The organism is candidate division WOR-1 bacterium RIFOXYB2_FULL_36_35, assembly GCA_001771505.1.
GTDB lineage: Bacteria > Margulisbacteria > WOR-1 > XYC2-FULL-46-14 > XYC2-FULL-37-10 > XYB2-FULL-36-35.
This window is the reverse complement of the sequence record MEUA01000023.1, coordinates 1-57671: the sequence shown is the minus strand read 5'-3', so window position 1 is coordinate 57671 and position 57671 is coordinate 1. Positions and strand designations below refer to the sequence as shown.

Genomic DNA, 57671 nt, shown 5'->3' with positions numbered 1-57671 from the left:
GAGGGTATTATGTAATTAGCGGGTATATCTAAACTTCCTCTTATATCACTATTCCATCCCTCTAAAATACAACCAGCTGTATCAAGATTAACATTTCTTTCTACTTGATGATCCCAAAAATATTCAACAGAATTTCCATAATATTGCCTAAAATCTTCCGGCATATACATAAGCACCATTGCTGTGCGATCAATTTCACATTCACTTTTTATTGTATCTATAAGAGGTTGCATAAGAGGAATCATTCCTCCAAGAGGGAGAAGGGGTTTGGGAAAAGCGTTAGAATTGTAGATTCTTGTTCCGCTTATTTTTTGGGAAGATTTTTCACAAATTGTAATAGGTGCAAGCCTGCTGCCCAACCCTCCTGCTAAAACTACTAACATTGGTGGTTTTTTATAACCCGTAGAAACTTTCAATAAATTCACTCCTATATCAACCCCGATTAGGATAATCGGGGTTCACGTCAGAATCAATAACCAACAAATCGTCAAACATTTACTCGATGTATGAATAATCGGGGTCAATATATTATCGTATACTTTTTTCAAAGAATTCAACCAATATAAAAGATATAGCAATTTAATTTTAATCCCGATTAGGATAATCGGGGTTAAGAAGAAGATTGTTTTTTTATTTGATTTTCCGCACTTTCAATTAACCGGTTAAGGTTAGCATCTGATCGGCTTACAATTTCTACGATTTTTTTTGCCATGTTAAGTATTTTTTCCCCGCTTTCAGCATAACCCTTTTCATTCATAACAACGGCTATCCCGCATAAAGAAGAGACCTTGTTGCTGATAATTTCAATTTTTAATGCTGCTCTTAACGCGTCATTAAACAAATCTGATTCAGCCATTTGTATGATTATCTCTTCTTCAAAATCAGCTTTCAGATAATTGACATTGCATGACCTTGCCAGCTTCAAAGCTTTGTTAAATAATATATGCGCAGATTGGCCCTCTGCCTTTGAAGCTAAATAGGTAAAAGCTTTGATTTTCTGCGGTAACGCGCCATCATCCATTTTTATGGCAATTTTAAGACTCTCATTAAAACGGAACGCGTTTGAAAGTTCCTGTACAAGGATAAACTGGAATTCAAATTTATCAAGTGAGCCTCCAGAAATAAATGTCATATCATGAACAGAAAGATTGGTCTTTGCCATTTCTCCTGCTATTAAATGCAGACAATTACTGATCAGTTCCTCATGATTTTTTATTTTCTGATCTTTTAAAACTCCAGCAAATATTTTTTCAGAGTCAGAAAGAGGACCCGGGACGGCTTTCAGCGCGAAGCTAAAGGCTTTTATAGCGTTTTGTCTTCTTTTTGCAGCAGATTCTTTAAGCGCCAGTTTACAGTAATCTTCAACTTTTTCTGCCTGGGTCTTTCCTGATTTTTTGATTTTATCAAGCTCTGAATCAAAGGCTAAAGAAGAATTATTCTCAACATCTTTTGATCTGAATATCTTGCCAAAAAAACCTGAGTCTTCAATGACTGATATCCTATTCATAAAACTGATTCCTTTTTACATTATTATTTGCTAGCAACTTAGCATTAACTATAGAATCTATTATTGCTTCTGTTGTAGGCCAGATAAAATTTTCAAAAATAGAAGGGCCTGCGCACAAAAGCTCAAGATGGGTAGCAGGATCAATAACAATATAGTTTATAGCGTCTAAGTTATCTAATATATAGTTCGTACTTGGAGGCAAACTTCTATCAACGTTTATAAAAGAAGTTTTATCTCTTATGCTTTGCGGCTGAGGCATTTGGTATGCCAAAGCTCCAAAAAATGAACCTAAAGGATCGCGCGTCCCCATAAAATTTACATTCAGCATCCCAGGCCAAAAAGGTTGAGGCTTATTTAAATAACTAAAATGGCCACGATACGCACCTAACCTGAAAAATCTTAGCTGGTTTCTGGACCAGGGGGCTACAGCATGCTCAAAAAATTCATCTATTAACTCTGAGGGCAGAGTTTCACAAGAAAAAGCGCCAAGATTTAAAGGGTTATTTGTAAGTGGTTTTTGTATGCCAAGTTTTTTTACTAAAGGGCCTAATCCGGGATAGTCAAAATAATCTAATCCTATCTTTTCTAACAATGGCTCGCCAAGAGAGAGAAGCATCATAAGTCCGTCAACCATTGGAAATGGAGTTCCAAAAGAGAGCCTTGTCGCAAACAATTTCTTTAATCTGGGATCTTTTTTTATTATATCAGAATAAATCGAAAGATGTATTTCCAGGTTTGTAACTCCCATGCTGTGATCCATAAATATAACGGGATTTTCATCTAAATTGTTTGCCAATGCCCAATCTGCAAAAGAGGGATAAAATCTCCTTGCCAAAACTTCCGATTCATTAATGTTGCTTAAGGGATAATTTTGATTTGAATCGATCCATGGCTGATCGATTGTGTACACAGTAGCGCTTTTATCTAGCAGCCGTTGCAGTACAGGGGTTTTTCCTATGCTTGTACCCATAAGTCCGGTAGCCCATCTAATTCCTAGCCCTGGTCCCCATATTATACTCGCATTTTTCCAATCATCCGATTTAGGCTTTGATCCTTTGGTTAATTTTGTAAGATTAAACGGCTGGCCTTCTGATGTTTGTAACTCTATGTTTTTAGAAACGATATCATCTGCCTTTTTTAAAGGTTTCCTACTATAAAAATCCGTTGGCATTTCATCATATCCGCAACTTAAAAAAGGGCTTCTTTTTATTATTGCTTCACCAAGCTTATTACAAAGAGTTGCAAACAAAAGCATTGCAGGATCATACGGAGGTATATAAGTCCTAATTTTGTCATTTGGCCCAATGAGCCCTGTCTTAAGTTTTCCAGAAGCTGCCCATTTATACGCTTGCATTGGTGTTACTCGTTTATAATCTATAGTATTTGTTGACATAAAAAACTCCTTTATTATTTTTATTTGACTCCGATTTGTCATCAGAGTTTACCCCGATTATCCTTCCTACTCGGGGCGAATAATCGGGGTTTATGCACTATCGCAACATAATATATAAAAATTTCACTTTTTTTATGATATTATTATAAAACTTTAAAAAATTTACACAGACCCTTCAGATGTAAAAAATCAGAAAAAAAGTTTGAAAGGAGGCAGGGTGTTGATCTTGTGAAAAAAATGAACAAACTAACAAAAGTCCTATTATTAATAATCTTAGCAATAGCTATTTTAACGGGTTCTTACCTTGTTTTTGTGCGACACAACATAGAATCATCTAGCAAAACAGTTGAGCTTGTAATGGATTATGATGATTTAATGGTTTTGTCTTCAATTAAAAATGAGGAGCATAAAACAGTTTCACTCGATAACCTTTTAACAGAAATAAAAAAAAGAGGGATTATATCCATAGGGATAAAAGAGGAGACTTTGCCCCAGGCAAACATAAACGGAGAAATTTATTATGTAACAGGACAAGGCTTGAAAAACAATCCTACCGAAAGCCCTAAAATCTCAAAACTTGTGAAAGAAAGAAAAGTTGAAAAAGAACAAACTTTTTTAATTGCTAAAAACGCTGGTATTTTAAATAGGATAGCGGACAATATTTCGACAATAACCGATTCAGGAGTGGGGAAGATTGTTTCAAAAAATACCCTGCTTCTTAACCAGAAAGAGGCAGCTCTTGATGAGGTCGGGATAGGATTTTCAGAAACCCTGGAAAAAGAAATAAAGGAAAAAGGTTTTAGAATTATCCCGAGGATATGGAATGACTCAAGGTACACAAACAACAGAATTATTCATAAAGTAAATTTGCTTAAGAAATTTGATACCATAATATTTGACGGAGAAGATATCGCGGGAGCCCCTGATTGCATCGTTTCTTTGTCAAAAGCTTTAAAAGCAAATAACATAAAATATGGAAATATAGAAATAATAAAACAAGAGGGTGATACAAAGCTAAAAAAGCTGATGGGGTTAGATATTGTTCGCGTTCATAGCATTCCGAAAAATGAGATAAAAAAATTAACAAGTGAAGAAGCGGTAGACAGGATGGTTAGAGCTGTTAAAGAAAGAGGGGTTAGACTCCTTTATCTTAGACCTTTTTTTCCTCCCGAGCTTAAAGCTGCTGATCCTGTTTTGTATAATCTTAATTATATATCTTACATAAACAATAAGATAAAAACCTCAGGTTTTAATATAGGGAGAGCATCAGCGCCTGTAAATTTTGAACCTTCGGGATGGCAAATTATTTTACTTGGGGTAGGGGTGATAATTGGATTTTTATTTTTATTGAATTATTTTATTTGTATTTCAGGTTGGCTAGCTTGGATTATTTTGATAATATCAGTTGGTTTAATGCCGATAATCGGAATGAAATTGGGAGATTTTATTTTAGTAAAAATTTTAGCTCTTTTGTCTGCGATAGTATTTCCATCATATGCGGTGATATCTCAATTTTCAAGAGATCAAAGACCAATCGATCAACGATGGGGAAAAACTTTATTGGATATTCTTCTTATTTTTTTAAATGTCATTATATGCACAGTTTTAGGCATTATTCTAATACTTGGCCTTTTGTCGAATACTGTTTTTATGATGGGATCACAAGTGTTTATGGGGATAAAAATTGCCCTTGTACTTCCAGTTTTAATAACAGCGGTTTATTTCTTTTTCAAAACAGAAAATGGTTTTGACATAAAAGCCTCTAAAGAAAGAATTTTCAACATATTCAAGGCTTCCATTCCTATCTGGATCATTTTATTGGGACTTACATCTCTTGGGGTGTTATTTATCTTTATAGCAAGATCAGGGAACTTTACGCTTCCTGTCCCGCATGCGGAAAAAGTTTTTCGTCTTTTCATGGAAAAAGCGCTTGTTATAAGGCCTCGAACGAAAGAATTTTTGATTGGTTATCCTTTTTTAATTGTTTCTGCATTTTTATTTTTAAAAGGAAAAACAAAATGGCTTCCAATCCTTTTGCCAATTGGGATAATTGGCCCTGTATCTTTTTTGAATACTTACTGTCACATTCATACTCCTGTTATAGTATCTGTTGTAAGGTCTTTTAATGGAATAATTTTGGGGCTTGTGATAGGATTAAGTGCCGTTATCGTTTTAATAAAAAGCCGAAAGGTTTAAAACATTATGAAACTAGCAATATCTGGTTATTATGGATATGGAAATGCAGGGGATGAAGCGATTTTGGCCGCAATAAAACAGGGCTTTAAGAATCATCAAATTTCTGTTCTTGATGCTCATAATCGTCTTAATTTAAAAGCTATTTCAAATTCAGATGTATTAATAAGCGGCGGTGGGGGGCTTCTTCAGGACGCAACCAGCACTCGCAGCCTTCTTTATTATACAAGTTTAATATGGGCAGCAAAAGTGTTTTTTGGGAAAAAAGTAATTGTTTTCGCGCAAAGCATAGGGCCTATTAAGAAAAAAGTAAATATTAAATTAATAAAATCAACTTTAAACTTGGCAGATATTATCACGTTGAGAGACAAAAACTCTTATGACTTTGTAAAATCCTTAAAACTGAAAAGACCTAAAATTATAATGACGGCTGATCCGACTTTTATTTTTGACAAAGAAGAAGCAAACAACATAAAAAAGAATACAAAAATTACAAAACAAAAGAATAAAACAAAAAAACAAAAAACTTCTCTAACCATAGCCATATGTCCAAGAAGATTTAAAGATATGCCCTCAAATTTTGAACAAAAATTTGCTGATATATGTGATAATTTAGTAAAAAAATTAAAAGCTAAAATAATTTTCATCCCGTTTCATCAGAGAGATGATATCCATTCATGTGTAAATATAATGCACAAAATGAAACAAAAGTCCGAACTAAAGGGAGATCATGATAATTTTGAAGGAATAATGAAAATAATTTCTCAGGTGGATCTTGTTATAGGCACACGATTACACTCTCTAATTTTTGCGACAAATCATCTTGTTCCTGCGATAGGGATAACCTATGATCCGAAAGTCTCTTCTTTTATGGAAGAAGCCAATCTTCCTGCCATAAAACCTAACAATCTTGATGATTTAACGAAAATTGTTATAGAAACGTTGCAAAAAAAAGAAAAAATCAAGAATAATATCAAAAGGATAAAAAAAGAGTTTCGTGAAAAAGCTTTAAAGAATTTTGATATTTTAAAAGGAGTTAATAGATGAATTTAACTATCCTGCTTATAGTTGTGGGGCAACTTTTTGCAATCACCGACGCGATAGGAAATCTGCCTATTTTTTACAGCATAACAAAAGATTTGGATAAAAAAGAGAGGCACGAAGCCTTTTTAACCGCCGCGATCTTTTCATTTGCATTGCTTATAATATTTATGTTTTTAGGCAACTTTATATTAACTTTGTTTGGGATTCAAATGTCTGATTTTAAGATAGCGGGCGGGTTATTGATTTTGGTTATAGCAATTATTATCTTAGTTAGAGGGTCACTGTTTCAGGCAAAAGAAAAAATCGAAGTTGGAGTTGTTCCTTTGGGTTGTCCATTATTGACTGGCCCTGGCGCTATTACGACAGCTATGGTGGCATTGGCAACTTACGGAACTCCGATTGCTTTAACTGCTGTCACAATAAATTTTATGCTTTCTGTTTTGGTTTTGTCTTTTGGCGAAAGAATTTTTAAAACTCTTGGGGAAAATGGAGCTATGATTATAGGAAGAATTATGACTATTATCCTTGCTGCTATCGCGATAAGTTTTATACATTCAGGCATTGGAATGTGGATTGCTGAATTTTCAGGACTGTAAAAAGGATATAATACCCCTTAAATGATAACCCTGGCAAACATTAAAATAGACAATGTAACACTGTGGGAATCCTTACAAAAGCTTGAAGAATTCATCGTCTCGGGAAAGCCTCATTTAATTGTCACCCCAAATCCGGAAATGATAGTTGCGGCCCAAACAGACAAAGAGCTTTTTGATATATTAAACGGAGCTGATTTACGTTTGCCTGACGGTATCTCAATGGTTGTCGTAAGCAGAATTAAAAAAGTCCCATTAAAAGAGCGTGTTACTGGAATAGATTTTCTTCTGTCCTCGTGCAGGCTTGCGGCTGAAAAAGGATGGAGGGTTTTCCTTTTAGGTGGCACAGAACTTTCAGTCTCCATGGCCTCTCAAAATTTAAAGAGACAATTTCCCGCATTAAATATTGCGGGTATACATGATGGTTATTTTGATAATGATGATGAAATCCTTTCTCGGATAAAAGAATCAAAATCAGATATTATATTTGCGGGTTTGGGGGCGGGGAAACAGGAAAAATGGCTCTGCAAAAATTTAGATAAGTTAGGAGTAAAAGTTGCAGTTGGGGTGGGGGGGAGTTTTGATGTTATTTCAGGAATTAAAAAAAGGGCACCTAAATGGGTTCAAAAACTTTACATAGAGTGGCTTTACAGGTTAATTACAGAACCTTATAGGATAAAGAGACAGGTAGCTCTGCCGAATTTTTTATATTTGACACTTATTAAATATCACTAGATAATCTTGAATTTTCTACCAGAGCTTCAAGGCTTTTAAGTTCTGGGTTAAAGGGATATACCTCTCTTATATATCTTATAACCTTTTTTATTTTGCCAACTCTTATTGCTTCTCTAATAAGGTTATCTACTCTTGTTCTTCCATTTTCTGAAATATCAATATCTATTCCTATTATTAATGAAATTGCCTCTATATCCATAACATTTCCAAAAATCGATGATAACGAAGAAGACAAGGAAACATTTTGTATTATTTTCATTTCATCTGCGTTAAAACAATAATAAGGATCCCCTTTTGGTTCCATTTCTCCCCAGGAATAAATAATCTCTTTATTTTGTTTTACAAAGGTTATAATGTCTTGCAATTCTCTATTATTAGAATAGTCTTTTAGGATATTTTCCAGAAAAGATAAAAGCTTTTTCTCTTTTAGGGCTAATTTTAGTATTCTTGAAGCGGTTAAAAGAGGTGGACTTGTGAAATAATCTTTTGAAGGTTCATTTATATAAGAAGCTTTTGCCTTATTAATTAATGAGGTACAGGAATTATCACAAAATTTTAGGACAATCTTTAATATTGTATTCATTGTTATCTCTCTAGGTAATAACTTTTGATCTGAAGGTTGAGGACGTTCGATAGCTCCACTGCTTCCTTTTTTAGGCTTATCAACTTTAGGCTTAGCAGGGGCAAGGCTTCTTAATAGTTGTTGTACAGGATGATCATCACTTTTTATATCTCCGGTTGAAATGACTCTCTTAAGAGCCGATCTAGTAAATGGAAATCCATACTCTTTCATTTCCTCATATAAACTGTCAAATTTTGCTTGATCGTTTACATCTAAAGTATTAATAGCCTTTAGTAGATTGGTTATCGGCTTTTTTGCGGAAATAACATCTAAATTAAAAGAGACTACTTTTCTTGAAAACATTCTATGTATCCCCTCAAATAATGGTATTTTATAGTTCTATTATCTGTATCTAAAACTTTGTACCTGTCTTGATAAATCTGCTAACTTTTGATTGTCAGGATTTTCTTTTACTGCCTCTATAAGTAAATTTGGCAATTTATCTTGGTTCCACGCTTCTTCTGCAAACTTTGCTGCAACTTCCATAGGAGCTTGGTTTACGTTAAAGTTTAAAGTAAGTCCGATCTTTGCTGCTAGTTGCCTAACCGTATTTTCATTTCCAAAGATATTAGGAAATTCTATCATTATAATATTTATTGCCTCATTTGCTCTTAAGATTCTAAGGCAACTTTCATAAAACGTTTGTCCTATAACATTTGACCGATTCAAATCACTTTCAGTAAGAATCCCGTGGTCTAGGAGATAATTTCTCAAGTCTTGCCTGTAAGGGAGTAAAAAAACTGCGGTGTATCTGAGCGCGACAATCAGGTCATTTTCTAATTTAGTTATTACATCGTTAGCTATAACTTCTTTTGATACATCACTTTCTATCCTGCCAAGGAGATGTGGAGCTAATCTTCTAAAAATTGCGTTGAAATAAATTTCATCGCTAAATATATCCATAAATTTTTTTCTTATTTCTATTCTAGTAGCTCTATCCCTTGTATCAAAAGGGAGTATTCTTCGGGGTTGAGAATCTGAAACTGAAGTCAAATCTTTAAATTGAGTATACAAACTATTTAAAACTGTGTTTCCCCGGTACATTTCTTTTAATCCTTCCAGTATTTTCAGTAATTTGCCTGATTGGATTGCCATTGTTGCAAATTGTTCGGCAATTTTCATCGGAGATGAATTAAAATTAATGAATGAGCTATTAATGTTATGAGCAAATAGCATTGTCTCTACATACTCTCTCTTTCCAAAAATATTACAAAGCTCTGTCATTATAATATTTATTGCCTCTTCTGTAGTTGATATTCTCAAACAATCTTCATAAAGGCACTTTCCTATATAGGTCTTCCTATCTAGTTCCTCAACAGTTAGAAGGCCATGGTCAACAACGTATCTTTTTAAATCCTCCCTATCAGGAGTCAAAAATATTGCTGCATACTTAAGTGCATCAGCCAATTTATCATTACCTTGCCTATTTAATTCTTCTATGATAGCTTTTGTGTTAATTTCAAAAGAATTAGTTTCTTTTTTTCTGTCCATAGAAGCAGGGGTAATTCTTCTTAAAATAGCATCATAAAATGTTGCATCGCCTAATATACCCATAAATTTCTGCCTGATATCTCTTTGTGTATCTCTATCCCTTGGATCAAAAGGAAGTATCCTTGTCGGTTGAGGAATTTTAGGTTTTGGGATTAACCTCTGAAGCATGCTTCTAAGTGGCGTTAAATCTCTTCCTTCAAGCATCCTATTAAAATAACTTCTAGTAAAAGGAAATCCAAATCTTTGGATCCTTACAAAAAAATTGTTGAGCGATGTAGAATCTGTAGTATCTAACTTATCAAGCTCTGATAACAAGATAGCGGCAGATTCTTTTTCCACAACTCTTTCTAAATTAAAAGAGACTACTTTTTTTAAAACCATCTTATCTCTCTTCTCCTTTTAATCCCTGGCTATGTTTTTACCCCGATTATCCTATAGGGGACTGTTGCGAAATGCAATTTGTCATCCCCGCGCCGTGCCTGCTGGCAGGCAGGAAAACGGGGATCTATCTTGTTTTCTGAAAAATGGATTCCCGTTTTCACGGGAATGACCATTTTGCAACAGACCCTATAGTTATTTATCGCGAAGAAATAGACATAATTTCATTTTTTCCCCTTTTTTCCCTTGGCAATAGAAATATGTAATGTTATAATTTGCAACAATGAACGAAGAAACAATCCTAAAGATTGAGCTTCCGGATTTTAGACCAATAAAAAGCGGTAAAGTTCGTGATATTTTTGATTTAGAAGATAACTTGTTATTTGTAACTTCTGATCGGATATCGGCGTTTGATTGCATAATGCCAAACGGCATCCCCGATAAAGGGAAAATACTTACTCAAATATCAGTTTTCTGGTTTAATTTTTTAAAAAACATTATTCCAAATCATGTTTTGACCTCAAATTTTGACGAATACCCTCAAAAATTAAAAAAATATGGCGTATTAAGAAAAAGATCAATGCTTGTTAAAAAATCGAAAGTTATCCCCGTGGAATGTGTTGTACGTGGTTATTTATCGGGATCCGGATGGAAAGAGTATCAAAAAAACCGTGCAATATGCGGAATTAAATTGCCAGTAGGTCTTAGAGAATCAGAGAAGTTATCGGAACCTATTTTTACTCCGACGACAAAAGAAGAAGAAGGTCATGATATATCGATTGATTTCAAAAAGGTTGTGGATCTAGTAGGAACAGATATTGCAACCCTTTTAAAGGAAAAATCGATAGAACTTTACACCACAGCAGTAAATTATGCTCTTTCAAAAGATATAATAATCGCGGATACAAAATTTGAATTTGGAATATTAAATAATCAGGTGATTTTAATAGATGAAGTTTTAACTCCCGATTCATCCCGTTTCTGGCCAAAAGACCAATATGAGCCTGGCAGATCACAACCAAGTTTTGATAAACAATTTTTAAGAGATTATTTAGAAACGTTAGATTGGAATAAAATGCCTCCAGCTCCTCAACTGCCCAAAGAGGTTATTTTAAAAACCAGAGACAAATATTTTGAGGCTTATAAAAAAATCACAGGTCAGGATAAATTGTAATCAAGGAGGTGATTTAGTCAGGAGTTTGTCGTTTGGTTTTGAATTCTTTATTTTATTGGGAGGAAAAAAATGGATATAGGAAAAGCTTTCAATGATGCATGGTCAATATATTCCAAAAATGCTATTACTATTATTTTGTCTTTTCTTGTAACGGCAATTTTAAGTATTATTACTATAGGTATTCTAGCCACTCCTCTTTTTACCGGATTTCAAATGTTGTTTGTAAAAGCCAAAAGGGGAGAAGCAGTAGAACTTAAGAATATTTTTGATCCTTTGAAGAATTTTTTAAATCTTATTATTGCCGGTTTAATAGTTTTTGTAATTGTTGTATTAATTTATATTATTCCCATGCTTTTTTATCGTTTTGGGCTAGATACATTGGGAAGAACAGTTAATTTGGTTGCCATGCTTGCACTAATTTATCTGTATGTAAGTATAATGTATGCTTTCTTAATGATTCAAGATAAAGGACTTGCTCCAAAAGAAGCTTTGTTCGCCAGTAAAGATTTAGTTGCTAAAAATAATTTCTGGATGCATCTTCTTTTTTTGGTTTTAGTTGGTATAGTTTATGTAATCCCAGTAATAATCCCAACTTTGGGTTTCATTCTTATGTTTTTAACAGGGTCTTATGCCTGTGGTGTTCTAGCTTGCGCTTACGAAAACGAGGCAAAGTAAGTTTTTGATATATCCCCACATCAAAAAACTTTTGGTGTGGGGGTTTATCATTTCAAAAGTTGTGTTATAATTTAATTCCTATGGTTGAAGAACGTCTCCCACCTCAAAATCTTCAGGCAGAACAATCAGTTATTGGTTCTATGCTTATTGATAAAAATGCAATTGTTAAAGCCGTTGAAATTTTACAACCGGACAGTTTTTATCGTGATGCACACCGTTATATCTTTGATGCTATACTCGATCTTTTTGATAAAGGTGAACCTGTGGATCTGGTAACCGTAACAGAGGCCCTTCGTAAAAATAATATACTGGATCAAGCAGGAGGAACTGTATACGTTGGAGATCTTTTAAACTCTGTGCCAACCGCCGCAAATGTTGAATATTATGCAAAAATTGTCGAGGAAAAAGCGACATTGCGTAGGCTAATTGATGCGGGAACTAAAATGGTGGGAGAGGCTTTTGAAGAACCGGAAAACGTAGATCAAATACTCGACAGGGCAGAGAATTCAGTATTTGAAATAGCCTTAAAAAGAGCAAAAGAGGGTTTCCATAAGCTGGACCAGATTTTAGCAAAAGTTCTTGATAAAATAGATCATTTATATGGAAAACAGGAGCATATAACAGGGATCCCAACAGGGTATTCAGATCTGGATAAAATGACTGCGGGTTTTCAAAATTCAGACCTTATAATTATAGCTGCCCGTCCTTCAGTAGGGAAAACAGCCTTTGCCCTCAATATGGCACAAAATATGGCTATAAAATTTAAAATTCCAGTTGCGGTTTTTTCGCTGGAAATGAGTAAAGAACAGTTGGCGCTGCGAATGTTATGTTCTGAAGCTGAGATTAATGCTCTTCAGCTTAAGACGGCAACGCTTCCTGATACAGGGTGGAAAAAACTGACTCGGGCGCTCTCCAAGCTATCAGAAGCTCATATTTTTATAGATGATACAGCCTCTTTGACTTCAATGGAAATGAGGGCAAAATGCAGGAGACTAAAATTAGAAAGAGGAATAGGATTGATTATCATTGATTACTTGCAACTTATGTCCGGGCGTGGAAAAACAGAAAACAGAGTTCAAGAAATATCTGAAATATCAAGATCTTTAAAAACATTGGCAAGAGAGATAGATGTTCCGGTAATAGCCTTGTCACAACTTTCCCGTGCTGTAGAACAAAGACCTGATAGAAGACCAAGGCTTTCAGATTTAAGAGAATCAGGAGAAATCGAACAAACAGCTGATCTTGTCATGTTTATACATAGAGAAGATTATTATAATCCGCAAGCGGAAAGAGGAAATATTGCGGAAATAATTATTTCAAAACAAAGAAATGGCCCTGTCGGTTCTGTTGAACTTGTTTTTAGAAAAGATATTGCCAAGTTTTGCAATAAAGAAAGTAGATATGAGGAAGTAGGGTGATCAAGGAAAAAAGTCTTTTGTTTGCCATCTTTATTTCTTGCTGCTTTAGTCTCTTTTTTTATTCTATTTCTTTGGCAGAAGATACAAATTTTACTATTAACGCCGCCACATTAGAGTATAGCCAAGATGGATCGAAACTTTCCGCTATTGGAAAAGTTGAGGTCTCTTATAAAGATATTAAAGCATATGGAGAAAGCTTTACGTATTATCTCAAAGACAGCCGTCTGTTTACAGGCGAGAAGTTCAAATTAGATTATCAGGGGATAAGTATTTTTGGAAAAGGCCTAGACATCAATATGCAAACCAAAACAGGAGAAGCCAGTGATGTTTCTATCCTTTATGACGGTGTTTATATATCAGGAAAACATATAAAACTCACACCACAAAAAATAGATTTTTTAAGCGCCAGTTTTACAACCTGTGATGAACGAGAAAAACATTACTATGTTTCCGCAAGCGAAATAATACTTGATACAAATGACGGCTGGATTATTGCTAATTGGGGGATATTTTATTTATTTAATATTCCCTCCATGATAGTTCCCATATATATTTACGATGCACAAGCGCCTGAAAGAGGAACAATAAATAAGATGCCTTATCCTCAAGTGGGATCAAATAACGATGATGGTTTTTTCATTTCACAAAGTATTCCATGGTATAAAAACCAATCTCTTAAAGGTGATTTTTCTTTGAGTTATTCCGAAAAAAAATCCTTTGGCGCGGGCTTTGGTCTGAACTATAAGATTGATTCCAATAATGAAGGTTTTTTTGATGTTTCCGCCAAAGTAAAAGATCATATAAGAGGAGCCTTTAATCATTACACATATTTTGGCCCGGAAGTAAAAAACAAAGAAGATATGTTTAAATTTGATATTTTAAAGAAATCCAAACAAAAACAATATATGCTTGAAACTAAAGTTTCTATGAATGAAAAAATAAATTATGAAACTGTAAGCATGTTGCCAAATCTCAAAATTGAAATGAAAAAAAACAGTATTGGGAACATTGATATTGATGGCAATATTTCCGGCGGAAATATTGCTGAAGAATCAAGTGGTGTCTCAGCTTTTAAGATGGGAGGAGAAGTAGGAGGAACAACAACCCTCTGGGAAAACTCCACTACAAAATTTAAACCCGGTTTATCAGTTGGAGGCTTTTTATATACTCAAGGTTCACATCGCGCAAAAACCTCTTTTGATTTGGGATTCTATTCTAAATGGTCGTCCAATTTTTCCTCAAAATTTATCTATAGTCACTATTTAACTTATTCCGGAGGTAGCCCTTATAATTTTGAAAATTATAATTTTTCTGTATCTGATAAATTAATATCCGGAATTATCTATAGAGGGGAAAAGATTCAGTTTGGGGTTGATTCCATTTATAATTTAACAAATATTTTACCTGAAGAGTTGGACTATATATTCGGCTTCAATTTTCACTGTTTTGCAATAATATTAAAATATAGAGCGACCAGACAGGAATTTAATTTTAATCTGGAATTTAGCTGAAGTAAGTATGGGAAAAGCGTTTTATGCGGATAACGCTTTTATAGAATTTTTTCGTCAGTTGACCCCGATTATTCATGGACGAACAGAATTCTAGTAGGCTGCTCAGAAAATCCTTAGGCATGAACCCCGATTCCCTAATCGGGGTGAATAATCGGGGTTGAAAGGGGTTAAACCATTTAAATTAAAAGGAGAAAAGAGATGTTTATAACATTCGAAGGTTGTGAAGGATCAGGAAAATCGACCCAGATTAAATTATTGGAAGATTATATTAAAAGTATTGGAAAGGAAGTAATAATTACAAAAGAACCCGGAGGCTCAAACCTTGGAGAAGAGATAAGAAAAATACTATTTAATTATGAGTCTGAAATTTTGGCGGAGATATTTATGTTTGCGGCAGATAGGGTAGAACATGTCGAAAAAGTCATTAAACCTGCTTTAGCAAATGGAAAAGTTGTACTGTGTGATAGGTATATTGATTCAACGCTGGCTTATCAGTTGGGAGGTAGAGGTTTGCCCGAAGATTTGGTAAGATATATTAATTGGATATCAAGCAGGGGGATAATTCCTGACTTAACAATTCTTTTAGATATTCCTGCGAAAAAAGGCCTTGAGCGTGCTAAAAAGCGCGGGGCTGTTAATCGTTTTGAAAATGAGATATTGGCTTTTCATGAACGTGTACGAGAAAAGTATGAGGAATTAGAGGAAAATGACCAGAAAAGAATAAAGAAAATAAATGCACAAATGCCCATAGAAGAGGTTGCAGAAAAAATAAAATTACTTGTTACAGAAATCATAAAATGAATAGCAATGAAATAAGAAAAAAATTTCTTGAATATTTTATAAATAAAGGACATGAAAATCTTCAGTCTGATTCTCTTATCCCTTCAGATCCTACGGTTCTTTTAACTCTTGCGGGAATGCTCCCATTTAAGCCTATATTTTTAGGCATAGAATCTGCTAAATATAAAAGGGTGACAACCGCGCAAAAATGCATACGCACAAATGATATCAATAATGTAGGGCTTACAACGCGCCACCACACTTTTTTTGAAATGCTCGGCAACTTTTCTTTTGGTGATTATTTTAAAAAAGAGGCAATAGAATTTGCATGGGATCTGCTAGTAAATATTTTTGGCATAGATAAAAACAATCTAGTCGTTGCTGTATACGAAAAAGATGATGAATCATACCAAATTTGGGAAAAAGATATCAAAATACCTAAAGATAAAATCTATAGACTAGATGAAGAAAATAATTTTTGGGCTGCAGGCCCTACAGGCCCCTGCGGACCTTGTTCGGAAATTTATTATGATTATGGCACAGGATGCAATAAAAAGGATTGTAATCCAGCCTGCGATTGTGAACGATTTCTGGAAATCTGGAATTTAGTTTTTATTCAATATGACCGCCAAAACGACAATAGTTTAAAAATACTCCCTAAAAAAAACATAGATACAGGAATGGGACTGGAACGCATTGCCAGGGTACTCCAAAATAAAAAAGATAATTTTGATACAGATATTTTTGCTCCGATATTTAAGAAGCTCCCAAATAAAAGTCTTTCTTCCAAAATAATAGCAGATCACACAAGAGCCATGACGCACCTCATATCGGATTTAATTTTACCTTCCAATGAAAGTCGAGGCTATGTATTAAGAAGGATTATTCGAAGAGCAGTCCTTCACGGGAGAAAACTTAACATAAAATCTCCTTTTTTGCCCGATCTTTGCAATGTTGTTATAGAACAGATGTCAGATGTTTATCCGATGTTAAAAACCCAAGCAAACCTGATAAAAAAAACAGTTGAAGCAGAAGAAGAAAGTTTTTGTCAAACATTGGAACATGGAATGCAGATGATTGAAGACTTATTTGTAAAATATGAATCGACAAAAAAACTTAACGGGGAAGATGTTTTTAAACTTCATGATACGTTTGGATTTCCTTTTGATATCACATTGGAGATTGCGGCTGAAAAAGGTTTTTCTGTCGACAAAGACGGATTTAACTTTCTAATGGAAAAACAAAAATCAAAAGCCAGAGCTTCACATGAAAAATGGCAGGAACATCTTTTAATGTTAAAAGCTGTATATAAAGAAAAATATGGTAAAACAAAGTTTTTGGGTTACGATAAGCTTAAAACCGACGCAAAAATTCTATCTATTATTCCTGAAGATAATATTATTGTTTTGGATAAAACACCTTTTTATCCTGAGGGTGGGGGACAAATTGGGGATACCGGAATAATACAAAATCAAATAGTTGTAAATACCTATGGTGAAATCGGGGGCATAATATTCCATAAAATGCAAAGCATTGAAAATTTAAAAGAAGGCATGACGGTTTACGTTTGTGTAGATAGCGGAAAACGCCAAAGCACAACAGTTCACCATACAGCTACACATCTTCTTCATTTTGCTTTGCGACAAGTCCTTGGAGAAGAAGTTAAACAAGCAGGATCTTATGTAGGACCGAATTATTTACGGTTTGATTTTACTTTTGGACGCGCTCTTGCTGCTTCTGAAATTGAAGAAGTGGAATTGATCGTAAATGAAAAGATAAAAAAGAAATTTGCAGTTGTCAAAGCTGAAACATCTTATAAAAAAGCCTGTGAGATGGGAGCAATGGCCCTTTTTTCAGAAAAGTATGGAGATAAAGTAAGAGTTGTTGAAATAAAAGATGTAAGCTGTGAGCTTTGCGGAGGTTGCCATGTAAAAAATGTCTCTGAAGTGGGCTTATTTAAAATAATAAAAGAAGAAGCTTTGCAGTCCGGGGTTAGAAGAATTGAAGCAGTAGCGGGGGAAACTTCAAAAGTTTTCATAATTTATAAAAGTAAAAGCATGAAAGATCAAATAGATAAACTTATGAGACAGCATCTTTTACTCCAAGCAAAGAAAGATTTTATGGGTGGAGGTAAGTTTTTAGAAGCTTCTGTTTTTGATGTGGAACAAACAGAAATAGATAGCCTTATCAAAGCGGTAAATGAGAAAGACGTATACAAAGTCAATAAATTCTTGGAACATCTTGAAGGCCGTCTTGGCTGGCTCAAAGATAGAAGTAAAAATCTAAAAAAAGAGATAGAAGATCTTGAGGCAAAAAAAGCTCTAAAAGAGGCAGGACTGCTCCTGTCAAATACTATAAAGATAAATGACGTTAATTTTTTATCTGCCAAACTGTGCGAGATTCCTATGAACAACTTAAGGATAATAGGTGATGAACTTATAAACTCCTTAAAATCAGGGATAATTGTTTTATCTTCTACTGTTGAAAATAAGGTTTTATTTCTTGTTATGATTTCCGATGATCTTGTGCAAAAAGGTTTTAACGCAGGTAAAATAGTCAAGATCTTATCCTTGACTTGTGGTGGTGGTGGTGGCGGAAAATCAAATAAAGCAGAAGCGGGAGGAAAAGATATTTCTAAAATCGACAAAGCAATCGAAAATGTTGTGCAAATTATAAGTCAAAATCAATAAAATGAGAATTTTAGGCATTGACTTTGGGACAAAGAGAATCGGAATTGCTGTGAGTGATCCATTAGGCTTTACAGCTCAGGGGATTAGCACATTAGAAAAAGGCAAAACCTTTAGAAATGATATTGAAAACCTCAAAGAAATTATTGAAAAATATGAAGGAATAAGAGAGATTGTAGTTGGGTTGCCAAAGAAAATGTCGGGAGAAATTGGGATTGCAGCGCAAGAAGTCTTAAAATTTGTCGAAGCGCTGAAAAAATATTTCAATAATATTGAAATAAAAACGTGGGATGAAAGACTAACTTCAGCTGAAGCGAACAAATTTTTTGCGGGAGCAAATATTTCAGAAAAGAAACGGCGCAAGATTATTGATAAAACAGCGGCTGTTTTAATATTGCAGGGATATTTGGATAGTATAAGAATCGAAAATCACAATAATTTATAAACCGGTCAATATTTCAAGAAATATGAAAAGAACTTTATTGATAATAGCAATAATTTTTATTATATTTGTGAGTTTTAGCCTAATATCGTTATTTCTACAAACCGGTAAAAACTCCAAAACTTTAATCATTGAAATTAAACAGGGGACATCAGCAACTACTATATCAGACATGCTTGCAAAGAGCCAAATTATAAGAAGTAAAACAGGATTCAAAATTGGGCTAAAACTCCTTTTAATGCAAGAAAAAATAAAAGCAGGAAACTATGAGTTTAAACCCAATACAGCTTTGATAGAAATTTTACTAAAGTTAAGAAATGGAAAAACCATAGAGAAAAGACCTCTTAGGGTTACGTTTCCCGAAGGGACATCAATTTATAAAATGGGATCTATCTTGGAAAAGATGGGGGTTTCAAACTTCCAGGATTTCAGGGAATTGACATATACTAATCTCACAAAAAATGAGCAAGAAAATTTTTTCTTTTTGAGGCTTGTTGATTCTTATTCACTTGAAGGTTTTTTATTCCCTGATACTTATATATTTGATTCAAAGATAAACACAAATGATTTGGCAAGATTAATGCTTAAGAGATTTAGTGAAATTATATGGACTTATTGGGAAGAGAACAAAAAAGATGCAAAGTTGTCTTTTTACAAAACTTTAATATTGGCATCAATAATAGAAAAAGAAGCCGCGCTGGAAAGAGAAAAACCGATAATAGCTTCTGTTTTTTATAACAGACTGGAAAAAAAGATGCCTTTAGCCGCAGATCCTACAATCAAATATGCTCTTGAGCAACCGACAAAAAAGGTATATACAAGCCAATTAAGAATAAATTCACCTTATAATACTTATAAAAATAAAGAATTGCCCCCAACTCCGATTTGTAATCCAGGATTAGAATCTTTTCAAGCTGCTATTCATCCCAAAAATACAAATTATCTCTTTTTTGTTGCCCAAAAAGATGGATCTCATATCTTCTCAACTTCTTGGAAAGAACATCAAAAAGCCCGACATAAAGTTAACCCTGATTATTCAAGGTAAAACCAGAAACTAACCTCGATTATGATAATCGGGTTAGTTAATATGCAGTAAAGCATAAAAAAAATTGTGTTATAATGTTTTATTGTTATTATGATAAAAAAAGATGATAAACCTCCTAAAATTGTAATTGTTGGAGCAGGGCCTGTTGGTTGCTATTTGGGACAAATGTTAAAACATTATGGATTTAACCCTCTTTTACTTGAGGAACATTCTGAAGTTGGGCGTCCTGTTTCATGTGCCGGAATTGTTGGGAAAGATGTTTTTTCAGATACCATTATCCCTGTTCCCAAAAAATCCATTTTGAACAAAATTGACGGTGCAAAAGTCGTTTTTAATGGTTCTGCTTTTCTTTTAAAAAGACCTTCGGTTGCTTATATTATCGACAGGGCTGAATTTGATAAGAGCCTAAGCGAAGGATTAGACATAGAATTTAACACTAAGGCAGAAAAAATAGAAAAAGTGGGAGCAGGTTACAATGTTATAACTACTAACGGAGAGTATTATGCAGACATTTTAGTAGGCGCTGACGGTCCATATTCCAGAGTCCGTAAACTTTTAAGACTAAATGAAAACATAAAACTATATAAAGGTTTGCAATACAGGATCAGAAAAGAAATTCCGGATAAAGATCGTGTTGAAGTAAGTTACATAAAACCTTTTTCTCTGTTTACGTGGTTAATTCCGGAAGGAAACGACATTGTCAGAATAGGCACTATATCTGATAATCCCATACATGAGATAGAAAGTTTTATGGCTGATCGTAACATAAAAGGTGAAATAGTTGAAAAGAACGCGGGGCCTGTTCCTATAGGAACATGTGACTTAGTTAAAGAGAATGCCGCCTTAGTAGGAGATGCCGCGTGTCAGGTAAAACCAATAACTGCAGGCGGTATTTTTTATGGCATAAAGTCAGCCGAAATATTGGCTAGGGCCATTAAAAATGAAGATCTAAAAGCCTATGCACGTGAGTGGGAAGAAGAATTTGGAAAGGAAATAAGATTGTGTTTGCTTATGCGATATACGATGGAAAACATTGATAAAGAGGTATTGAAAAAAGTATTTGAATATGTGAAAGATAATGCGCAATTAATTGAAAATATGGGTGATTTTGAGAATCATTCATCTGTTTTATGGAGTCTGATAACAAACCCAAGGACATATCCCACAATTGGATCAGTATTTATGGGAGTTTTAAAAAAGCCCAAAATACTTATGAGATTTTTAAAAAGAAAGTGAAATCCTAGTCCCTTTTTGCCGAAGCTGCTATTAAGGGAGGGAGCAATGGTTTTTGTTACTTTATTAGTTCCTGGATTAAGATCTTTTCTTAAAGAAAAAACTTTAAGGAAAGATAACGGATTAGTAACTTTAGTCCCTGATGGTGGCTGGGCAAGGAAGAAAGTTGTGCAGCCTTCACCACATGCAATACCCCTAACAGCTAAATCTTCTACAACATTGACCCCTCCTTCTTCCAGGTTATATCGAGAAGCTCTGGCTTTTTTTATAACAGAAGAATATGATCATGCAATTGTTGCTTTCTTAAAAGTCTTGAAAATACAACCTTATCATGTGGATGCTCTTTTTGGTTTAGGAAGAGCTTATTTGAGTAAAGGAGAAAAAGAAAAAGCCGTAAATACAGCCCATAAGTTAGCAGACGCGGCGGAAGCATTATATTCATTAGGAAACAAAGAAGAAGCATTTAGATCTCTGAGCTTGGCAAATGATATTCTTCCAGAAGATGATATTTTTATCCTTTATTCGTCAGCTTTAATTTATGAAAAATGTGACAACATGGAAAAAGCATCTGAAAAGCATTATAAAATTGGAGTAATCTTTTACAAACAAGCGTTGTCTACAAATTCATTAAGATTACTAAGAAGAGCCATGAGAGCATTTTTAAAGGCCAAGGAATTATCACCTAGTTTTGATCTTCATGAAAGAAAAGAAATTGATTTAGAATATTTACTTGAAAAATGGGCTATTATACAAAAATTAAAAGAAGAAAACCTTGAAGAAGCATTAGCATTATTAAATAAGATGCTCTTGAAATATCACGCACAGTCTATTGATGAAAATGAGTCAAAAGGAATAATCTTAGCGGAGGATGATTTTTCAGAAAAAAAAGATTTAACAAACTCATATCTTTTGAGCGGGACAATCTTTGCTTGTTTAGCCTTAAGAATTTATGAAGGATGTAAGTTAGATGAGAATCACGAATTTACAGCTTTATTTAACAGATCTATCCGCTTTTTTGATAAAGCTTTAGAAGTAAATCCATCGCTTTCTCATGAGCAATTTTTATTAAACGAACCTACAATTCATGAATGGACAGACAAAAAATCCGTAAAGTTTTTTACGGATTTTACATTTGCTTTAAAGTTTTTAATCGATTTAGGATATAGAAGTTTTGCTACATATGTTTTATTGGCTGAGGCTTATAACAGGCAAAATACAGCTTTGTATTCTATTGCAAAAGAAAGGCTTGCAGAACAATATATGATAAAAGGTGATATAGAAAGCCTTTTTGCGGCAGCAGACATTTTTTACAGTCTTGAGAAAGATAACGAATTGATCGATTCTATGGTAAAAGCTGCAAATTTATCATTGTTGCGAGGTGTTGATTCAACATTTGATCAAAGGCTTTTTTATTACTTGAGTACCATACTTAGGCAAAGAGAAAAGCATGAAATCCTCGAAGTAAAAACGGATGCGGAAAAAGAGGGAAAAGCCGAGGATGATGAAATTGATGCAGAAGCGTTAATATATGATACAGATATAACCCCAACTGAGTTAGGCACTTTTGATGATACTACAATAGTTTTAGGCGATGGGGAGGAAGAGGAGGCACAAGAGGCTGAAGATGACCTTAACCCAAATCCAGATGGAGATTCAGATTATCGCGCAGAAGAATTAAAGAACTCCGGGCCAGAAGATGAGGGTTTTAATCCAACTTCAAGGAATTTACGCAGACAACGAGATGATCTGTAATATATAATATTGAACCAAGCTTGCTAGAGTGATAGAATTTATTAATAATGAAATCAGACATTGAAATAGCCCAGGAATCAAAAATAGAATTAATAGATAGAATTGCCAAAAGAGCAGGGTTTAAAAATGAAGAGATAGAAAATTACGGCAAATATAAGGCAAAAATAAATTTATCCGCGTTAAAAAGACTTCAAAACAAAAAAGATGGAAAGTTAATTCTTGTAACTACTATTACACCAACTCCTCAAGGAGAAGGGAAAACAACAACTGTAATCGGTTTAGCCCAGGGGCTAAAAAAAATCAAGAAAAAAACATTTATTTGTATTCGTGAACCTTCACTTGGGCCTGTTATGGGGATGAAAGGGGGCGCGGCAGGGGGAGGATATTCACAAGTTTTACCGATGGAAGAAATCAACCTTCATTTTACAGGAGATATACACAATGTAACAGCAGCTCACAACCTTTTAACCGCCATGATTTATAATCACATTTATCAAGGGAACGACTTAATGCTAGATGAAAACAGAATTGTCTGGAATCGTGTTATGGACATGAATGATCGTGCACTCCGTGGAAGTTTTTCAATTACAGCCTCTTCTGAAATCATGGCGATAATGTGCCTTTCTGAAAATTTAACTGACATGAAAAACAGGTTGGCTCAAATTGTAATAGGGTATAAAAAAAATGGGGAGGTCGCCTTAGTCTACGAACTTAAGGCTCAAGGAGCTATGGCTTTGTTGCTAAAAGATGCTTTAAAACCTAATATTGTGCAAAGTATTGAAGGTATCCCTGCTTTTGTTCATGGGGGCCCTTTTGCAAATATTGCCCATGGCTGTAATGCTATGACAGCAACAAAACTTGCGCTAAAATCTGCTGATTATGTAGTTACAGAAGCCGGCTTTGGTTCGGAGTTGGGAGCAGAAAAGTTTTTTGACATTAAGTGCCGCCAAGGAGGATTAAAGCCAAACGCGGTTGTTTTAGTTGTAACATATCAAGCCTATATTGTCCACGGAATTGAAAATATAAAAAAACATGTTGAAACTTTGAGGCTTTTTAATCTTCCTTTTCTTATTGCAATCAACAAAAAAGAGAATGATTCCGATGAAATTTTAGATGAATTAAAAGGCCGTTGTGAAAAATTGGGAGTTGATGTGGTTATATCTGATGTGTGGAATAGGGGTGGGGAAGGGGGAATAACTCTGGCAAAGGCTGTTCTTAATGCCTGTGAAAGAAAGTCTGAATTAAGGTATTTATATGGACTAGAAGAGTCCATAGATAAAAAAATAGAGCATATTGCACAAAAGGCTTACGGCGCAGATGGCGCTATTTTTTCGGATAAAGCCAAAGATGACCTTAAATTTCTAGAAAAATCAGGATATTCTAATTTGCCTGTTTGCATAGCCAAAACACAAAACTCTTTAAGTGACGATCCAAAACTGTGCGGACGCCCCTGTAATTATAAAATAGTAGTCAGAGAATTATCTCCCTCTGCTGGGGCTGGTTTTATTGTCGCATATTGTGGAAATATAATGACAATGCCCGGACTTCCAAAGCATCCTGCGGCTGAAAAGATGGATATAACAGAAGAGGGCGATATTATAGGATTATTCTGACTTATAATCTTCCTACATGAAATAGTGTGAAAATTCAAGATGATTTCATTGTGTTATTGATATATAATTTAATTAATGATTAACAAAAAACGGATAGAAAAAGCTGTGAAGGAAATTTTGCTTGCCATTGGAGAGGATGTAAACCGTGAAGGGATAAAAGAGACTCCTAAGCGAGTTGCACAAATGTATTCTGAAATTTTTTCGGGCATTCAAGAAGATCCTTCCAAGCATTTAAAAATTTTCAAGCAAGGACAGCATGAAGAGATGATTATTGTAAAAGATATTCCGTTTTACTCTATTTGTGAACATCATTTTGTCCCATTTGTAGGAAAAGCTCATGTTGTTTATATCCCCAGAAAAGGAAACGTTACAGGATTGTCAAAACTTGTTAGAGTAATAGAAGGTTATGCAAAACGTCCCCAAGTTCAGGAAAATCTCACAAGCCAAATAGCGGATACTTTGATGCAAAAGTTAATGCCTCAGGGTGTCCTTGTCATAATAGAAGCGGAACATCTTTGTATGTCAATGAGAGGGGTAAAAAAACCGGGATCAATAACCGTTACTTCCGCAGTAAGGGGAATATTTAGAAAAAATTCCACCACAAAAGCAGAAGCATTGGCGCTTATTAATAAATAAGGATACAAATAAGATGAAAATAAAAGTATTTTTTTTTGTATTATCTTGTTTTTTCTCTGTTTTGTTTTCTTTTGCTTACGCTGACGATCTTTCTTATGAAAATAAACAGACAGAAAAGTTTTTTGATAAAAGGATAAGACGATATGTTGATGTTGCAAAAGGGGAGTTATTGGTAAAATACAAGGATTTAATTTCTATACAATCCATTAATACTTTTAATTCTCAAAATAACCTAAAAATTGTTAGAACACTTTCCAATAAAAAAATAAAACTCTTAAAGATTGCTGACGAAAGCAAAAATTCTTCGCTCAAAGACATAGTAGATGCTTATAATAAAAATCCATTAATTGAATATGCGGAACCAAACTTTGCTTTATACAAACTTTCTGTAACGCCCAATGATCCATATTATTATGAACAATGGGGATTGCCTTTAATTCATGCAAATGATGGTTGGGATATAACCAAAGGGAATTCTGACGTTATTATAGCTGTTGTTGACAGCGGTATAGATTTTACCCATGAAGATTTGCAAGATAAGGTCTGGATAAATCCTATTGAGGGGAGCGCTGGCAATAAAAACAACGGAATTGATGATGACGGGAACGGTTATATAGATGATTGGGAAGGATGGGATTTTTTTGCCTCAGACAATGATCCTTCAGATCTAGATGGCCATGGTACACATGTTTCCGGAATAGCCGCGGCAGTGACAAATAACGGCAAGGGAGTTGCTGGCGTTTCTTGGAATAGTAAAATTATGGTTGTCAGAGTCCTTAATTTCAGAGGTATGGGTTTTGTTGATATTACGGCAGACGGGGTAAGATACGCAGCCGATAACGGCGCAAAAGTTATAAACATGAGTTTGGGATCATATTCATTTGTTGATAGTATGAATGAGGCTGTGCAATACGCATATAACAAAGGATGTGTTCTGGTTGCCGCAGCGGGGAATGATGGAGATCCCACAGTTGAATATCCAGCTTCTTATGAAAATGTTATAGGCGTAGGTTCAATAGGTCCTGATAATAACCGTTCGTCTTTTTCAACTTATAATGAATCTGTTGATGTTTGCGCTCCGGGAGGAGATGGAGGGAGTTCAAATTCAGGCAATATACTTAGCACTTATAAAGGGAATGCTTATGCGTACAGTTATGGAACCTCTATGTCAACTCCTTTTGTATCAGGGTTGGCCTCCTTGATTTTTGCTCAAAATTCCACATGGGCAAACTCTCAGGTTATAAATAAAATTGTGAGCTCTGCTGATGATTTAGGAACTGCGGGATGGGATCCTTACTATGGCTCTGGCAAAATAAACGTCTATGCGGCTTTAAGTTTTGGATCTTCTTCTACCCAAGAATCGACAACTAAAACGATATATGCTTATCCAAATCCATACACAGCAGGGTCTTCTTCTGGTGTTGTTTTTGAAGGTTTGTCGGGAGACGAAAGAATAAGTATATATACGCTTTCAGGGAATCTTGTAACATCAACGACATTAACCGGAGGGGCAAGTTGGACATGGAACGGTAAAAATTCATCAGGAGCTTGGGTTACAAGAGGCATTTATATTTATTTCATAGGAGGTTCCGGTGTAAAAAAGATAGGGAAAATTGCAATTATTGATTAAAAAAATAATTATTTATTATGCCAATGCTTCGACGCATTATTCTTTGTAAGTTATAAATTAATGTATGAATAGAAAAAAAATAATTTTACTATTGTTCTTTCTTTTCTTTATGAAAAGTATTTCCATAGGAGTAAACGCTCAAACTGGAACTTTTGCTGGAGATTATCTTAAATTAAACGGGAATGCAAAAGCATCAGCCATGGGAGGCGCCTTTATTGGAGTTTCAGATGATCCAAGCGCGACTTTCTGGAATCCTTCAGGTTTATCTCAAATAAAAAGAATTGAGATTTTATCAACTTATATGAACTATTTTGCGGGGATAAGCTATATATCCTTTGCCTTTTCTTCTCCTGTCATGGAGTCAACACTCGGTCTTTCTGTTGACTACGTAAACATGGGACAAATTGAAGAGACAACGCCAACAAATCCCACAGGAACAGGAAGATTTTTTTCTCCCGCAAGTCTGGTTATTGCAACTTCCTACGCGCGCAATGTTTTAAACAATTTGTTTCTTGGTGGCAGCTTTAAATTAATTAATGACACCATTGATACAAGTAATGCTTCCGGCTATGGTGTTGACCTTGGTATGTTGTGGAACGCCAATGCAAAGGGAACTTTTGGAATCACACTAAAAAATATTGTAGGATCTTTGGGAAATACCGCTATTCCATCAAATTATGGAGTTGGGTATTCTTACAAATTAGACGATATTCTTTTTGCGGCTGATTTAAATTTGCCATCAGATGATAATATGTTTGCAAATTTTGGCATTGAATATAGTTTTGAAGATAGTTTCTTTGTTAGATCCGGACTAACAAGTAAACAAACAGATAACTCGTCTATATCTTTTGGCATTGGTTTTATCAGTAAAAATATTCAATTTGACTATGCCTTTGTCCCTCATTCCGAATTGGATACAACCCATCAGCTTACAATTAAATTTATGCCAGACTTTACGAGAAAAAATCCTTATTTAACCCCGATTATTCACCCCGATTAGGATAATCGGGGTTCACGTCAGAATCAATAACCAACAAATTGTCAAACATTACTCGGGGTATGAATAAGCGGGGTTAAAAATTCCCCAATATTGGAACTGACGATCTTTTGTCGTTTTTTAATCAATTTTCGTCATGCAACAGCCTTTTGATGGAATTGTTGTAAAATGAAACATCAGGCTGGCACAAAAATTGCTGCTTATTTTAAATATAACCATGAAAAATATTAGCAAATGGATTTTTTTAGCCAAGACTCCTGATTTAGGGGATGCCTCTATAAAAAAACTGTGGGATTACTTCGGTTCCATTGACGCAATTTTGAATGCTAATCCAAATGATTTATCAAAAATTGAAGGGTTACCTAAAAAGGGGATAAAAGCCTTTTTAGAGCTTAGAGAAGAAATAAAAATGGTGGAGACTAAAATCCCTGAAAATATTAAAGTTTTAACTTTTGAAGATGAAAATTATCCTGAAATCTTATTCCAAATTCATGATCCTCCTCCTGTTATATACTACAAAGGAGATTTTCTAAAAAATTTCGATAAATCAATTGCAATAGTTGGGACCAGAAAAGCTTCTAATTATGGAATAAATGTTGCTAGAAAAATTGCCTTTGAACTTTCAAAACTTGGAATAATAATCATATCTGGTATGGCGTTAGGTATTGATACCGCCGCTCATGAAGGGGCTCTTGAGGCAGGAGGTAAAACAATTGCCGTTTTAGGTTGTGGGGTTAATGTTCTTTATCCTCCCGAAAATATAGATTTAAGGGATAAAATTATAACATCAGGCGCTATTTTATCCGAGTTTCCACTAAATGACCCGGTAGATAACTGGAAATTTCCAAAACGGAACAGAATTGTTTCCGGTCTTTCCCTTGGGACAATTATTATTGAAGGAGGATATAAAAGCGGAGCTATGATAACAGCTAAGCTTGCTTTGGATCAGGGTAGGGAAGTTTTTGCTGTCCCGGGAAATATAGAATCGGAATTGTCAAAAGGGCCTCATTGGTTAATCAAACAAGGAGCAAAGCTTGTTGAGGGAGTTGATGATATTATTGATGAATTCCAACATATCATATCCCTCAACCAATACAAATCCCTTTTACCTGTTAAAGAGATTAAAAAAATAGAGATTCAGCTCTCTTTTGAAGAGAGTAATATATTAAAGTTTATCTCTAATGAACCTATGCATATTGATGAAATTGTAAGAAGATCAGAATTAGTTATATCAAAAGTGTTGATAACCTTATCGCAACTAGAGATAAAAAAACTTGTAAAACAATTACCTGGAAAAATGTTTATTATTGAAAAAAGCAGTCTTTACCACATGCCAAATTTTTGCTGAAATTTCCATAATACATTAACGATAATATAGCAGAGGATAAGAAGATGCCAAACGTATACTTAAAAAAACTAAGCGCTACAGGAGTTGCACCTGATCATGGGAAATCTTTATCTCCTGCCGGAAAAGGAGCTACGAAAGCAACCCCAATAAAAACAGCTACAGACAAAACCCCGTTCCTTTTAAAACTTCTTGAGAGATGGCAAGTTGAAAGAGAGATACAGAAAGTAGGCGGAACCCAAGCACTTTCTTCTTTAGAAGCAGAAGTAATACCGAAAATTAGTCCAATAAAAGTGGATTTGCAAGGATTAAATGTAAATATCCCAACTATTTCTATATCTTTGGATGATGTCACAGTACAAACTCCTTCTTCTACAGTAGCTGGAAGAGCATCTTTCTCTGTCTTACCAAAAAAACCATTAAACGCTCCGGATATTCGTTATTGTCAGGGATTAGGCGATTTGCCAAAGCTCTCAACTGGAAGAGCCAGCACAACACTAACCCTTCAAACAGGAATATCTTTAGGGAAAACGACCATGTCCTTTGCTTGGCTGAAAGATTTAATAAGAGATCAGGCGCGAGAAATGGAAATGAGAATTTTAGAAGATTCTGCCATGTACAACGCTGGATATAAACATATAGTTGAACAGCTAAGTTTAGCTTTTGGTCGTTTAGTTAGTTAACCCCGATCATTAACCCCTTTTTTAAATTCTCTTATGTTTGGTTCTACTGAATAATTTGGAGTAAGTTTCATTAAGTTTGAGTCTTTTCCTTCTTTGATTAACTTTTCGCCGATAATTGCAACATTTGAGCCTCTGGGTATAGAAAAATTTTGAATGGCAAATCTTATATTCTTCGCGATAAAAAGGCTTTGAATTTCTTCATTACAACTGCATACATAGATTTCACCCTTAATTTTAGACAACAACTTTTTTATATCTTCCAATTTCATTAATAAATCATTTGTAATGCGTTTTAAATTATTTTGATAAGAAGCAAATAAAGCAATGTTATATTCATCCCGTCTGGCATCAGAAAGAGAGAGTATAGTCCCATTAACATTTATTAAATTAAAAGCAATTGCTTCAAGTGTCGAAACTTGGGCAATTGGTACGGCAAAAATCTGCGCTAATGTTTTAGCTGTTGCCATTCCACCGCGTAATCCATTATAAGATCCAGGTCCGGAAGCAACAGCAATCCCTGTTATTTTTACTTTTGCCTGTTCTATGAGCTTTTCTATATAAACAATTAAATCTTCTGTAAAAGACTCTTTGCCTGAAACGATAAGTTCCGCAAGAGTGTTGCTGTTTTCACAAATTCCCACAGATAGGATTTTTGTCGCGCTGCTTATACCTAAAATTGCCATATTTTTATATTGTAATTACTCTCTTATCAGCATCTTTGATTTCAAGCCTAATTATTTTAGCATTTTCGGGAAGCAAATCTCCAAGTTTTTCAGCCCATTCTATTAAACATATTCCATCTTTATGAAAATATTCTTCAATGCCTAAGTCCTTTATGTCCGTCCCCGCGTCCAAACGATAAAGATCAATATGATAAAGAGGAATTTTGTTCTCATACTCATTTATTATAGTAAAAGTAGGGGAAGAGATATAATCTTTTAATCCTGTACCTAAAGCTATTCCTTGACTTAGAGTAGTTTTTCCCGATCCAAGATCTCCTTCCAAGGCTATAATATCATTTGGCTTGAGCTGTTTTCCAATTTTTATACCCAGCTTTACTGTTTCCTTGGGACTATTCGTTATATATTTCATTAATACAGAAAACCCCTTAAAAAACAGAGGCTTTAATTTTACCATTTTTCATAATCATCATACCTGCTTGTCTTTATCTCTTTAAAACCCGGAAGTTCATCATCATATTTATCAGTCCCGATCTCAATTTTTCTCTCTTCATAAAGAGTCGAAATGCTTTTTTCCAAAACAGGATGCATTAATTGCGGTGACAATTCTTTGAGAGGTTGCAGGACAAAGAGCCTTTCATGCATAAGAGGGTGAGGAATCTGGAGCTTGTCATCGCTTATCACACTATCGCCATAAATTAAAATATCAATATCAATAGTTCTGGGCCCCCATTCAACTTCTCTTTCTCTTCCCAATGTCTGTTCTATGTTTTGAAATTCTTCCAAAAGTTTATGAGCAGAAAGAATGGTTTTTATTTCAATTACACAATTTAAAAATGATTGTTGATCCTCTTTGCCTTCAGGGTCAGTCTCATAATTTGATGAACGTCTAAGTACCTCTATCCCTTTTATCTTTCTAATCAAAAAAACCGCTTGTTCGATATATTCCTCTCTGTCTCCAACATTACTACCTAAACTTAGGTAAACAAGTTGTACCCCCTTTTTGTCTTTTTTCTTGCTTTTTTTACTTGTTTTTACTTTTTCTTTTTTCTTTACTTTGCTTTTCATTTTTTTATTCCTCCTATATATTCTAAACTCTAACAATTAAATCTGTTGTTTTTGCAACTTCTCTCATCTCCTCTACATCATGAACTCTTATTATGTTGGCCCCATTTAAAATTGCCAAGACTACCGTTGCTGCTGTTCCCATAAGCCTTTTATCAACTGGTAAATTCAATATATTACCTATCATTGATTTTCTTGAAGTCCCTGCAAGAATTGGATATCCTAAGATTTTTAACTCTTTAAGTTTTTTTAAAAGCGTTAAATTGTGAGTTATTGTTTTGCCAAATCCAAATCCGGGATCTACAATTATCTGATCAGAGAGTATACCAGTTTTTTCGGCAATTTCAATACTCTTTTTCAAATAACTTATTACCTCAAAAATTAAATCTTTATACAAGGGATTGTTTTGCATTGTTTTTGGGCTTCCTTGCATATGCATTAGAATTACTCCTGCATTATATCGGGCAATTGTTTTTGCCATTTTAGAATCAAAATTTAATGCGCTTATGTCATTTATAATATGCGCGCCTGCAATTAAAGCTTTTTCTGCAACTTTAGATTTTTGAGTATCTATTGAAATTAAGCATTTTTTCTTCTTTGCTAAATATTTTACAACTGGCAAAATTCTTTGGATCTCCTCTTTTTCTGATACAAGCTTTGCTCTAGGCCTCGAAGATTCTCCTCCTATATCTATTATATCCGCGCCTAATGATATTAATTCGTCTGCTCTTTTTATTGCGTTCTCATAATCATAGTATTTGTTTCCATCATAAAAAGAATCCGGAGTTACATTTAATATCCCCATTATATAAGTTCTTTTCTTGAGATTTATGGATAAGTTACGCGCTTTAAATAAAGTAGGTTCCGCTAAAAAATTTCTTAAGGCTTCTTTTATAGCCTGGCCTATTTTTGAAAGATCAAAGTACTTGTGGCTTGATAGCTTATTAATTAAGCTTTCTATTTGCTTTAAAGTTCCTGAAATAATCGTATCGGATTTTTTTATTGAATGGTCTATTGCTCCACGCGCAGTTGCTGCTTCTCCTCCCAAAGAAAGAATTTCCTGCTTAATAATATTAACCTGAGTGGGAGATAAGTCTTTTATTTTTATTGTGTAAAAGGTGTATTTATCCCGCATAATTTTTATGCCTTCTACATCACAGCCTATGGTTGAAAGTTCATGGTTGGCTTCTTTCTGGTTTTCTATAATCATTACACGAAAATTATACGTTAAAGATTTTGACATGTTAACTTGACAACTTTTTTTGTTTTTTCATCAACTTTCGCTCTCTCATCTATTCGGAATCCAGCAATCCAAATGATTCGGCCCGATGATTCTACAATAGGAATAAAATCCCTTTCTTCTGAAGGTATTTTTAAATCAACAAAGAAATCTTGCACTTTTTTTGCGCCATTCATTCCTAGCGGGTAAAACCTGTCTCCGCTTTTTCTGGAACGAACGATTAACTGCTTATCAATTTCTTCAAGATCAACAAAAACTACATTTTGTGAATCTGAAAAGGTGTCAAGATGGTCTATTATTTCCGCAGTTATTTTTATTTTTGCCTCTTTTACTGCAATTTCTCCAGGGATTGAAAAAGTATAATAAAAAGAATTTTTACTCTGAGTTTGAGGCAATTCTTTTGTTATGGTTAATTTGTTTTTATTGCAAATAACATAAGTCTGATCAGGTAAATGCTGTTGCCAGTTTTCGTTGGAATCAAGATTTTTTATTATATTGTGTATATGACTAAATGACAATTCCGCCAGATTCCCTTTTACTTTTTCAATGGCAGTTCGAATTAAATGTCCCGTTATCGAAGGATCAAATTCCCTAAGTTTTTTTGAGTCCAGCTCTAATTTGTCCTCTGATTGTTTTAAAATCACTTCCGAAATAGCTTCACGGGTTTTTGATTCCATATATAAATAATCTTCTGTTAGAAGTAAAACAGTCTGAAGTAATATCTCTTTAATCCTTAAGTTATATATTTTCAACTGCGGAATTAATTTTAAACGGACCCTGTTTCTTAAATATTTTGATTCATAATTTGTGTGATCTATTCTAGGAACAAGCTTTAATGAAGCAGTATATTTTTCTATATCTTTTCTCCAAGTTCTAATAAGAGGGCGTACAATATTCTGTCTAACAGGAGGTATTCCCGTTAACCCTTTAAGCCCTGCGCCCCTTAAAAGCCGCATTAAAAATGTTTCAACCATATCATCAGCAGTGTGACCAAGAACAATTTTGTTTGCTCCAACTTTTTCAGATGTTTTTTGGTAAAATGCGTAACGCAAACGACGACCGGCATCTTCTAAGTTCAATTTGTTTTGTGCCGCATAGGCTTCAACATCAACTGAATCAGAAATGCACAAAAGTCCCAGGTTTTTTGAAATGTTTTCTACATATCTTTGATCCATTTCTGCATCTTCTTTTCTTATCAAATGATTTAAATGAGCAACATGGATAGCAGAAATTTTTAAGTCTTCTTTGAGGGAATGCAAACAATACAAAAGAGATACGGAATCCGCCCCTCCAGAAACACCTACGAGGATAGAATCTCCTTTATTTATCATTTTATATTCTTTAATAGTCTCTAGTACATTATTTCTTATCATGCTAAAAATCCCGCTATTTTTGAAAATATAGGTATTTCTATTGTTTTGTCAAAAAAAGCAAAAAGTGAAAAAGGGATTGTTACCGCCCAAAGAAGAAGGGAGGCAAAATTTGTCTGTAGAGAAGCTATCGCAAGCATATTTATTGCTCTAATTAACATAAATATTGTTATTAAGACCATCCAAAGGATCAAAGCAAAAGAGGCATGAAATGCATTATATTTGTTCTTACGCCTATCTGTAAGGATGATGTACAAAGTCGGCATAAAAAAAAGATATGCCGTGGCGCATAAGATTGGATTTTTGTTTTCTAGGTTTTTCATTTTTGTAATTTGTAATTAGCAATTGTAATTTGTATTTTGCAAATTACAAACTACAAACGACTAACTACTAAGCCTGCCGGGAGCCAGAATCGAACTGGCGACCTAGGGCTTATGAGTCCCTCGCTCTAACCAACTGAGCTATCCCGGCCGATTAGCTTACAACTATAAAAAGTTTAACATAAACTTCTTAAAAATTCTACTTGCCTAAGGGGGGCTATTACTGATAAAATTCTAAATACGGTAGTAAAACATAATTAAGGAGAGGTGCTATATTGGTACAAGAAGTAAAAATCATGGTTATAGATGATGAGCCATCTGTGCTTGAATCATTTAAGATGATACTCAAAATAAAGGATTATTCTGTTGACACCTTTGCTGATGGGCCTTCTGCGATAGATCCGTTAAAAAAAAGTTTCTATGATATGGCTTTTGTTGATTTAAGGCTTCCTGTGATGGATGGTTTGGAAGTTTTAAAAAGAGTCAAAGAAATTGATCCTGATATTGAAGTTGTAATTGTAACAGCATATGCGACGGAATCTTCTCATTCTAATGCTATTACCTTGGGGGCGTTAGAATACCTAAGAAAACCGTTTTTAATGGAAGAAATTTATGAATTAGTAGATAGGGGGCTTAGGCGTAGAAGGAGCAAAGGGGTAAAGAGGGAGGGGCCTCCCGAGCCGCCGCCGCCCATCCACTAACGAGTCTTGACTGTGAGTTTGAGTCGTTAGGCTTTAGCTAAATACAAAATACTCAAACTCACACTAAAGACTTTCCCTCAAATTTCTGCTCACTGCTTACTTATCCCCCCCATTTTCCTGAAATCCCTCTTCAAAAATGACGATATATATATATGACAATATGCAGTGGTGTAAATAAAAATTTCGGGAGAGCAACTTCAATAACGCAGTTAAGTGCAAAGGTTATATCCAGATTTCATGACCCCAAAGAAATTGCACAATTTGCTGGCTCCGTTATTGATCAAAGACCTTTGGTGATTTGTTTTGGAGAACAACATGTTGAAAATAGAATTATTGAAAATGTAAAGTCTCCATCTAAACATTTTATATCGGATTTCTTTATTCCACTACATAAAGGTGGGTATCTTGATTTAGTGTATGAGCAACTTGCTTATGGAATATCAATAGACTTTTATCATGACAAGTTAAGATTAAGAGATGAAAGTACAACTGAAGAAGATATTAATTTATTAAAATCAGAGCTTTCAAGTTTTATTGAAAAATCAAAAGAAAAAGCAAAGGATAAAGAAGGGCTTGAAGCTATTATTTATTCGGCTTTTCTTCTTGGCCAAAGATTACATGGCGTTTTTCCTGAAGGCTCTTCTTTTTTAGAATATTTGAATTCCCCTTTTATTTTAAGAGATCATTTTTTAAGGGTTGTCAGGGATTTAAGTTCTCAAGGAAGACCTGTTATCACCTATGGTGGGGGGCTGCATATTCTTATTGATCCTCCTGACATTGAAGGGTTTCCAGATGTGAGTTTTGTAAAGCCTCTAATAACAGAAGATAGAAAAAAAATTGTTGCTATTGATTTAATTTCTCCTGAATATGTTGTTTCTGGTTTAGGCAGCCATTATGAAAATTTTGTTCGTTTCTATAGTGATCCTCATGAGGGAAAAATTCTTCAATATGGAGAGAATCAATATGCAATTGTTTATCCAGGAAGGTTTAAGGAATAAAATACAAAGTTACCTATTCTCAATCATCCTTTCAATCGCCTTTCTTGCCCTATCTGCCACATCTTTTTCTACAGTAATTTCAGTCTTAACTTCTTCCAATGCCCATAAAAGTTTTTCAAGTGTTGTTAATTTCATATTGGGACAAACGGCCTTATCAGTTACAGGATAAAACTTCTTATCAGGATTTTCTTTTTGAAGCCTGTGGAGCATCCCGATTTCTGTGCCGACAATTATCTCATTTGCACTGCTCTCTTTTGCAAATTTAAGCATTCCTCCGGTTGATAACGCGTGATCCGCAAGCTCAACAACATCCGTCCTGCATTCTGGATGGACAATTACAACAGCAGACGGATGTTCATTTTTTGCTTTTTCAATATCCTGTGGCATTATCTTCATATGAGTAGGGCAGTACCCGTTCCAATAGATAAACTTTTTGTCGGGTACTTTTTTAGCGGTATTCATCCCTAGGTATTTATCAGGGATAAATATTATTTCGCCTGTCTCTTTTATAGACTCTACAATCTTTTGAGTGTTTGCGGATGTGCAACAGATATCAGATTCTGCTTTTACTTGGGCTGTAGAATTTACATAACAAACAACTTTAGCGTCAGGATTATCTCTTTTAAGTTTTCTGACATCTTCTCCTGTTATCATGTTTGCCATGGGACAGCCCGCGTTAATATCCGGCATAATGACAGTTTTAGTGGGGGAGAGGATTTTGGCTGTTTCTGCCATAAAATAGACGCCGCAAAAGACTATGAGGTCAGCATTTGTAATTTGCGAGGCCTTTATTGACAGTTCAAGAGAATCACCAACAAAATCAGCCGCATCCTGTATTTCGCCCAACTGATAGTTGTGTGCCAAAATTACAGCATTGCGGCTGACTTTAAGTTTGTTGATCTTTTCGAGTAACGGATTAGTCAACTTTGATTACCGAATTTTCTTCTCCAAGAGCGCTTTTTTTCTTGTTGGCCCTTGGATCTGGAATCCATTTTCCATCGGCAACAAATTTGTACTCGTGTTCACCAAAAGTGAGAGACTTTGTGACTACCCATTCACCATTCCCTTTTCTATTCATCACAATAGCATTTTCTCCCCAATCAGTAAAATCACCTGCAAGGTAGACCTTTCTAAATTTTCCGTCCAAGTCTTTAAAAGTAAACTTAATTCTCTTGCCGGACATGTTTACTCACCCCTTTTTTGAATGACCAATGTTTAATAGTTCTGGTTCATTCTATATATTTATCTGCCGCTCTTAGTAAAAATTTCATGTTTTTTCAGAATTCGTAATAATTCCACCACCAAGAACTTCGTCTCCATCATAAAAAACCACAGATTGACCTGGTGTTACAGCTCTCTGTGGCTCTTTGAAAACAACTTTTCCTTCTTTTTTATCTATCAGAATTAGAGTTGCTTTAACTTCTGGACTATTATATCGTATCTTTGCACAAATTTCTATGCGATTTTTTTGAAATTCACCTGACACAAAAGTTAAATTGTCCGTTCTCAGTTCTTTTTTTAATAAATCTTCATTATCTCCGATAACAACTGTATTTTCTTTTGAATAAATTTCCACAACATATTTTCTTTTTTTATGTGCTCCAATCCCTTTTCTCTGTCCGATTGTATAAAAAATAATACCATTATGTTTGCCTATAATATTCCCATTTGTATCTAATAAATTACCTGGTTTACAATATTCTGGAATTCTTTCCCTTAAAAAAGAACCATAGTTGTCATTTTCGACAAAACATATCTCCTGGCTCTCTTCTTTATCATGTACCGGCAAACCAAACTCCTTTGCAGTTTTTCTAACCTCTTTTTTTGTCAGTTCTCCAAGAGGGAAGAGTGAGTGCTTTAATGTCTCCTGATTCATCATATACAAAACATACGACTGATCTTTTGCCTCATCAATTCCTTTTAATAGTTTATATTCTATGTTTTTCTTGATCCCTTGATCCCTTGATCCCTTGAAACCTATCCTTACATAGTGCCCCGTAGCAACATAGAAAGCCCCAAGCTCTCTTGCCTTTCTTGCCAAAAGATCAAATTTGATAAGCTCATTACATTTTACGCACGGGTTTGGCGTGCGGCCATTTTTATATTCTTCTATGAAGTATTTGATGACTTTTTCTTCAAATTCTTTTCTGAAATTTAGGACGTAGTGGGGGATACCAAGTTTAAGGGCTACTTTTTTTGCATCTTCGATTGCGGATAGGGCGCAACATCCTCCAAACTCTTTTTTGGGCTCCCAGATTTGCATAGTGATGCCGATGACGTTATAGCCTTGTTCTTTGAGCAATGCCGCTGCAACGGAAGAATCGACCCCTCCTGACATGGCGATGATTACTTTTTGATTGGGGTTAGCTGGTAGATTCATTATAAATAAGGAACTATTTATTTTGTAAAATCGAGAGAATTGTTGTTTTTATTTTTTGGAATTTTTGTTGTAAATCTTGGGCTTCTTCAAAAGCAATTGAATCGCCAGATGGATATCTTAATTTGGGAAGATAAAGATTAAGTTCAAGAATATGATCCTTTACATCATTTAGTTCTTTATATTTGCCGATATTTTTTGACAAGAGTTTATCTAAAAAATGGATTTTTTCTAGACTCCCTCCATTTTTCAATATTAGTGCTTTTAATAATTTTTCCGTGGCTTGATGTAAATGATAGATTATTATGTCAGCGTGTCCATTTTCTTTTACCAGTAAATTTGCTGTGTCGGAATCGTGCGTTGCAAGTTTTATCCATTCTTTAATATCAATTTCGTTCATATAGTTTTTTTCCTCTGTTTAAAATATTATTCCAAAAACTTAAATTTTGTTTTTGTTTTTCTTTTATTTCTGCAGAAGAAGCAACAATTAGATCTAATCCAAAATTCCGGGGAAATAATGCTTTGCTTATCTCTAACGCCAACTTATTTTTTGCTTTGCCCGAATCATCAATAATGAGAATGTCTAAGTCACTGCTTTCTGTAGGAGTGCCTGATGCGTAGCTCCCAAATAAATAAATTTGTTTAGGGTTAACATTCTCCTTTATTGTCTCTATAATGCCTTGAATATCTTCTTTAGCTAACATTATAGTAATTATATCTTATTTCATTAGAGATTCAAGTTAAAAGGCAAGATAAGGATATAAAACAAATAACAATGGTCCTCTTTCAGCTGTACCCGCAGTTTTGTCTTTTGCTGTTTGCATTAAGCTTGAAAAGCATGTGCGTTAACCGCCGCAATAAATTGCAGAATAGGGTTTATCTCTTTTTTATCCATAAAATCAACCATAAGTTGGTTAGCTCTTACAGCATCATTTTCGGTGAATATTCCATCCCTCTTATTCACTAATAGTATATATAAAAGGCCTCTGCCCACACTTGCTGTTGCAGGACTAAACATTAACAAATTTCTTATTGATATGTTAGAAAACCATGTATCAAAAGGTGTGTTCCAAAAAGGATTGCAAAATCCAAGGGTAGACAGTTCTTTTAGATCGAGACTAACGGCTGTTGGCAAAGAATTTACAAGTTGTATTGGCAAATCAGGGTTAGCAAAGGGCATCTTAACAGTCGTATTATCAGCTGTAAAAAATAGATTATCATTTGACCCGGCAGAAAGAATTCTCATCCCTAATACAGCATTTTCCACATTAAACTCTGCCTCTAATTTATGTCTCATAGTTTCGAATAATGGAGTTACAATCCTTGGTTCTACTTTTCCTTTTAGCTTTTGAGGTTTTGGCTCCATAGTTAAGTGATCATGATACGCTCGGGCTAAAGCAAAATAACTTATAAGAGGAAGCTGAAAATCTCCGTTTTCCCACGAACTTATAGCTCTTGGAGTAGTTCCAATTCTATCAGCTTGAGCTTGTTGAGTAATGCCGGCAGCTGTTCTTGTCCCTACTAAATCTTTTGAATCTTTTAATATAGATGGATGTTTTGTCTTTGAAGGTAGTGGTAATATAAATATTTGCATTGGTTTCTCCTCATTCACCCTGATTATCCTAATCGGGGTGAATAATCGGGGTTAAATTCGCTTTGAGCGTTGATTTCCCTATGGTCATTCATCGTCCCACTTTTCTTGGAATTTCAGATTATTATTATTATGCCTGGGGTTTTGGCTGATTTTGACAAAAATAAGAAGCTTATTGGCATAGAAATTTTAGATGCCTCTAGCATCATTGGACAAGAAATAGAATTTGAACTTCCAAAAATTTCTAAACCTCTTCTTCATGTGGCTTGAAATTAGGTAAACCTTTACCCGTTGTCTTTTTTAAATAGTCATCGACAGCCAGTTTAAAAGCATCTTCTGCGAGGACGGAACAGTGAATTTTTACTTTTGGAAGGCCGCCCAATGCTTCAACAACCGCTTTGTTTGATATTGTTAATGCGTCTTCAATGGTTTTTCCTATTACCATTTCTGTCATAATACTTGAAGTAGCAATGGCTGACCCGCAACCAAAAGTTTTGAATTTGGCATCGGTGATAATGTTCTCTTTTACTTTTATGAACAATTCCATAATATCGCCGCAAACTGGATTCCCAACTTTTCCATGCCCGTCGGCATCGGGAATCTCTCCCACATTACGGGGATTCATAAAATGATCCATTACTTTGTCTGAATATGGTTCCATATTAACCTCCGGTTATAATTGGATATTGGTCATTTTTTGTATAAAGGCGACATTGCGCGTAGTTTTTCAACAATCGGCGGCAACTGCTCTATTACATATTTTATATCATCTTTTGTCGTGAGTCTACCCATTGAGAAGCGGAGACTGCCATGGGCTACATCATGAGTTAGTCCGATTGCCAAAAGGACATGCGAAGGATCAAGTGAGCCTGATGTGCAGGCAGAGCCTGATGATGCCGCAACCCCTAAAAAGTCTAAATTGAGCAACATCGATTCACCTTCGATATACTTAATAGAAATATTTATATTATTTGGCAGTCTTTGTGTTCGATGACCGTTTAAGATCGATTCTGGAATTTTGGATAAAAGCTCGTCTATAAGCATATCCCGTAAAATTATCAGGCTTTTAGCCTCATTTCCCATATTTGCAATTGCAATCTCTGCCGCTTTTCCAATGCCTACAATCCCGGGAACATTTTCAGTAGAAGCCCTGCGGTTTCTTTCCTGTCCACCGCCATGAAGGAAGGAGACCATTCTTGTCCCTTTTTTAATATAAAGAGCGCCAACCCCTTTTGGTCCATAAAATTTATGGGCTGAAACGGATAAAAGATCAATATCCAGCTCCTTTACATCAATTGGAATGTGCCCGGCTGTTTGAACTGCGTCCGTATGAAAGACTACACCTTTTTCATGCACAATTTTTGCAATCTCTTTTATGGGCTGAATAGTCCCAATCTCATTGTTTGCCTGCATGATTGAAACTAAAATTGTTTTATCTGTTAGCGATTTTTTCACATCTTCCGGATTTACGATCCCTTCTTTATTAACAGGGACATAAGTTATTTCAAATCCCTGTTTTTTCAGGAATTCACAACAGTGGGAGATTGCGTGATGCTCAATGGCAGAAGTGACAATGTGATTTCCCTTGAGTTTATTAGCAAAAGCGACCCCTTCAAGGGCAAAGTTATCTGATTCCGTTCCTCCTGATGTGAAGACTATTTCATCTGTTGATGCATTAAGCAATTTTGCGACTTGTTCTCTTGCTTTTTCAACAGCGGATCGAGCCTCCTGGCCAAATTTGTGGATAGAGGAGGGGTTACCATATATTTCACTAAAATATGGTTTCATTGTTTCCTCAACATCAGGGTGGGTTGGCGTTGTGGCGGCGTAATCTAAATAGATTTTTTTCATTTTTATACTTAAATTATAACATAATTTTAGTGTCTAATCAGTGTTCATTGACCCTGCTCTATAGCCTTGCAGGTCTACTGCGACATAAGTATATCCCATCAACTCAAATTTTCTGGCGATATCATCTCTTAAATCTTCATCTAACATTTGAGACATATCCTCTTTTCCAACCTCAATGCGGACTATATTCCCATGATCCCTTGCTCTTACCTGTCTCAATCCCAACCCACGTAAAAATTTTTCTCCCTCGTCGATTCTTGTTAAAATCTCTTTTGTAATTTTGGTGCCGTATGGAACTCTAGATGCCAAACAGGCATATGCGGGCTTGTTCCAAGTGGCAAGTCCCAAGGATTTTGAAAGTTGCCTGATCTCCTCTTTGGTCAACCCTGCTTCTTGCAACGGACTTCTAACACCAAGTTCTTTTTTTGCAACAGCCCCCGGTCGGTAATCTTGTAAATCATCTTTATTTGATCCGTCTATTACATGCGGGATCTTTTCTTTTTCGGCAATCTTTTTTAACTTTATAAAGAGCTCCTTTTTGCAATAGTAGCATCTGTTTCTAGAATTTTTGATGAAATTTTTATCGGAAAACTCGCAAGTTTTTATAACTATAAAATTAGTATCAAGCCTTTTCGCAGTATCAACTGCCTCTTTTTCTTCTGATTTTGGGTATGTTTCAGATTTTGCAATTATTGCCAAAACATTTTCTTTTCCAAGAGTATCTAACGCAACCTTAAGTAAAAGGGTACTGTCAACACCTCCAGAGTAGGCAAGGAGGACTTTTTGCAGGCTTTTTAATATGTTTTTTAGTTTGCTTGTTTTTTTCATTTTAGGAGATACATGGCTATGGGTAAATAAAAAAGCGAAGCAAGCATACTGATTGCGATTGTTGATGCGACAAGATCACAATCCTCTCTGCAACCATATTTTTCACAAAAGACAATGCTTGTTATCGCAGATGGAAGGATAGACATAATAATCAATACATTTGCCAGTATTCCCGATATATTAAAAATTCTTATTATTACAAACGCAACGACAAAACCAATCCCTCCACGAAGTATGGCTCCAAACAAAGGAAGTTTTAGTGATGATATCCTTATATTTCCTATCCTATAACCGAGCATGATGAGGGCGAGGGGTATTGTTGCACTCCCAAGCATAGATAGCCCTTTAAAAACAGGAAAAGGGATTTCAATGTTATAAATATTTAATAAAATTCCAAGCGCCGCTGTGTATATAAAGGGTATTTTAAAGACCTCCCACTTATCTCTTCTTTCCGAGATTATGTAAATACCTAGAGAGAAAGCAAAGAGGGCAAGTGTCGCATCGTAAATTACTGCGTAAGCAAGACCTTTAATTCCATAACTTATCAAAACAATAGGAACTCCTAAAAAACCTGTATTCATAAAGGCTATCGGGTAGTACATTCCCAACGGCAATTTCTTTTTCTTTCTTATAAGATAAACCAAAGCTATTCCGGATATTATTACTGTTGCGGCCGTAAAAAAAATAATTGCAATTTCGCCGGCTTCAAACTTGCTTAAAGTTATAGATGTTATAAATAGGGCAGGGGCAGTTACGTAAATTATCAGATCTGCCAGGATCTTAATCTCTTCTTTTTTAAAGACAGATAAAATATACCCTGAGGAAAACATTATTAGAATTGGGATTATTATTTCCAGCATGATTCTTATATAGTAGTAGTCTTTTCCCTGTCATTTAGATATTCATCTTCAATGAATTTTCTGGCAGACTCGGCGGCTAAAGCTCCATCTCCTGCTGCCGTGACTATTTGATATAAAGATTTTTCGATTACGTCACCGCAAGCAAAAATTCCGGAGCTTGAAGTTCTCATGTTATTATCAACTTTTATAAATCTATTTTTAGACATATCCAATATATTATCAACAAAACTAGTATTGGGAATTCGTCCTATATATATAAATAACCCTTCCATCGGAAGAGTTGTTCGGGTATTTGTTTGGGTGTTTAACAGTGTTAAGCTTTCAACACGTTTATCCCCGTTAATTTCTTCTATAGTAGAATTCCATAAAACAAAAATTTTTGGGTTATTTAAAGCTTTTTCAATTATTATTTTATCTGCTCTTAATTTATCTCTTCTATGAATTATTGTTACCTTTTTGGCAAACCTTGTAAGATATATAGCCTCTTCAATAGCGGAATTTCCTCCGCCTACAACGGCGATGTTTTTTTCTTTATAGAATGACCCATCACAAGTTGCGCAATAAGAAACGCCTCTACCTCTGAATTTATCCTCGCCTAAAATGCCAAGTTTCTTTGTCTCTGTTCCTGATGCTATTATTATCGCCTTTGCCTGTATTTTCTCTCCGTCTATTTCTATGTATCTATCTTTTGTTATTTTTGTAACTTCTCCGTAATAGATCGGAATATCCAAGTTTCTAACACCTTCTTCAAATTTATGGCTTATATCCATTCCACTTATTCCTTCAGAAAATCCCGGATAATTTTCGATTTTATAAGTCGTGGAAGCCATCCCTCCGATCAAGGCTCTTTCTATAAGAAGAGTCTTTAGCCTTGCACGCCCGGCATATAAGGCAGCAGTTAATCCAGCAGGCCCTCCGCCTATTATTATTAAGTCAAAGATAGAACCATTTCCTTCAACAATAGCTTCAAGTTTTGGCAGTGTTTTTAAATCTTCCAAAAACTTTGTTGTTATCACTTTTTATCTAACCCCTTATCCGGAATAATCGCTCTACTTTTACCCAAAATTGCGACTTTTTTAGATTTTATGTCAATTACTATGGAATCGCCAGTCACTTCACTTAATTCTCTTGTTAATTTGCTATTATCAACTAAAACAATCTTTTGGTCGAATATATTGTACTTAGCCTGGTTTGATGTCGCTTTAAAATCCTTATATTTAATTATAACATTATCAATTAAATAAAGATTCTTCTCTTTTTGATTGTAAATAGCTTTTCCCGTTGAACCTTTAATTTCATCTATTTTAAAGGTTACTTTTCCAGAAGCTATTATTAGATCTTTATTTCTGTCCATTAAAAATTTATCCGCTTCTATTGTTGAAATGTTAGAGTTTACAATATTTATTACAGGGTTACCTGATATTTCAATTTTCTCCATAGAGGTGTCACCTTTTAATCTTTGCGCGTGACCGCTTATTTCTCCTTTTTTAATCCATAAGCCTTTATCACAAACTATAGCTTTGTTTTTTATACTCCAAACAAGTTTTTGGGCCTTAAATATAAAGCCTTTGTCCTTTTTGTCATTGGAAGAAGGAAACTGGAAATAATTACCATTCTTGTTTTGCAAAGAGGCGATCACTGAGCTGTTTTTTGATTTTGAGTCATAACCAATCGGGTTTATGAGAGTTATTTCTCTTTCATTCATTTTCCATACAGCATATGGCGCAACAAACATTAAAGTCGGCTTTTTATCCCTGAAAAATGTCCCTTCTGTTTCTTCAAGAGAAGCGATTCCCGTTGTTTTGTTAATGCTGCTTGTCTTAGCTTTTATTTCCCAATATTTAATGCCATTTATCGTCTCCTGAAAAGCAACCCCTTTATAAAAAAGATCTAACTTACCTTTCTGTTCATCTAAGGTTGATTGAATCATATCTGTGACATCCTTTTTAGGAACATATAATGCCCATACAAATAAAAGCAGAATAAACAATACAAATATAAAAAATGATATTTTTTTTAATAGTTCCATATCTTTTTCAAAAAGATAAAACCCATGATTGGTTCTTATCTTTATTTTAATATCCTAAAGCTCTAAGTCTTACAGCTTCAGACGCTTCCTTAAATCCTCCCCAAGAATCGCCTTTTTTATAATATGCCTGAGAAAGCAAAAGATGTACTGCCGCAACATCATAATCTATAGCTATCGCTTTTTTTATGTTTTGTATCGCCTCGTCTATTTTATTTATTTCGCCATAGATTAAACCGATATAACTGTAAGCCCATATATTTTTAGGATCAAGTTCTATTACTTTTTTAAACTCTTTTATAGCTTCTTCTTTTTTACCATTAAAATAAAGGGCAAAAGCATAGCGAAAATGTATTTTCCAGTTTTCAGGGTCGTTTTGAGTTTTTTCTTTATATGTTTTCCATCCTGCCTCTTTAAATGACGGATCTATCTTATCTGCTTTTTTGAGCAATTCCCAACCTTCTTCTATTTTATTTGAATAAGCATAAGTAATTGCAAGATCAAATTGTGAATTTGCATCATCTTCTTTTAATGCAATCTTTTTAGTTTCTATCTCTTTTTCTAAGTCTTTTGATATTCTCCACGCAAAAACCTGGGTGGAGGCAATTAATATAGCAATAAAAACAAATATTATCTTTTTCACTTTAAATTCTCCTTATTCCCAAGAATCAATATTAACCCCGATTGTTTACGGTGAAAACAGAAATCAACCCTGATTATCATAATCGGGGTTAATTGCCAGCTGTTGATTTTATTTTTTCTACGATATTTGTCGTCGACTTGCCTTCAACAGGCGGAATTACTATAATTTCCCCGCCAAACTTTTTGACAATATCTCTTTCAGGCAGTTCGGATATTTTATAATCTCCACCCTTAACATGAAAAGCTGGTTTTACTATTTTTATTAAATTATCGGGCCTGTTTTCATTAAACACCACCACATAATCAACACTTTCTAAAGAAGCTAAAATCTCAGCCCTTTCGTGCTCAGGTAGGTAAGGACGGGGAAACCCTTTTAGTTTTTTTACGGAAGCATCACTGTTTAACCCGACAATTAAAACATCACCTAAATTTTTTGCCTCTTTTAAATATCTTACATGTCCAAGATGTAAAATATCAAAACAACCGTTCGTAAATACGATTTTCATGTCTGAAGATCTTAATTGTTTTACTATCTCTTTTAACTCTTCTCTGTTTTTTATCTTTTTTGAAGCCGGATCTTTTTCTACTAGAGAATCTTCCAGCTCTTTATAATAAACCGGTTGAGTCGCGATTTTTGTAACTTTAATTGATCCCGCGTCATTTGCCAAATGCACGGCATCGGAAATTTTCATACCTGACGAAAAAGATAACGCTAACATTGCAATTACGGTATCGCCAGCTCCTGTAATATCAAAAACCTGGCGAGGAATTCCCGGGATGTGAATGGGCTCTTCTTTTTTTCTAAAAAGAGACATCCCTTTTTCACTTCTTGTAATTAAAACAAAAGGGGAGTTTATTGTTTTCAGCAGTTTTTCTCCTGCTTTCAATAAACCTTTTTCACTATTTATTTTGATGTTGGTAGCAGCTTCAGCTTCTTTTAGATTGGGCGTTATTATTGTAGCCCCTTCATATTTTTTATAATCTGTCCCTTTTGGATCTACAAGGACAGGTTTTTTATACTTGTTAGCTGCCCTTATAATTACTTGACAGTTTTCTTTAGATGTTAACCCTTTGCCGTAATCGGAAATTATTACAGCATCAACTTTACGAATCTGGTTAACTGCTCTCAACAATATTTTCTTAGAAAGTTTATGTGAAATAATCTCTTTTAATTCTCTGTCAACTCTAACAATTTGTTGGCCTGAGGCTATAAGCCTAGATTTTAATATTGTCGGGCGTTCAGAATTTTTTATAAGATATTTTTCATTTATCCCCAAAATTTTTAAAGCTTGTACAAGTTTAATTCCTGAACTGTCATTGCCGATTAATCCTACAAGGATAGGGGTTCCCCCAAGAGTTAAAATATTGTTAGCCACATTTCCAGATCCTCCGGGGACATGCGTAATCTTGGAAACGTCAGCAACAACAACAGGGGCTTCAGGGCTTATACGATTAACGTGACTCCATATATGTTCATCAAGCATAAGATCACCAAAGACCAAAACTTTTTTACCTTTTATTTTTTGCAGTTCTTTTTTTAAATGGCTTTCTAACATAGTTAAAGAATATCAGGATGCCAGAACATCAGTCTGATAATCTATTTACCTACCTCCTCTTCGACTAATCCGCAAATTATATGAATTATTGTTATATGTACTTCTTGGACTCTTGGCGTGTTGTTGCTTGGTACAATTATTGAAAGATCTGCCTTTTTTGCAATTAGTCCTCCGTCGCAACCTAACAAAGCGATAGTTTTTAATTCTCTTAATTTCGCGGTTTCAATCGCTTTTAGGATATTTTTAGAATTTCCTGAGGTTGATATTCCGATTAAAATATCACCCTTTTGCCCTAAGCCTTCAACCTGCCTTGAAAAAATATTGTCAAAAGTATAATCATTCCCAATCGCTGTAATAATTGAAGTATCAGTAGTCAAAGCTACCGCAGAGATTGAGCGCCTCTCTTTTTTAAACCGGCTGATCAATTCCGCCGCAAAGTGTTGAGAATCAGAAGCAGATCCTCCATTACCGCAGATCAAAAGTTTATTTCCTGTTTTTATGGCAGTAATTATCAGTTTTACAGCTTCTTCTATTTTTGGGATAATTTTTTCAAATGTGGCCTTTTTAACTTCAATTGACTCTTCTATTTCTAATTTAATTTTATCTCGCATTTTTTTCTCCAAATTTTGCTTCAATTATAACATATTTTATAAACAATAATAAATTACCCATGAGGAACACTTCCCTGTTATAAAAAAACTGACGCTCAAATATTTTGAAAGAAATTAACCCCGATTATTCATAGACGAACAGAATTCTAGTAGAGTGTTGGAAATTTCCCCAGATATGAATGATCGGGGTTAAAAGTAATGATGTTGTAATAAATAAGGAATATTTTTTCAGTCTATATTTGCTCTTTTGAGTATTTTTATCTCTTTTCTCTCATCTTCAGTTATTTGACTGTAATTAAAATCTATTAACTCAAGTATTTTTAATTGTCTTTTTTGTATAATAGTTTTTATGGAAGCATCCTCTTCAAAAATATACCAACAACAGTTTAAAAAATTGTATAAATAAGCATACGAAAAGAATTCAAGAAAATTATGAGATTTATTGTCTCCTATAGATCTATTTCTTAAATGTGACATTAAATGGATAATTCTTTCTGTTAAATATAGAGTTGCAATTTTTTCAGATTGTTTCATTGTTTTTTGTTCCAGACTTTCTTGTGATTCGCCGTCAGTTAGCTCCTGCTGTTGGACATTTGTCTCCTGCCACGGAGTGCTTTTTATTTCCCAACCTCCATTTTCGCCAAAGACTACTTCATTCTCACAGGTTGAAACAATTATTAATGAGTCTTTCATCTTCTCAAAAAACTCTCCAAAAATCGCGGAAGGGTCATACAATTGTCCATTTCCCATCATAGTTAACCCATTTACCGGAAATGCTACATCGGGGTATTGCTTTGCAATGGGGCTTGTTTCTATGTCAGGGACAATTCCCACAAACCTTGTAAACCCTATGAATTTGCAAAAAGCAGTAAAATCTTTAAGATAATTCTGAGAAACATTAAATTTTTTTTCATTTATTTTGCTTGCTTTGCCCATCAAATCTAAGACTTGTCTCGGCACTGCGGTTGAAGGTAGGACAATAATATTGTCAGGATTCTTTGGTGAAGTTGTTGTCGTAAGTAAACTAGTTAGTTCAACTTGCTCATCATAAGATGGATTTATATGAACAAATAATCTATCCGCAGGTTTTCTTGTAAACCTTATTATTCCAGTTTGTGGCGTGGGTACTTTTGTGAATCTAAACTTTACAGCTTGAGTTTGAGTCATTAATTTATTTTCGGATGATTATTTCGGAAATTTCACCCCGATTATTTATAGACGAACAGAATTCTAGAAGAGTGTTGGAAATTTTCCCAGGTATGAACCCCGATTTCCTAGTCGGGGTTCAATTCTTCTGGGATATATAAAAATGTTGCAAAATTTCTCTTAAATGGTATCATTAACCATAAGTTATGGAAAATCCAAAACATTTATTTTTAATTATATTTTTGGTGAGCATAGTGCTGGCTTGTACGATTATTTTTATGGGTTGTAGTACGGGTTGAGGTGTTTTTTTGAGAAAGTGTGCTGAGGTATATTACTCCGGTAGAGTTCATGGTGTCGGTTTTCGTTTTACCGCTCAAAATATTTCTTCAAAATATTCAATCTCAGGACATGTTAAAAATCTGTATGATGGAAGAGTAGAAATAATTGCGGAAGGAGAAAAAAAAGAAGTAGAGTCCTTTCTTGAGGCTGTTTACAAAGCAATGGAACCTAATATCGACAAGTTTTCTATCAATTGGTTTGAATTTAGTGGACGTTTTAATGGTTTTTCTGTTGAATATTAACCCCGATTATTATACAACAGTTCCGTTGTTTTAAGTGTCTATTCCAAAAGTATTTGAATTAAATCCCGCTTCCCAAGATTGGTTAGGGCTTTAATTATCTCTCTTTTGTTTTTTTGTAAATATGGTTGAAGCAGTGCCCTCTGGAAAGTTCTCTCTTCTCCTTTTGGCACATAAACTTGCTTTCCTGTAAAAGGATCAATTCCTGTGTAGTACATGCAGGTTGAAACTGTCATAGGTGTTGGCGTGAAATTTTGAACCTGTTCTATCTTCATATGGTTTTTCTTTAAGAAAAGCGCTAATTTCAATGCGTGTTCAAGTGTTGCCCCGGGATGTGAGGCTATAAAATAAGGTATTAAGTATTGTTTTTTCTCCGATTGTTTTGATATTTTGTCAAATTCTTTTTTAAACGATTCGAATTTTTCTACACCTGGTTTTCCCATTGTCAGCAAAACTTCTTCACAAACATGTTCCGGCGCAACAGAAAGTTGCCCACTTACATGATGCTCTACCAGTTCTTTTATATATTCAGGATCCTGCATTGCAAGATCATAGCGGATCCCTGAGTTTGAAAAGAGATGTTTTACTCCTGGAATATTTCTTACGCTTTTTAATAGGTTAATAAGCGGCTTGTGCGAGTTTTTTAGATGTGGACATATTGCAGGATATATGCAACTTGCACGGGTACAGCCTTCTTTTTTTGAGCACTCCATCATGTACATATTTGCAGTTGGCCCTCCAATATCTAAAATAGTTCCCCTAAAATCTTTTCTCTTCATGATTATGTTTTTTACTTCATCCTCAATGGACTTTTGACTGCGGCTTACAATATACTTTCCCTGATGCTGCGATATCGCGCAAAAAGAACATCCTCCAAAACATCCTCTGTGTGATATTGTTGAAAATTTTACAAAATCCCAGGCTGGTATTTTGTGATCTTTGTAGCTGGGGTGGGCTTCATACATGTAAGGAAGTTTAAAAACAGTTTCTAATTCATGGCTTGTCATAACTTGGGGAGGGAATACTACAAGATATCGTCCTTGACATGGCTGAACTATTATTCTTGGGTATCTCTTTCTTCCTTCCAGATAATAAAGTTTAAAAGCTTCGACATATTTCTTTTTATCGGTAGAAACCTCTTCAAAAGAAGGGAGTATGAGATATTCTTTTAATTGGCTTATATCTTTTAAAATGATTGCGGTATTTGACAAATGTAAGAGTTCAAGATTTTGACCTCTTACGTTTGCAACTTCTACAATTGCATTTTCTCCCATGCCATAAACGATTAAATCAGCTTTTGAATCAAACAGAATTGATCTTCTAACTTTGTTTGACCAATAATCATAATGAGCAAAACGTCTTAAACTTGCTTCAACGCCGCCCAAAATAACCATTGAATCGGGAAATAGTTGTTTTATTTTGTTTGTATAAACAATCGTTGCTCTGTCGGGGCGTTTCCCCCCTTTATTATCCGGTGTATACATGTCTGTTCTACGAATTTTGTTGTCGGCAGTATAATTAGCGACCATCGAATCGAGATTACCAGCGGCAATACCAAAAAAAATACGGGGTTTTCCAAGTTTAAGAAAATCTTTATCCTCTTTCCAATTAGGTTGGGCAATTATTCCTACGGAAAAACCATGAGCCTCCAGGTTTCTTGCAATAACGACAGGTCCAAAACTTGGATGATCGATATAAGCATCTCCTGTTACTATTATTATATCAAGCTGGCCTTTTATTTCTGATTTATCTATGGGCAAAAATGGCATATATTAATAATTATAGCTTATAAACGACTATTTGCGGGAATTTTCTGTCGAATATCAAAAACGTCAAAAATGTTTGACATGATAAAATTGATATATTATTATTATATCAAGAAGGTCGAGCTAATGTTTCGTGTAGCTGTCGGTTTATGATAGCATATCGTCATTAGAGACAAGGTAAAATACCTTGTTTTTGTTTATGTAGAGAGGTGAAAGATGGCTAAGAGTTTGTTCGTAGGGAATTTACCCTGGTCTGTAACTTCAGAGGAGTTAGAGGCTAAGTTTGGTGAGGTTTGCTCTGTTATTAGTGCTAGGGTTGTCTCTCGAGATGGCCGTTCTCGCGGATTTGCTTTTGTTGATGTTAATGATGAAGATATGGACAAAGCAATTCAGGCAATGAATGGTTTTTCTTTGGGTGGTCGTGAAATCACTGTTAACGAAGCACGTCCAAAAGCTGAAAAAATATTTTAACTAGGGTGGATTAATTTTTCACCTAAGCCCTTTCTATGATTAAGTTTGTGGAAAGGGCTTTTGTTTTAAAATAAGAGAGATTTATGCGGCTTTTTTGATCTTGTCGGCTTTTATACACTTTGTACAAACGTACTCAGTACACTTTTTGCCATCCACCATGATTCGAATTTTTTGAAGGTTTGGCAGCCAGCGGCGTTTTGTTTTTTTGTTGCTGTGGCTTACATTTTCGCCGCTCCCAGGTTTTTTTTCGCATATGAAACACTTTTTTGCCATAGTTTCTTTATTTTACTGGAATTGTGATAAAATGTCAATCAAATGAGGGGTCAAGATAGGGATCAAGGTTTCAAAAAAGATATTTCTACTCCGGTACAATATTTAAAGGGTGTAGGACCCCTATTTGCTAAAATACTTTCCAAACTTGGTATTCATACCATCGAAGATTTAATTTATTATTTCCCTCGTGATTATGAAGACAGACGTAATTTTGATTCTATAGCTTCCCTTAAAACCCCAAGCGATAAAGTTTTGATAAATGGGAGGATTATAAATATTGAAAGCCAGAAAAAGCCCGGAAGGATGCAAATTTTAAAAATTACATTGAATGATTCTTCCGGATCCATAAGAATTATTTTTTTTAACCAACCGTTCCTTTTGAAACTCTTTACACAAAACACAAAACTTATAGTTTCAGGCAAGCTTGAATTTAATCAATTTGAAGGTTGTATGCAGGTTTTACCCCATTACTGGGAGCTTGATACGGGAGAACCTTTGTCGATAGTTCCTGTTTATAATTTGACAGAAGGACTTTTTGCAAAGAGTATACGGAAGATTATTAGAACCTCGCTTGATCAGTATCTTGATCAAATAAAAGAACCTTTGCCGGAAGAGATATTAAAAAAAAACAGGCTTATCAGTATATTGGATGCAGTCCAAAATCTCCATTTCCCTCAAGATTTGAGAATAGTTGAAGAGGCAAAAAGGAGAATGATATTTGAGGACTTTTTTGTCTTTCAGATCGGATTGGGCAGTCGAAAAAGAGAGATTAAAACTTTAAATGGAATAAAGTTTGATTCCAATAAAGAACTTTTGTCAGATTTTTCCTTGCCTTTTAAACTGACAAAGGCGCAAGAAAAGGTTTTGGATGAAATCTTGGAAGATATGAGCAAAGATAGACCGATGAATCGCCTGATTCAGGGAGATGTCGGTTCAGGGAAGACGGTTATTGCGGCAATGGCAGCTTATGTAACAATAAAAAACGGTTATCAGGTAGCCATTATGGCTCCTACAGAAATTTTAGCGCAGCAACATTATGAAAAGATCTCAAAATTAATCACGTCACAACGATCATTTTCGATCCAATTGTTAACAGGGTCCACCCAATCCAAAGAAAGAAAAGGCTTGATAGAAGCAGATCTTGTGGTGGGGACTCATGCTTTGATTCAAAAGGAGATTAAATTTAAAAAACTTGGACTGGTTGTAATTGATGAACAGCATCGTTTTGGTGTATTGCAAAGGGCGGAATTGGGAAATAAAGGAATGGCCCAAAATCTTATGTTTGTACATCCCGATCTTCTCTTTATGACTGCGACTCCGATTCCCCGATCACTTGCACTTATACTCTATGGAGATCTTGACCGATCGATTATTGATGAAATGCCGCCCGGAAGACAGCCGGTTAAGACTTACTATGTTTCTAATTCAAAACGTAGAAATTCCTACGAATTTATAAGGACGAAAATCAAAGAGGGGAGGCAGGTTTTTGTTGTTTGTCCTTTGGTGAAAGAGACAGAAAAGAGCGATTTAAAGGCAGCAGTAGAAGAGTCAGAATATTTACAAAGAGATATTTTTCCCGAATTTAAAATAGGTCTTATTCATGGGAAGATGAAACAGAGTGAAAAAGAGCGGATAATGTGGGAGTTTCGTAACAATAAAATTCAACTTCTTGTTTCAACGACTGTTATTGAAGTGGGAATTGATATTCCTAATGCTTCAATAATGGTTATTGAACATTCTGAGAGATTTGGTTTATCCCAACTTCACCAGTTGCGGGGGAGAATAGGAAGAGGGGCACACGAGTCTTTCTGTTTTTTAATGGGGGAGCCAAAGAGTAAAGATGCAAGGATCAGGATAAAGGCGATGATCGATTCCAATGACGGTTTTAAAATTGCTGAAGTTGATTTACGGCTTCGAGGCCCGGGAGATTTTTGTGGGGTAAGACAATCGGGTCTTCCTGAATTTAGAATGGCCGATATTGTAAGAGATGAAAAGATTTTGCATCTTGCGCGCGAGGCTGCGTTTAATTATTTGATTGCAGATCCCCATCTTGAAAAAGCTCCCCAACTAAAGAAGAATCTGGTGGGTAGGTACGGGAGGTTTTTGGGATTCTGACAATATCGGGGTTAATCAATGGGTTTTGAGTAAATAATGTTTAGTTGTTTTGACGAAGGTTTTCTTTCTACTGTTTTTATTACATCGATAGCATTGCGATGCAGAATTTTTTCAAAAAATGAAGGCATATCTCTGGTTCCGCTATTTTCTAAACCTTGAGATATTTTATCAAGAATAGACAGAAGACTCTTTTTCTCTATCCTGTTGGATCTCAAATTTTCAAAAAAAGATTGAACACTATCTGGAAGAAATGAGTTTGAGCCCGCTTCTATTTTTATCTTTTTCCCAACACTTAATTTTATAATTATTTTTATGATTTTTTTGTTTTTATCATAACTGAATTGTGTATTTCCTATTACTAAGGTTTCATCTGGATTATCCTCTAAAAATTCTTTTATACCTTTTAATACTTCTATTTTATCCTTATGATTATATGATGGAAGAGGTGTCCGATCCACTGATATTGGTGCGTATAAGATTTGATTTAGCGTACAACTGCTTATCATGAGAGAATCTCGCCAAGATTTTATAAAAGTTTCACCTTATTTTTTTATTGTATTATAGATACAAGAGGTTTGGACGCGATTTTATCGTTGTAATTTTCTTGTGTTGGAAATGCCCTTTGAATTGTTGCAATAATATCAGGGCTTTGAAATTGAAAATAGTCTTGGGCCATTGCGCGTCTTCTTTGGCAAGCAGGCCCCCCCTTGCGATATTTATCAGGATCTTTGGTAACCTTTGTTGGCCCTATCATATATGCGGCAGTAACAAGTCCCATAGAACCCCACATGTCTATATTTGCAAATTTTTCTGCTGTTAGAATTTCTCCTTCCTCTACATTGAATCTCTTAAAATAATCTAAAATAAGCTTAAATCCTATCATCATGTTTATTTCCGGGTTTTCTAAATCTGCGAAAGTAAGGTTGTTTTTATCTGCTATTTTAGGGTATGTATTTTTAGCTGTAATCAACTCAAGTTGAAAAAGCCCCACTGCATTTATATTTTTCTCATCAGGATCAAACTTGCTTTCATCAAATATGAAACTAAATAGAATACACATTAAACGTGCAATGTTTTCTGACACCTCTTCTAGTTTGCCTTTTTGACTTGCTTCCTTTAAAATATCCACAAGTTCCTGCGGCATCATATCAAAAGCCATTTGAATATATTTTTCAGGAATCCAATATTTTTGGGCAACAAAATGTCCTTCAATAGCAGCTCCCTTTGTATTCCTTTCTAAATCTATGGCGGATGCAATTCCCATTTCTATTGTTCCTGTATAATCATCAGAGCTTTCCATCTCTTCTCTTCTTGAAGCATCTATTTTTATATAATGACAATAGGGATAAAATGGAATATCTTGATCAGGGTGTAATAAATTTAGTCCTTCTTCTGTTTTTTGTCTGTTTTTTTCAGAACAAGCTTCCTCTACTGGTTTTTGCCAGGATAAATGCCAAAAAGTTGGCATATAATGAAAATTTGAATTTTTTAAGCCCGAAATATCTGCCATATAGTATTTATCGTAATAAGAGAGATAAAACTTGAGTAAATTTGTTGCTCTTTTGTGGAAAACTTTGTCGTGAAGTTCATGGAAACTATTATAAAATTAAAAAGCCCAACATTAACCCCGATTAGGAAATCGGGGTTAATACCTAAGGATTTTTCCAACAGCCTACTAGAATTCTGTTTGTACATGAAGGGACTGTTGCATAATGGTCATTCCCGTGAGAACGGGAATCTATTTTTCATAAAACAAGATGGATCCCCGCTTTCGCGGGGATGACAAATTACAAAAACTGTCATTACGCAACAGTCTCATGAATAATCGGGGTTAACCCTGAAGTTTTCAGTCTTTCGCAAGCAACTCCGTCATAAATTTTACAAAAACTATTATCAAACTAAAAAGCCTGTGGAGCGAAAAGAATAAAATTAGGCCAAAGCCGAATATGTTTAAAAATTGAAGCAATATTATCGATCCATACGATTTTTCCGCTATGCTATCGGAAGATATCTCTTTATATTTTTCATCTTTAAGGAACCCTTTGTAAAATTTCTGCGAAGTACCAATCAGTATTACGATAATCAATGATAAAAATTCTACTATTTGAAAAGCAGATGCTTCTCCGTGAATTATCAGAGCCCTTCCTGTATTATCAAGCGCAAAGATTATGAAAAAAAAGACGGTATTTACAAATATAAAAGCGCTTTGAGAGAGGATTAAAAATGTAAAATCAAAATGCCTCTTCTCTTTGAAAAATAAAATTGATAATCTTGCGATATTAAAAAGATAATTGATTATCGCTTCTATAAAAAAACCTAAGAAGACAATGAGCGTTGTCCAGCCGAAAAATAAAACCCCAACAACAAAGAGGAGATTGGTTAATATGATATATGTTTTTGCGGCGTTCTCGTTTTGCATTGGGCTTGATTATACTATATAATATTTTAAAAGTCTTTTTATCATGCGTATAATTTCAGGCTCCAGAAAAGGGCGAAAATTAAAAGTTCCAAAAACCGACTTGAGACCTCTTTCCGATCAAGCCAAAGAATCTCTTTTTAACATATTAGCTTCTGATATTCCGGATAGCGACTTCTTAGACCTTTTTGCAGGAAGCGGATCTGTTGGGATTGAGGCATTGTCCCGAGAGGCGAGACTTTCTATTTTTGTAGAAAAAGATCGGAAAGCTGTTTCTGTTATACGGGAAAACCTCGAAGATCTTGGGCTTTCTGACAGGGCGGAGGTCTTTGCTATAGATGTCTTCCAGGCCCTTAAGATTCTTTATAAAAAGCAGGCAAAGTTTGATATAATATTTCTTGGAGCGCCTTATGGCAGTCTATTTTTGTTGAAATCGCTCCAATTTCTGGGTGAGTTTAACTTGTTAAAACCAAAGGGGATTATAATTGCTGAACACAGGGCCAAAAGCAGTCTTGATGGTACAATAGGGTATCTGGATAAGTTAAGAGAACATAAATGCGGAGATACACTCTTTTCTTTTTATAAAGGGAGTTTTGATGAAAAAAGCGGTATA

Annotated in this window: 57 protein-coding genes and 1 tRNA gene (1 of these 58 running past the window's edge); 26 read left to right on the top strand and 32 right to left on the bottom strand. The window is 34.8% G+C overall.

From position 1 onward, the window contains the following. The 3 genes from A2290_03305 to A2290_03295 form a co-directional block, all read right to left on the bottom strand. A protein-coding gene (locus tag A2290_03305) for a hypothetical protein (protein OGC15282.1) crosses the window boundary here: on the bottom strand, nt 1-416 show its beginning. 1096 nt of this gene lie to the left of the window's left edge; 416 of the gene's 1512 nt are visible here — the first part of the coding sequence; the start codon lies at nt 414-416; its stop codon lies beyond the left edge, outside the window. 194 nt (nt 417-610) lie between these two features. Further along, complete coding sequence (locus A2290_03300; GenBank protein ID OGC15281.1) at nt 611-1507, bottom strand: hypothetical protein; 897 nt, start codon at nt 1505-1507, stop codon at nt 611-613. Then, entirely contained in the window at nt 1500-2942 is a 1443-nt protein-coding gene (locus tag A2290_03295; protein OGC15280.1) for a hypothetical protein, read from the bottom strand. The genes A2290_03300 and A2290_03295 overlap by 8 nt, the downstream gene beginning before the upstream one ends. 186 nt (nt 2943-3128) lie before the next feature. Between A2290_03295 and A2290_03290 the strand changes: the two genes are divergently transcribed. From A2290_03290 to A2290_03275, 4 genes are read left to right on the top strand one after another with little or no spacing between them, the layout of a single operon-like run. Next, on the top strand, nt 3129-5096 hold the full coding sequence (locus A2290_03290) for a hypothetical protein (protein ID OGC15279.1): 1968 nt from the start codon (nt 3129-3131) through the stop codon (nt 5094-5096). Nucleotides 5097-5102: 6 nt separating this feature from the next. Beyond that, the gene (locus tag A2290_03285) at nt 5103-6140 is read left to right on the top strand and encodes a polysaccharide pyruvyl transferase CsaB (protein OGC15278.1); all 1038 of its coding nucleotides are present in this window, start codon (nt 5103-5105) and stop codon (nt 6138-6140) included. Beyond that, entirely contained in the window at nt 6137-6733 is a 597-nt protein-coding gene (locus A2290_03280; protein OGC15277.1) for a hypothetical protein, read from the top strand. Before A2290_03285 ends, A2290_03280 begins: the two co-directional genes overlap by 4 nt. A 21-nt stretch (nt 6734-6754) precedes the next feature. Beyond that, nucleotides 6755-7465 carry a hypothetical protein gene (locus A2290_03275; protein OGC15276.1) on the top strand — a complete coding sequence of 237 codons (711 nt, stop codon included), beginning with the start codon at nt 6755-6757 and terminating at the stop codon, nt 7463-7465. Here A2290_03275 and A2290_03270 read toward each other — a convergent pair. Together A2290_03270 and A2290_03265 are read right to left on the bottom strand one after the other, a co-directional pair. Then, nucleotides 7452-8390 (bottom strand): hypothetical protein, encoded by a 939-nt coding sequence (locus A2290_03270; GenBank protein OGC15275.1) that lies wholly within the window; start codon nt 8388-8390, stop codon nt 7452-7454. The two genes, A2290_03275 and A2290_03270, sit on opposite strands and share 14 nt — an antisense overlap. A 39-nt stretch (nt 8391-8429) precedes the next feature. Continuing rightward, nucleotides 8430-9959, bottom strand: coding sequence for a hypothetical protein (locus tag A2290_03265; protein OGC15274.1), 1530 nt, complete (start codon nt 9957-9959; stop codon nt 8430-8432). A 280-nt stretch (nt 9960-10239) separates the two neighbouring features. Between A2290_03265 and A2290_03260 the strand changes: the two genes are divergently transcribed. The 16 genes from A2290_03260 (at nt 10240) to A2290_03185 (ending at nt 29577) form a co-directional block, all read left to right on the top strand. Beyond that, nucleotides 10240-11130 carry a phosphoribosylaminoimidazolesuccinocarboxamide synthase gene (locus A2290_03260; GenBank protein OGC15273.1) on the top strand — a complete coding sequence of 297 codons (891 nt, stop codon included), beginning with the start codon at nt 10240-10242 and terminating at the stop codon, nt 11128-11130. A 69-nt stretch (nt 11131-11199) separates the two neighbouring features. Continuing rightward, nucleotides 11200-11805 (top strand): hypothetical protein, encoded by a 606-nt coding sequence (locus tag A2290_03255; GenBank protein OGC15272.1) that lies wholly within the window; start codon nt 11200-11202, stop codon nt 11803-11805. Between the two features lie 80 nt (nt 11806-11885). Next, complete coding sequence (locus A2290_03250; GenBank protein OGC15271.1) at nt 11886-13223, top strand: replicative DNA helicase; 1338 nt, start codon at nt 11886-11888, stop codon at nt 13221-13223. Further along, entirely contained in the window at nt 13220-14734 is a 1515-nt protein-coding gene (locus A2290_03245) for a hypothetical protein (protein OGC15270.1), read from the top strand. Before A2290_03250 ends, A2290_03245 begins: the two co-directional genes overlap by 4 nt. Before the next feature lie 198 nt (nt 14735-14932). Further along, the gene (locus A2290_03240) at nt 14933-15535 is read left to right on the top strand and encodes a dTMP kinase (protein OGC15269.1); all 603 of its coding nucleotides are present in this window, start codon (nt 14933-14935) and stop codon (nt 15533-15535) included. Continuing rightward, nucleotides 15532-18204 carry an alanine--tRNA ligase gene (locus A2290_03235; GenBank protein OGC15268.1) on the top strand — a complete coding sequence of 891 codons (2673 nt, stop codon included), beginning with the start codon at nt 15532-15534 and terminating at the stop codon, nt 18202-18204. Before A2290_03240 ends, A2290_03235 begins: the two co-directional genes overlap by 4 nt. A 1-nt stretch (nt 18205) precedes the next feature. Beyond that, the gene (locus A2290_03230; GenBank protein ID OGC15267.1) at nt 18206-18646 is read left to right on the top strand and encodes a Holliday junction DNA helicase RuvA; all 441 of its coding nucleotides are present in this window, start codon (nt 18206-18208) and stop codon (nt 18644-18646) included. Between the two features lie 22 nt (nt 18647-18668). Continuing rightward, entirely contained in the window at nt 18669-19688 is a 1020-nt protein-coding gene (locus tag A2290_03225) for a hypothetical protein (GenBank protein ID OGC15266.1), read from the top strand. A 90-nt stretch (nt 19689-19778) separates the two neighbouring features. Beyond that, a complete protein-coding gene (locus A2290_03220; protein ID OGC15265.1) occupies nt 19779-20924 on the top strand; it encodes a hypothetical protein in 1146 nt (381 codons plus the stop codon). Between the two features lie 45 nt (nt 20925-20969). Next, nucleotides 20970-22673, top strand: coding sequence for a hypothetical protein (locus A2290_03215; protein OGC15264.1), 1704 nt, complete (start codon nt 20970-20972; stop codon nt 22671-22673). A gap of 47 nt (nt 22674-22720) precedes the next feature. Next, nucleotides 22721-24286 carry a formate--tetrahydrofolate ligase gene (locus tag A2290_03210; protein ID OGC15263.1) on the top strand — a complete coding sequence of 522 codons (1566 nt, stop codon included), beginning with the start codon at nt 22721-22723 and terminating at the stop codon, nt 24284-24286. Nucleotides 24287-24361: 75 nt separating this feature from the next. After that, complete coding sequence (locus A2290_03205) at nt 24362-24922, top strand: GTP cyclohydrolase I FolE (GenBank protein ID OGC15262.1); 561 nt, start codon at nt 24362-24364, stop codon at nt 24920-24922. A 13-nt stretch (nt 24923-24935) separates the two neighbouring features. Continuing rightward, the gene (locus A2290_03200; protein ID OGC15261.1) at nt 24936-26552 is read left to right on the top strand and encodes a hypothetical protein; all 1617 of its coding nucleotides are present in this window, start codon (nt 24936-24938) and stop codon (nt 26550-26552) included. A 109-nt stretch (nt 26553-26661) separates the two neighbouring features. Beyond that, on the top strand, nt 26662-27552 hold the full coding sequence (locus A2290_03195; protein ID OGC15260.1) for a hypothetical protein: 891 nt from the start codon (nt 26662-26664) through the stop codon (nt 27550-27552). A gap of 214 nt (nt 27553-27766) precedes the next feature. Then, the gene (locus A2290_03190) at nt 27767-28897 is read left to right on the top strand and encodes a DNA protecting protein DprA (GenBank protein ID OGC15259.1); all 1131 of its coding nucleotides are present in this window, start codon (nt 27767-27769) and stop codon (nt 28895-28897) included. A gap of 44 nt (nt 28898-28941) precedes the next feature. Then, nucleotides 28942-29577 carry a hypothetical protein gene (locus A2290_03185; protein OGC15258.1) on the top strand — a complete coding sequence of 212 codons (636 nt, stop codon included), beginning with the start codon at nt 28942-28944 and terminating at the stop codon, nt 29575-29577. Here A2290_03185 and A2290_03180 read toward each other — a convergent pair. From A2290_03180 to A2290_03150, 7 genes are all read right to left on the bottom strand, one after another. Beyond that, nucleotides 29574-30260: a tRNA (adenosine(37)-N6)-threonylcarbamoyltransferase complex dimerization subunit type 1 TsaB gene (locus tag A2290_03180; protein OGC15257.1), complete on the bottom strand. Its 687-nt coding sequence runs from the start codon at nt 30258-30260 to the stop codon at nt 29574-29576. The two genes, A2290_03185 and A2290_03180, sit on opposite strands and share 4 nt — an antisense overlap. Before the next feature lie 4 nt (nt 30261-30264). Next, a complete protein-coding gene (locus tag A2290_03175; GenBank protein ID OGC15289.1) occupies nt 30265-30669 on the bottom strand; it encodes a tRNA (adenosine(37)-N6)-threonylcarbamoyltransferase complex ATPase subunit type 1 TsaE in 405 nt (134 codons plus the stop codon). A 38-nt stretch (nt 30670-30707) separates the two neighbouring features. Beyond that, nucleotides 30708-31325 carry a 2-amino-4-hydroxy-6-hydroxymethyldihydropteridine diphosphokinase gene (locus tag A2290_03170; protein ID OGC15256.1) on the bottom strand — a complete coding sequence of 206 codons (618 nt, stop codon included), beginning with the start codon at nt 31323-31325 and terminating at the stop codon, nt 30708-30710. A 22-nt stretch (nt 31326-31347) separates the two neighbouring features. Then, nucleotides 31348-32565, bottom strand: coding sequence for a dihydropteroate synthase (locus A2290_03165; protein OGC15255.1), 1218 nt, complete (start codon nt 32563-32565; stop codon nt 31348-31350). Then, nucleotides 32550-33935, bottom strand: a complete 1386-nt coding sequence (locus A2290_03160) for a tRNA lysidine(34) synthetase TilS (protein ID OGC15254.1) — start codon at nt 33933-33935, stop codon at nt 32550-32552. The genes A2290_03165 and A2290_03160 overlap by 16 nt, the downstream gene beginning before the upstream one ends. Further along, a complete protein-coding gene (locus A2290_03155; protein ID OGC15253.1) occupies nt 33932-34255 on the bottom strand; it encodes a hypothetical protein in 324 nt (107 codons plus the stop codon). The genes A2290_03160 and A2290_03155 overlap by 4 nt, the downstream gene beginning before the upstream one ends. A 74-nt stretch (nt 34256-34329) precedes the next feature. After that, nucleotides 34330-34403: transfer RNA gene (locus A2290_03150), tRNA-Met, on the bottom strand. A 145-nt stretch (nt 34404-34548) separates the two neighbouring features. Here A2290_03150 and A2290_03145 point away from each other — a divergent pair. Both A2290_03145 and A2290_03140 read left to right on the top strand, forming a co-directional pair. Continuing rightward, complete coding sequence (locus A2290_03145) at nt 34549-34953, top strand: hypothetical protein (GenBank protein OGC15252.1); 405 nt, start codon at nt 34549-34551, stop codon at nt 34951-34953. A 152-nt stretch (nt 34954-35105) separates the two neighbouring features. Then, on the top strand, nt 35106-35951 hold the full coding sequence (locus tag A2290_03140) for a hypothetical protein (protein ID OGC15251.1): 846 nt from the start codon (nt 35106-35108) through the stop codon (nt 35949-35951). A gap of 9 nt (nt 35952-35960) precedes the next feature. Here the strand turns inward: A2290_03140 and A2290_03135 are convergent, their stop codons facing one another. From A2290_03135 to A2290_03060, 16 genes are all read right to left on the bottom strand, one after another. Further along, a complete protein-coding gene (locus A2290_03135; protein ID OGC15250.1) occupies nt 35961-36875 on the bottom strand; it encodes a quinolinate synthase in 915 nt (304 codons plus the stop codon). After that, nucleotides 36868-37134 carry a hypothetical protein gene (locus A2290_03130; protein OGC15249.1) on the bottom strand — a complete coding sequence of 89 codons (267 nt, stop codon included), beginning with the start codon at nt 37132-37134 and terminating at the stop codon, nt 36868-36870. The genes A2290_03135 and A2290_03130 overlap by 8 nt, the downstream gene beginning before the upstream one ends. A gap of 84 nt (nt 37135-37218) precedes the next feature. Further along, on the bottom strand, nt 37219-38331 hold the full coding sequence (locus tag A2290_03125) for a tRNA 2-thiouridine(34) synthase MnmA (GenBank protein OGC15248.1): 1113 nt from the start codon (nt 38329-38331) through the stop codon (nt 37219-37221). Nucleotides 38332-38344: 13 nt separating this feature from the next. Next, on the bottom strand, nt 38345-38728 hold the full coding sequence (locus tag A2290_03120) for a hypothetical protein (GenBank protein ID OGC15247.1): 384 nt from the start codon (nt 38726-38728) through the stop codon (nt 38345-38347). Then, nucleotides 38715-39032 (bottom strand): hypothetical protein, encoded by a 318-nt coding sequence (locus A2290_03115; GenBank protein OGC15246.1) that lies wholly within the window; start codon nt 39030-39032, stop codon nt 38715-38717. Before A2290_03115 ends, A2290_03120 begins: the two co-directional genes overlap by 14 nt. A gap of 119 nt (nt 39033-39151) precedes the next feature. Continuing rightward, entirely contained in the window at nt 39152-39922 is a 771-nt protein-coding gene (locus tag A2290_03110; protein ID OGC15245.1) for a hypothetical protein, read from the bottom strand. 241 nt (nt 39923-40163) lie between these two features. Beyond that, on the bottom strand, nt 40164-40580 hold the full coding sequence (locus tag A2290_03105) for a Fe-S cluster assembly scaffold protein NifU (protein ID OGC15244.1): 417 nt from the start codon (nt 40578-40580) through the stop codon (nt 40164-40166). A gap of 29 nt (nt 40581-40609) precedes the next feature. Next, entirely contained in the window at nt 40610-41776 is a 1167-nt protein-coding gene (locus tag A2290_03100; GenBank protein ID OGC15243.1) for a cysteine desulfurase NifS, read from the bottom strand. Nucleotides 41777-41803: 27 nt separating this feature from the next. Next, nucleotides 41804-42598, bottom strand: a complete 795-nt coding sequence (locus A2290_03095; GenBank protein ID OGC15242.1) for a TIGR00268 family protein — start codon at nt 42596-42598, stop codon at nt 41804-41806. Next, the gene (locus A2290_03090) at nt 42595-43458 is read right to left on the bottom strand and encodes a hypothetical protein (GenBank protein OGC15241.1); all 864 of its coding nucleotides are present in this window, start codon (nt 43456-43458) and stop codon (nt 42595-42597) included. The genes A2290_03095 and A2290_03090 overlap by 4 nt, the downstream gene beginning before the upstream one ends. A gap of 5 nt (nt 43459-43463) precedes the next feature. Then, on the bottom strand, nt 43464-44399 hold the full coding sequence (locus tag A2290_03085; protein ID OGC15288.1) for a thioredoxin-disulfide reductase: 936 nt from the start codon (nt 44397-44399) through the stop codon (nt 43464-43466). Nucleotides 44400-44470: 71 nt separating this feature from the next. Next, entirely contained in the window at nt 44471-45487 is a 1017-nt protein-coding gene (locus tag A2290_03080) for a hypothetical protein (protein OGC15240.1), read from the bottom strand. 46 nt (nt 45488-45533) lie between these two features. Then, on the bottom strand, nt 45534-46127 hold the full coding sequence (locus A2290_03075; GenBank protein ID OGC15239.1) for a hypothetical protein: 594 nt from the start codon (nt 46125-46127) through the stop codon (nt 45534-45536). An 88-nt stretch (nt 46128-46215) separates the two neighbouring features. Further along, nucleotides 46216-47682, bottom strand: a complete 1467-nt coding sequence (locus tag A2290_03070; protein OGC15238.1) for a hypothetical protein — start codon at nt 47680-47682, stop codon at nt 46216-46218. Between the two features lie 41 nt (nt 47683-47723). Next, complete coding sequence (locus A2290_03065) at nt 47724-48281, bottom strand: phosphoheptose isomerase (GenBank protein OGC15287.1); 558 nt, start codon at nt 48279-48281, stop codon at nt 47724-47726. Between the two features lie 240 nt (nt 48282-48521). Then, the gene (locus A2290_03060; GenBank protein ID OGC15237.1) at nt 48522-49460 is read right to left on the bottom strand and encodes a hypothetical protein; all 939 of its coding nucleotides are present in this window, start codon (nt 49458-49460) and stop codon (nt 48522-48524) included. 287 nt (nt 49461-49747) lie between these two features. On the opposite strand from A2290_03060, the gene A2290_03055 reads away from it, so the two are divergent. After that, nucleotides 49748-50020, top strand: coding sequence for a hypothetical protein (locus tag A2290_03055; GenBank protein OGC15236.1), 273 nt, complete (start codon nt 49748-49750; stop codon nt 50018-50020). A 38-nt stretch (nt 50021-50058) separates the two neighbouring features. On the opposite strand, the gene A2290_03050 is transcribed toward A2290_03055, so the two are convergent. Further along, nucleotides 50059-51786, bottom strand: coding sequence for a YgiQ family radical SAM protein (locus tag A2290_03050; protein ID OGC15235.1), 1728 nt, complete (start codon nt 51784-51786; stop codon nt 50059-50061). 213 nt (nt 51787-51999) lie between these two features. Between A2290_03050 and A2290_03045 the strand changes: the two genes are divergently transcribed. Both A2290_03045 and A2290_03040 read left to right on the top strand, forming a co-directional pair. Further along, the gene (locus A2290_03045) at nt 52000-52254 is read left to right on the top strand and encodes an RNA-binding protein (GenBank protein ID OGC15234.1); all 255 of its coding nucleotides are present in this window, start codon (nt 52000-52002) and stop codon (nt 52252-52254) included. 315 nt (nt 52255-52569) lie between these two features. Beyond that, a complete protein-coding gene (locus A2290_03040; GenBank protein ID OGC15233.1) occupies nt 52570-54642 on the top strand; it encodes an ATP-dependent DNA helicase RecG in 2073 nt (690 codons plus the stop codon). A gap of 11 nt (nt 54643-54653) precedes the next feature. On the opposite strand, the gene A2290_03035 is transcribed toward A2290_03040, so the two are convergent. The 3 genes from A2290_03035 to A2290_03025 all read right to left on the bottom strand — a co-directional run bounded on the left by A2290_03035 (nt 54654) and on the right by A2290_03025 (nt 57061). Next, complete coding sequence (locus A2290_03035) at nt 54654-55148, bottom strand: hypothetical protein (protein ID OGC15232.1); 495 nt, start codon at nt 55146-55148, stop codon at nt 54654-54656. A 44-nt stretch (nt 55149-55192) separates the two neighbouring features. Further along, nucleotides 55193-56152, bottom strand: a complete 960-nt coding sequence (locus tag A2290_03030; GenBank protein ID OGC15231.1) for a hypothetical protein — start codon at nt 56150-56152, stop codon at nt 55193-55195. 336 nt (nt 56153-56488) lie between these two features. Next, nucleotides 56489-57061, bottom strand: coding sequence for a hypothetical protein (locus A2290_03025; GenBank protein OGC15230.1), 573 nt, complete (start codon nt 57059-57061; stop codon nt 56489-56491). Nucleotides 57062-57104: 43 nt separating this feature from the next. Here A2290_03025 and A2290_03020 point away from each other — a divergent pair. After that, nucleotides 57105-57671: 16S rRNA (guanine(966)-N(2))-methyltransferase RsmD (locus A2290_03020; protein OGC15229.1), on the top strand; the 567-nt coding region annotated here is incomplete at its 3' end.

Bases quoted from the DNA above. Each gene is read 5' to 3' on its own strand.
- A2290_03190 (OGC15259.1), top strand. From the start codon at position 27,767: ATGAAAAATATTAGCAAATGGATTTTTTTAGCCAAGACTCCTGATTTA.
- A2290_03045 (OGC15234.1), top strand. From the start codon at position 52,000: ATGGCTAAGAGTTTGTTCGTAGGGAATTTACCCTGGTCTGTAACTTCA.
- A2290_03120 (OGC15247.1), bottom strand. From the start codon at position 38,728: ATGAACGAAATTGATATTAAAGAATGGATAAAACTTGCAACGCACGAT.
- A2290_03155 (OGC15253.1), bottom strand. From the start codon at position 34,255: ATGAAAAACCTAGAAAACAAAAATCCAATCTTATGCGCCACGGCATAT.
- A2290_03255 (OGC15272.1), top strand. From the start codon at position 11,200: ATGGATATAGGAAAAGCTTTCAATGATGCATGGTCAATATATTCCAAA.
- A2290_03215 (OGC15264.1), top strand. From the start codon at position 20,970: ATGGTTTTTGTTACTTTATTAGTTCCTGGATTAAGATCTTTTCTTAAA.
- A2290_03145 (OGC15252.1), top strand. From the start codon at position 34,549: ATGGTTATAGATGATGAGCCATCTGTGCTTGAATCATTTAAGATGATA.
- A2290_03060 (OGC15237.1), bottom strand. From the start codon at position 49,460: ATGACTCAAACTCAAGCTGTAAAGTTTAGATTCACAAAAGTACCCACG.
- A2290_03200 (OGC15261.1), top strand. From the start codon at position 24,936: ATGAAAATAAAAGTATTTTTTTTTGTATTATCTTGTTTTTTCTCTGTT.
- A2290_03025 (OGC15230.1), bottom strand. From the start codon at position 57,061: ATGCAAAACGAGAACGCCGCAAAAACATATATCATATTAACCAATCTC.
- A2290_03185 (OGC15258.1), top strand. From the start codon at position 28,942: ATGCCAAACGTATACTTAAAAAAACTAAGCGCTACAGGAGTTGCACCT.
- A2290_03160 (OGC15254.1), bottom strand. From the start codon at position 33,935: ATGATAAGAAATAATGTACTAGAGACTATTAAAGAATATAAAATGATA.
- A2290_03270 (OGC15275.1), bottom strand. From the start codon at position 8,390: ATGTTTTCAAGAAAAGTAGTCTCTTTTAATTTAGATGTTATTTCCGCA.
- A2290_03280 (OGC15277.1), top strand. From the start codon at position 6,137: ATGAATTTAACTATCCTGCTTATAGTTGTGGGGCAACTTTTTGCAATC.
- A2290_03165 (OGC15255.1), bottom strand. From the start codon at position 32,565: ATGTCAAAATCTTTAACGTATAATTTTCGTGTAATGATTATAGAAAAC.
- A2290_03105 (OGC15244.1), bottom strand. From the start codon at position 40,580: ATGGAACCATATTCAGACAAAGTAATGGATCATTTTATGAATCCCCGT.
- A2290_03250 (OGC15271.1), top strand. From the start codon at position 11,886: ATGGTTGAAGAACGTCTCCCACCTCAAAATCTTCAGGCAGAACAATCA.
- A2290_03235 (OGC15268.1), top strand. From the start codon at position 15,532: ATGAATAGCAATGAAATAAGAAAAAAATTTCTTGAATATTTTATAAAT.
- A2290_03110 (OGC15245.1), bottom strand. From the start codon at position 39,922: ATGCAAATATTTATATTACCACTACCTTCAAAGACAAAACATCCATCT.
- A2290_03080 (OGC15240.1), bottom strand. From the start codon at position 45,487: ATGGAACTATTAAAAAAAATATCATTTTTTATATTTGTATTGTTTATT.
- A2290_03175 (OGC15289.1), bottom strand. From the start codon at position 30,669: ATGAAATATATAACGAATAGTCCCAAGGAAACAGTAAAGCTGGGTATA.
- A2290_03125 (OGC15248.1), bottom strand. From the start codon at position 38,331: ATGAATCTACCAGCTAACCCCAATCAAAAAGTAATCATCGCCATGTCA.
- A2290_03230 (OGC15267.1), top strand. From the start codon at position 18,206: ATGAGAATTTTAGGCATTGACTTTGGGACAAAGAGAATCGGAATTGCT.
- A2290_03240 (OGC15269.1), top strand. From the start codon at position 14,933: ATGTTTATAACATTCGAAGGTTGTGAAGGATCAGGAAAATCGACCCAG.
- A2290_03275 (OGC15276.1), top strand. From the start codon at position 6,755: ATGATAACCCTGGCAAACATTAAAATAGACAATGTAACACTGTGGGAA.
- A2290_03220 (OGC15265.1), top strand. From the start codon at position 19,779: ATGATAAAAAAAGATGATAAACCTCCTAAAATTGTAATTGTTGGAGCA.
- A2290_03040 (OGC15233.1), top strand. From the start codon at position 52,570: ATGAGGGGTCAAGATAGGGATCAAGGTTTCAAAAAAGATATTTCTACT.
- A2290_03035 (OGC15232.1), bottom strand. From the start codon at position 55,148: ATGATAAGCAGTTGTACGCTAAATCAAATCTTATACGCACCAATATCA.
- A2290_03095 (OGC15242.1), bottom strand. From the start codon at position 42,598: ATGAAAAAAACAAGCAAACTAAAAAACATATTAAAAAGCCTGCAAAAA.
- A2290_03070 (OGC15238.1), bottom strand. From the start codon at position 47,682: ATGTTAGAAAGCCATTTAAAAAAAGAACTGCAAAAAATAAAAGGTAAA.
- A2290_03130 (OGC15249.1), bottom strand. From the start codon at position 37,134: ATGTCCGGCAAGAGAATTAAGTTTACTTTTAAAGACTTGGACGGAAAA.
- A2290_03210 (OGC15263.1), top strand. From the start codon at position 22,721: ATGAAATCAGACATTGAAATAGCCCAGGAATCAAAAATAGAATTAATA.
- A2290_03030 (OGC15231.1), bottom strand. From the start codon at position 56,152: ATGGCAGATATTTCGGGCTTAAAAAATTCAAATTTTCATTATATGCCA.
- A2290_03265 (OGC15274.1), bottom strand. From the start codon at position 9,959: ATGGTTTTAAAAAAAGTAGTCTCTTTTAATTTAGAAAGAGTTGTGGAA.
- A2290_03225 (OGC15266.1), top strand. From the start codon at position 18,669: ATGAAAAGAACTTTATTGATAATAGCAATAATTTTTATTATATTTGTG.
- A2290_03300 (OGC15281.1), bottom strand. From the start codon at position 1,507: ATGAATAGGATATCAGTCATTGAAGACTCAGGTTTTTTTGGCAAGATA.
- A2290_03195 (OGC15260.1), top strand. From the start codon at position 26,662: ATGAAAAGTATTTCCATAGGAGTAAACGCTCAAACTGGAACTTTTGCT.
- A2290_03170 (OGC15256.1), bottom strand. From the start codon at position 31,325: ATGAAAAGCAAAGTAAAGAAAAAAGAAAAAGTAAAAACAAGTAAAAAA.
- A2290_03295 (OGC15280.1), bottom strand. From the start codon at position 2,942: ATGACAAATCGGAGTCAAATAAAAATAATAAAGGAGTTTTTTATGTCA.
- A2290_03090 (OGC15241.1), bottom strand. From the start codon at position 43,458: ATGCTGGAAATAATAATCCCAATTCTAATAATGTTTTCCTCAGGGTAT.
- A2290_03050 (OGC15235.1), bottom strand. From the start codon at position 51,786: ATGCCATTTTTGCCCATAGATAAATCAGAAATAAAAGGCCAGCTTGAT.
- A2290_03115 (OGC15246.1), bottom strand. From the start codon at position 39,032: ATGTTAGCTAAAGAAGATATTCAAGGCATTATAGAGACAATAAAGGAG.
- A2290_03180 (OGC15257.1), bottom strand. From the start codon at position 30,260: ATGGCAATTTTAGGTATAAGCAGCGCGACAAAAATCCTATCTGTGGGA.
- A2290_03140 (OGC15251.1), top strand. From the start codon at position 35,106: ATGACAATATGCAGTGGTGTAAATAAAAATTTCGGGAGAGCAACTTCA.
- A2290_03205 (OGC15262.1), top strand. From the start codon at position 24,362: ATGATTAACAAAAAACGGATAGAAAAAGCTGTGAAGGAAATTTTGCTT.
- A2290_03260 (OGC15273.1), top strand. From the start codon at position 10,240: ATGAACGAAGAAACAATCCTAAAGATTGAGCTTCCGGATTTTAGACCA.
- A2290_03285 (OGC15278.1), top strand. From the start codon at position 5,103: ATGAAACTAGCAATATCTGGTTATTATGGATATGGAAATGCAGGGGAT.